At 70.8% G+C, this 49,426-nt stretch carries 48 protein-coding genes and 2 pseudogenes; 23 read left to right on the forward strand and 27 right to left on the reverse strand.

What is annotated here, in order from left to right; translation table 11 throughout:
- Positions 1-136: 136 nt before the first annotated feature.
- The 3 genes and pseudogenes from ABEB28_RS34695 to ABEB28_RS34705 all read right to left on the reverse strand — a co-directional run.
- Positions 137-408: pseudogene (locus tag ABEB28_RS34695) on the reverse strand (transposase); the annotation flags it as partial.
- Positions 409-546: 138 nt separating this feature from the next.
- Positions 547-678 carry a hypothetical protein gene (locus ABEB28_RS34700; RefSeq protein ID WP_345732504.1) on the reverse strand — a complete coding sequence of 44 codons (132 nt, stop codon included), beginning with the start codon at positions 676-678 and terminating at the stop codon, positions 547-549.
- Positions 679-802: 124 nt separating this feature from the next.
- On the reverse strand, positions 803-1,282 hold the full coding sequence (locus ABEB28_RS34705; protein WP_345732505.1) for a YcxB family protein: 480 nt from the start codon (positions 1,280-1,282) through the stop codon (positions 803-805).
- A 113-nt stretch (positions 1,283-1,395) separates the two neighbouring features.
- Here ABEB28_RS34705 and ABEB28_RS34710 point away from each other — a divergent pair, with 113 nt between their 5' ends.
- The 4 genes from ABEB28_RS34710 to ABEB28_RS34725 all read left to right on the forward strand — a co-directional run bounded on the left by ABEB28_RS34710 (position 1,396) and on the right by ABEB28_RS34725 (position 4,189).
- Positions 1,396-2,340, forward strand: a complete 945-nt coding sequence (locus tag ABEB28_RS34710) for an NAD-dependent epimerase/dehydratase family protein (RefSeq protein WP_345732506.1) — start codon at positions 1,396-1,398, stop codon at positions 2,338-2,340.
- A gap of 6 nt (positions 2,341-2,346) precedes the next feature.
- On the forward strand, positions 2,347-3,273 hold the full coding sequence (locus ABEB28_RS34715; RefSeq protein ID WP_345732507.1) for an RNA polymerase sigma-70 factor: 927 nt from the start codon (positions 2,347-2,349) through the stop codon (positions 3,271-3,273).
- Between the two features lie 4 nt (positions 3,274-3,277).
- Positions 3,278-3,670, forward strand: a complete 393-nt coding sequence (locus ABEB28_RS34720) for a DoxX family protein (protein WP_345732508.1) — start codon at positions 3,278-3,280, stop codon at positions 3,668-3,670.
- Positions 3,671-3,778: 108 nt separating this feature from the next.
- Entirely contained in the window at positions 3,779-4,189 is a 411-nt protein-coding gene (locus ABEB28_RS34725; RefSeq protein WP_345732509.1) for a VOC family protein, read from the forward strand.
- A 134-nt stretch (positions 4,190-4,323) separates the two neighbouring features.
- On the opposite strand, the gene ABEB28_RS34730 is transcribed toward ABEB28_RS34725, so the two are convergent.
- The gene (locus ABEB28_RS34730) at positions 4,324-5,136 is read right to left on the reverse strand and encodes an NmrA family NAD(P)-binding protein (protein WP_345732510.1); all 813 of its coding nucleotides are present in this window, start codon (positions 5,134-5,136) and stop codon (positions 4,324-4,326) included.
- Positions 5,137-5,238: 102 nt separating this feature from the next.
- Complete coding sequence (locus ABEB28_RS34735) at positions 5,239-6,084, reverse strand: LLM class flavin-dependent oxidoreductase (protein WP_345732511.1); 846 nt, start codon at positions 6,082-6,084, stop codon at positions 5,239-5,241.
- 147 nt (positions 6,085-6,231) lie between these two features.
- Here ABEB28_RS34735 and ABEB28_RS34740 point away from each other — a divergent pair, with 147 nt between their 5' ends.
- The 6 genes from ABEB28_RS34740 to ABEB28_RS34765 are packed head-to-tail and all read left to right on the forward strand — an operon-like array spanning position 6,232 to position 12,181.
- A complete protein-coding gene (locus ABEB28_RS34740) occupies positions 6,232-6,963 on the forward strand; it encodes an ABC transporter ATP-binding protein (RefSeq protein WP_345732512.1) in 732 nt (243 codons plus the stop codon).
- Positions 6,960-9,470 carry an FtsX-like permease family protein gene (locus ABEB28_RS34745; RefSeq protein ID WP_345732513.1) on the forward strand — a complete coding sequence of 837 codons (2,511 nt, stop codon included), beginning with the start codon at positions 6,960-6,962 and terminating at the stop codon, positions 9,468-9,470. Before ABEB28_RS34740 ends, ABEB28_RS34745 begins: the two co-directional genes overlap by 4 nt.
- Positions 9,463-10,764 (forward strand): sensor histidine kinase, encoded by a 1,302-nt coding sequence (locus ABEB28_RS34750; protein WP_345732514.1) that lies wholly within the window; start codon positions 9,463-9,465, stop codon positions 10,762-10,764. The genes ABEB28_RS34745 and ABEB28_RS34750 overlap by 8 nt, the downstream gene beginning before the upstream one ends.
- Positions 10,752-11,399, forward strand: coding sequence for a response regulator transcription factor (locus ABEB28_RS34755; protein ID WP_345732515.1), 648 nt, complete (start codon positions 10,752-10,754; stop codon positions 11,397-11,399). Before ABEB28_RS34750 ends, ABEB28_RS34755 begins: the two co-directional genes overlap by 13 nt.
- 32 nt (positions 11,400-11,431) lie before the next feature.
- On the forward strand, positions 11,432-11,653 hold the full coding sequence (locus ABEB28_RS34760; protein WP_345732516.1) for a helix-turn-helix domain-containing protein: 222 nt from the start codon (positions 11,432-11,434) through the stop codon (positions 11,651-11,653).
- Between the two features lie 18 nt (positions 11,654-11,671).
- The gene (locus ABEB28_RS34765; RefSeq protein WP_345732517.1) at positions 11,672-12,181 is read left to right on the forward strand and encodes a Clp protease N-terminal domain-containing protein; all 510 of its coding nucleotides are present in this window, start codon (positions 11,672-11,674) and stop codon (positions 12,179-12,181) included.
- A 6-nt stretch (positions 12,182-12,187) separates the two neighbouring features.
- Here ABEB28_RS34765 and ABEB28_RS34770 read toward each other — a convergent pair.
- Positions 12,188-12,433 (reverse strand): annotated as a pseudogene (locus tag ABEB28_RS34770) (alpha/beta hydrolase fold domain-containing protein); the annotation flags it as partial.
- Between the two features lie 5 nt (positions 12,434-12,438).
- Between ABEB28_RS34770 and ABEB28_RS34775 the strand changes: the two are divergent.
- Positions 12,439-12,645, forward strand: a complete 207-nt coding sequence (locus tag ABEB28_RS34775) for a hypothetical protein (RefSeq protein WP_345732518.1) — start codon at positions 12,439-12,441, stop codon at positions 12,643-12,645.
- A 159-nt stretch (positions 12,646-12,804) separates the two neighbouring features.
- On the opposite strand, the gene ABEB28_RS34780 is transcribed toward ABEB28_RS34775, so the two are convergent.
- Positions 12,805-13,032 carry a hypothetical protein gene (locus ABEB28_RS34780; RefSeq protein WP_376980600.1) on the reverse strand — a complete coding sequence of 76 codons (228 nt, stop codon included), beginning with the start codon at positions 13,030-13,032 and terminating at the stop codon, positions 12,805-12,807.
- 383 nt (positions 13,033-13,415) lie between these two features.
- Here ABEB28_RS34780 and ABEB28_RS34785 point away from each other — a divergent pair, with 383 nt between their 5' ends.
- Both ABEB28_RS34785 and ABEB28_RS34790 read left to right on the forward strand, forming a co-directional pair.
- Positions 13,416-14,114 (forward strand): alpha/beta fold hydrolase, encoded by a 699-nt coding sequence (locus ABEB28_RS34785; protein WP_345732520.1) that lies wholly within the window; start codon positions 13,416-13,418, stop codon positions 14,112-14,114.
- A 37-nt stretch (positions 14,115-14,151) separates the two neighbouring features.
- Positions 14,152-14,574: a nitroreductase family deazaflavin-dependent oxidoreductase gene (locus ABEB28_RS34790; RefSeq protein WP_345732521.1), complete on the forward strand. Its 423-nt coding sequence runs from the start codon at positions 14,152-14,154 to the stop codon at positions 14,572-14,574.
- A 131-nt stretch (positions 14,575-14,705) separates the two neighbouring features.
- Here the strand turns inward: ABEB28_RS34790 and ABEB28_RS34795 are convergent, their stop codons facing one another.
- The 3 genes from ABEB28_RS34795 to ABEB28_RS34805 all read right to left on the reverse strand — a co-directional run bounded on the left by ABEB28_RS34795 (position 14,706) and on the right by ABEB28_RS34805 (position 17,780).
- Positions 14,706-16,142 (reverse strand): MFS transporter, encoded by a 1,437-nt coding sequence (locus ABEB28_RS34795; protein ID WP_345732522.1) that lies wholly within the window; start codon positions 16,140-16,142, stop codon positions 14,706-14,708.
- Between the two features lie 182 nt (positions 16,143-16,324).
- Positions 16,325-17,089, reverse strand: a complete 765-nt coding sequence (locus tag ABEB28_RS34800) for an ABC transporter permease (RefSeq protein WP_345732523.1) — start codon at positions 17,087-17,089, stop codon at positions 16,325-16,327.
- On the reverse strand, positions 17,082-17,780 hold the full coding sequence (locus tag ABEB28_RS34805; RefSeq protein WP_345732524.1) for an ABC transporter ATP-binding protein: 699 nt from the start codon (positions 17,778-17,780) through the stop codon (positions 17,082-17,084). Before ABEB28_RS34805 ends, ABEB28_RS34800 begins: the two co-directional genes overlap by 8 nt.
- A gap of 132 nt (positions 17,781-17,912) precedes the next feature.
- On the opposite strand from ABEB28_RS34805, the gene ABEB28_RS34810 reads away from it, so the two are divergent.
- Together ABEB28_RS34810 and ABEB28_RS34815 are read left to right on the forward strand one after the other, a co-directional pair.
- A complete protein-coding gene (locus ABEB28_RS34810; RefSeq protein WP_345732525.1) occupies positions 17,913-19,079 on the forward strand; it encodes a sensor histidine kinase in 1,167 nt (388 codons plus the stop codon).
- Positions 19,076-19,735 carry a response regulator gene (locus ABEB28_RS34815; RefSeq protein ID WP_345732526.1) on the forward strand — a complete coding sequence of 220 codons (660 nt, stop codon included), beginning with the start codon at positions 19,076-19,078 and terminating at the stop codon, positions 19,733-19,735. Before ABEB28_RS34810 ends, ABEB28_RS34815 begins: the two co-directional genes overlap by 4 nt.
- A 185-nt stretch (positions 19,736-19,920) precedes the next feature.
- Here the strand turns inward: ABEB28_RS34815 and ABEB28_RS34820 are convergent, their stop codons facing one another.
- The 3 genes from ABEB28_RS34820 to ABEB28_RS34830 form a co-directional block, all read right to left on the reverse strand.
- Positions 19,921-21,309: an APC family permease gene (locus ABEB28_RS34820; protein ID WP_345732527.1), complete on the reverse strand. Its 1,389-nt coding sequence runs from the start codon at positions 21,307-21,309 to the stop codon at positions 19,921-19,923.
- A 273-nt stretch (positions 21,310-21,582) separates the two neighbouring features.
- Entirely contained in the window at positions 21,583-22,173 is a 591-nt protein-coding gene (locus tag ABEB28_RS34825) for an MEDS domain-containing protein (RefSeq protein WP_345732528.1), read from the reverse strand.
- Positions 22,174-22,178: 5 nt separating this feature from the next.
- On the reverse strand, positions 22,179-23,849 hold the full coding sequence (locus ABEB28_RS34830; RefSeq protein ID WP_345732529.1) for a PucR family transcriptional regulator: 1,671 nt from the start codon (positions 23,847-23,849) through the stop codon (positions 22,179-22,181).
- Positions 23,850-24,761: 912 nt separating this feature from the next.
- On the opposite strand from ABEB28_RS34830, the gene ABEB28_RS34835 reads away from it, so the two are divergent.
- Positions 24,762-26,567, forward strand: a complete 1,806-nt coding sequence (locus tag ABEB28_RS34835; RefSeq protein WP_345732530.1) for a serine/threonine-protein kinase — start codon at positions 24,762-24,764, stop codon at positions 26,565-26,567.
- Here ABEB28_RS34835 and ABEB28_RS34840 read toward each other — a convergent pair.
- Genes ABEB28_RS34840 through ABEB28_RS34850 form a run of 3 tightly spaced genes read right to left on the reverse strand, consistent with a single transcriptional unit; the run spans position 26,557 to position 28,183 of the window.
- A complete protein-coding gene (locus ABEB28_RS34840; RefSeq protein ID WP_345732531.1) occupies positions 26,557-27,531 on the reverse strand; it encodes an NAD(P)-dependent alcohol dehydrogenase in 975 nt (324 codons plus the stop codon). The genes ABEB28_RS34835 and ABEB28_RS34840 overlap by 11 nt on opposite strands.
- The gene (locus tag ABEB28_RS34845) at positions 27,528-27,761 is read right to left on the reverse strand and encodes a helix-turn-helix transcriptional regulator (protein ID WP_345732532.1); all 234 of its coding nucleotides are present in this window, start codon (positions 27,759-27,761) and stop codon (positions 27,528-27,530) included. Before ABEB28_RS34845 ends, ABEB28_RS34840 begins: the two co-directional genes overlap by 4 nt.
- Positions 27,755-28,183, reverse strand: a complete 429-nt coding sequence (locus tag ABEB28_RS34850; protein WP_345732533.1) for a hypothetical protein — start codon at positions 28,181-28,183, stop codon at positions 27,755-27,757. Before ABEB28_RS34850 ends, ABEB28_RS34845 begins: the two co-directional genes overlap by 7 nt.
- 192 nt (positions 28,184-28,375) lie before the next feature.
- On the opposite strand from ABEB28_RS34850, the gene ABEB28_RS34855 reads away from it, so the two are divergent.
- Positions 28,376-30,817, forward strand: a complete 2,442-nt coding sequence (locus tag ABEB28_RS34855; protein WP_345732534.1) for a hypothetical protein — start codon at positions 28,376-28,378, stop codon at positions 30,815-30,817.
- A 79-nt stretch (positions 30,818-30,896) separates the two neighbouring features.
- Positions 30,897-32,666, forward strand: a complete 1,770-nt coding sequence (locus ABEB28_RS34860) for a PAS domain-containing protein (protein ID WP_345732535.1) — start codon at positions 30,897-30,899, stop codon at positions 32,664-32,666.
- A 6-nt stretch (positions 32,667-32,672) separates the two neighbouring features.
- On the opposite strand, the gene ABEB28_RS34865 is transcribed toward ABEB28_RS34860, so the two are convergent.
- Positions 32,673-33,425 (reverse strand): TetR/AcrR family transcriptional regulator, encoded by a 753-nt coding sequence (locus ABEB28_RS34865; RefSeq protein WP_345732536.1) that lies wholly within the window; start codon positions 33,423-33,425, stop codon positions 32,673-32,675.
- A 233-nt stretch (positions 33,426-33,658) separates the two neighbouring features.
- On the opposite strand from ABEB28_RS34865, the gene ABEB28_RS34870 reads away from it, so the two are divergent.
- Positions 33,659-35,581, forward strand: a complete 1,923-nt coding sequence (locus tag ABEB28_RS34870) for an APC family permease (RefSeq protein WP_345732537.1) — start codon at positions 33,659-33,661, stop codon at positions 35,579-35,581.
- A gap of 4 nt (positions 35,582-35,585) precedes the next feature.
- Here ABEB28_RS34870 and ABEB28_RS34875 read toward each other — a convergent pair whose 3' ends face one another.
- The 6 genes from ABEB28_RS34875 to ABEB28_RS34900 form a co-directional block, all read right to left on the reverse strand.
- Positions 35,586-36,443 (reverse strand): hypothetical protein, encoded by an 858-nt coding sequence (locus ABEB28_RS34875; protein WP_345732538.1) that lies wholly within the window; start codon positions 36,441-36,443, stop codon positions 35,586-35,588.
- Positions 36,440-37,069 carry a SigE family RNA polymerase sigma factor gene (locus tag ABEB28_RS34880; protein WP_345732539.1) on the reverse strand — a complete coding sequence of 210 codons (630 nt, stop codon included), beginning with the start codon at positions 37,067-37,069 and terminating at the stop codon, positions 36,440-36,442. The genes ABEB28_RS34875 and ABEB28_RS34880 overlap by 4 nt, the downstream gene beginning before the upstream one ends.
- Before the next feature lie 35 nt (positions 37,070-37,104).
- Positions 37,105-38,589: a pectate lyase gene (locus tag ABEB28_RS34885; RefSeq protein WP_345732540.1), complete on the reverse strand. Its 1,485-nt coding sequence runs from the start codon at positions 38,587-38,589 to the stop codon at positions 37,105-37,107.
- 194 nt (positions 38,590-38,783) lie between these two features.
- Positions 38,784-39,077 (reverse strand): hypothetical protein, encoded by a 294-nt coding sequence (locus ABEB28_RS34890; protein ID WP_345732541.1) that lies wholly within the window; start codon positions 39,075-39,077, stop codon positions 38,784-38,786.
- Between the two features lie 94 nt (positions 39,078-39,171).
- Positions 39,172-39,831, reverse strand: a complete 660-nt coding sequence (locus ABEB28_RS34895) for a DUF5709 domain-containing protein (protein WP_345732542.1) — start codon at positions 39,829-39,831, stop codon at positions 39,172-39,174.
- A 97-nt stretch (positions 39,832-39,928) separates the two neighbouring features.
- The gene (locus tag ABEB28_RS34900; protein WP_345732543.1) at positions 39,929-41,575 is read right to left on the reverse strand and encodes an AfsR/SARP family transcriptional regulator; all 1,647 of its coding nucleotides are present in this window, start codon (positions 41,573-41,575) and stop codon (positions 39,929-39,931) included.
- A 198-nt stretch (positions 41,576-41,773) separates the two neighbouring features.
- Between ABEB28_RS34900 and ABEB28_RS34905 the strand changes: the two genes are divergently transcribed.
- Both ABEB28_RS34905 and ABEB28_RS34910 read left to right on the forward strand, forming a co-directional pair.
- The gene (locus tag ABEB28_RS34905) at positions 41,774-42,601 is read left to right on the forward strand and encodes a hypothetical protein (RefSeq protein WP_345732544.1); all 828 of its coding nucleotides are present in this window, start codon (positions 41,774-41,776) and stop codon (positions 42,599-42,601) included.
- A gap of 248 nt (positions 42,602-42,849) precedes the next feature.
- Entirely contained in the window at positions 42,850-43,806 is a 957-nt protein-coding gene (locus tag ABEB28_RS34910) for a SemiSWEET family transporter (protein WP_345732545.1), read from the forward strand.
- Positions 43,807-43,837: 31 nt separating this feature from the next.
- On the opposite strand, the gene ABEB28_RS34915 is transcribed toward ABEB28_RS34910, so the two are convergent.
- Both ABEB28_RS34915 and ABEB28_RS34920 read right to left on the reverse strand, forming a co-directional pair.
- Entirely contained in the window at positions 43,838-44,923 is a 1,086-nt protein-coding gene (locus ABEB28_RS34915) for a zinc-dependent alcohol dehydrogenase (protein ID WP_345732546.1), read from the reverse strand.
- On the reverse strand, positions 44,916-45,896 hold the full coding sequence (locus ABEB28_RS34920) for a Gfo/Idh/MocA family protein (protein ID WP_345732547.1): 981 nt from the start codon (positions 45,894-45,896) through the stop codon (positions 44,916-44,918). Before ABEB28_RS34920 ends, ABEB28_RS34915 begins: the two co-directional genes overlap by 8 nt.
- A gap of 183 nt (positions 45,897-46,079) precedes the next feature.
- On the opposite strand from ABEB28_RS34920, the gene ABEB28_RS34925 reads away from it, so the two are divergent.
- Positions 46,080-47,264 carry a glycosyltransferase gene (locus ABEB28_RS34925; protein ID WP_345732548.1) on the forward strand — a complete coding sequence of 395 codons (1,185 nt, stop codon included), beginning with the start codon at positions 46,080-46,082 and terminating at the stop codon, positions 47,262-47,264.
- Between the two features lie 84 nt (positions 47,265-47,348).
- Here the strand turns inward: ABEB28_RS34925 and ABEB28_RS34930 are convergent, their stop codons facing one another.
- Together ABEB28_RS34930 and ABEB28_RS34935 are read right to left on the reverse strand one after the other, a co-directional pair.
- Entirely contained in the window at positions 47,349-47,741 is a 393-nt protein-coding gene (locus tag ABEB28_RS34930) for an SCO5389 family protein (protein WP_345732549.1), read from the reverse strand.
- A gap of 129 nt (positions 47,742-47,870) precedes the next feature.
- Positions 47,871-48,464 carry a hypothetical protein gene (locus tag ABEB28_RS34935; protein WP_345732550.1) on the reverse strand — a complete coding sequence of 198 codons (594 nt, stop codon included), beginning with the start codon at positions 48,462-48,464 and terminating at the stop codon, positions 47,871-47,873.
- A 402-nt stretch (positions 48,465-48,866) separates the two neighbouring features.
- Here ABEB28_RS34935 and ABEB28_RS34940 point away from each other — a divergent pair, with 402 nt between their 5' ends.
- Entirely contained in the window at positions 48,867-49,322 is a 456-nt protein-coding gene (locus ABEB28_RS34940) for a lamin tail domain-containing protein (protein ID WP_345732551.1), read from the forward strand.
- Positions 49,323-49,426 lie beyond the last annotated feature (104 nt).

The following is a 49,426-nucleotide window of genomic DNA, read 5'->3' on the forward strand; positions in this document are numbered from 1 at the left end:
GCCGCGGGCCGCCCGGAAGGGGCACGGAACGGCTTGGCGGGACTGGCGCCAACGGCGTTTTTGGCGGGATTGATCAGTAGGCCTCGGCGGCCGGGAACCGGTCACCGAAGGCGATGGCGAAGGCGTTCAACGCGGGTGTCCGCACAGTCTTCGCCCGCGTCCCGTTGCGCACGTTCGCGCCGGGCTGCCCGGGCCGACCACCTTTCTCATGACCGAGGTGCTCGGTTGTCTCGTCGTTCAACGCCGTCTCCAGGACGGTCGGGGTCAGCGCTTGAGCAGCCCGTCCGGACCGGTCAACGACAGCCCCTGCTCCTGGGCCAGCCGCACCAAATCCGCCGCGGCTTGGGCCTCCGCCGTCGGCTCAGGCTTCTTCTTCCTCGAGGTCACATCACCCAGTGTCGCGGTCATCTCTGCACCTCACTGCCGAGCAGACCCGGCCGTCAGGCCAGAAACACCGTTATTTCCACAGTCCCGGCTTGGCCGGACGCCAAGGAGCCCGGAGTGCGGTGTGCACTCCGGGCTCTCGTGGCTCTCTGTTGGGTCAACTCAGTAGCTGTAGTCCCAGCAGTCGTTGTAGCGCTTCTTGTGGTGGCGGCGACGGCGGCGCGGCTTGTAGCAGTCGTTGTAGTCCCAGTCGTTGCAGTGGTTGTTGTAGTCGTAGTCGTAGCAGCCGCTCATGTCGTCCAGCCTCCTGAAGTTTGATCCGGGGCGTGTTCCCCGTGTGTCAGTAGCTTCGCGCTGAGCGGCCGGCGGCTCGATCGGCCCGCAAACTGTCGGAACGTTCGCTTCCCAACACTCGCGGTCAGGCGGGACTCGGCTGGCGGTGTGCGAGGAATGCGCCGAATTCCGCGCGTTGCTCAGGTGCCATCGCGTCCTTCGGAACCGTGAACGCCTGGAGTTTGCCGAACATCAAGTACCAGACCTCAGGGGTCTCCACGATCCGGGTGAGCCCGGCCCACCGGCAGCGGGTTTCGACGAGCGGGAAGGACACGTGCACCCCCTCGTCGTCCAGGGTCAGCAGGGACGTGTCCCGGATCGCCGGGGCTTGCTGCCGAACGGAGATCGCGAGCACGAGTGGTCCGGTGCCGAAACCGAGCGCTACCGCGGTGAGAAGGAAGGCGTAGGCCCACGCGTCGGTCGGGTCGAGGGCGAGTAGGCCCAGGCTGAGGACGGCGATGACGGCGGCGAGTGCGGCGGTCAGACGGAGCTGGGGGCGGAGCAGGAAGCGGAGGGTGCGCCGGAGTTGCCGCGGGTCGTAGGGCACCTGGAGGGAGATCTGCACCGCGGCAGCCTAGAGCCACCGCGGTACGGCGGACGCTGTGACCTGGGTAACTCCTGGTCATGGACGATCGGGCCGTCCCGTCTCTGGTGGTGAACACCACGAGCGGAGGCGTCATGAAGATTTTCCTCGCCGGTGCGGCCGGGGCGATCGGTAGCCAACTCGTGCCCCAGCTGGTGGCGCGTGGCCACGAGGTGGTCGGCACCACCCGGTCGGTGGCCAAGATCGAGGCGCTGCGTGCGCTGGGCGCCGAGCCGGTCGTCGTCGACGCGCTCGATCCGGAGTCGGTGGCCGACGCGGTGGCCAAGGCCGAGCCCGACGTGATCGTCCATCAGCTGACCGCGCTGAACGGACCGCCGGACTTCCGGCACGCGAAGCAGATGGCGGCCGCCACCAACCGGCTGCGCACCGAGGGCACCGATCACCTGCTGGCCGCCGGCCGCGCCGTCGGCGTCCGCAAGATCGTGGCGCAGAGCAACGCGTCCTGGATGGAACGCACCGGCGGACCGGTCGCCGACGAGAACGGCCGGCTGGAGCCGAACCCACCCGCGGACCTCGCCGACGGGGTGGACGCCCTGCGTCACCTGGAGACCGCGGTGACCGGCATCGGCTGGGCCGACGGCATCGCGATCCGCTACGGCGCCTTCTACGGCCCCGGCACCGGCCTGGAGACCGCGCCGGATGCGATCATGGCCGGAGAGATCCGCAAGCGTAAGTTCCCGATCGTCGGCGGCGGCCGTGGGATGTGGTCTCTGGTGCACATCGCTGACGCCGCGTCGGCCACCGTCGCGGCCATCGAGCGCGGCAGGCCCGGGATCTACCACGTCGCCGATGACGAACCGGCGCCCGTGCACGTCTGGCTGCCCGAGCTGGCCCGGGCGCTCGGCGCCGAACCGCCGCGCCGGATACCGGCCTGGATCGTGCGCTTGGTGGCCGGTCCGGGCCCGGTTGACCTGATGACGCGTGCCCGCGGAATCTCCAGCGAGAAGGCCAAACGTGAACTGGGCTGGACGCCGCGGTACCCGAGCTGGCGCACCGGCTTCCGCGAGGGATTGGGCTGACCCACGATGACGTCCGAACTGGATCTCTACAGCGAGCTGCGCCCGCGGGCCTTCGCCATCGCGTACCAGATGCTCGGCAGCGTCAGCGAGGCAGAGGACGTCGTGCAGGAGGCGTTCCTCCGGGTGCACCAGACCCTCCAGCGCGACGAGCAGATCTCCTCGCCCCGTGCCTACATCGCCACGCTGGTCACCCGGCTGGCCATCGACCAGCTCCGCTCGGCGCGGGTGCGGCGGGAGCAGTACGTCGGTGAGTGGCTGCCGGAGCCGGTGGTCACCGAACCGTCACCGGCGGAGCAGGCGGAGACCGCCGACTCCCTGTCGCTGGCGTTCCTGGTGCTGCTGGAGAGCCTGTCACCGCAGCAGCGGGCCGCGTTCCTGCTGCGTGAGGTGTTCGACTACCCGTATCCCGAGGTAGCCGACATCCTCGGCACCACCGTGGACGGCGCGCGTCACCTGGTCGCCCGCGCTCGCGCTCAGCTACACGAACGCCGACCCCGGTACTACGCGTCCCGGCGGCAACGCGACGAGCTGGCACAGCGTTTCTTCGCCGCCGCCGAGCAGGGCGACCTGGGGGCGCTGGAAGCGCTCCTCGCGCAGGACGTGGCGTTCCACGGGGACGGTGGCGGCAAGGCACCGGCGCTGGCTCGGCCGCTCCACGGACGCGAGCGGGTGGCCCGGGCGCTGTTGGTCGGCATGTCGACGCTGCCGCGCCTCGGCGTGCGCCTTCAGCTCACCGAGGTCAACGGCCAACCCGGCGCGGTGGCGCTCGACGCGCAGGACCGGCTGGTCGGCGTGATCGGACTCGACATCCTCGACGGCCAGATCCAGACGATTCACTCCGTCGTGAATCCCGACAAGCTGCAGCATTTCGACCGGGTCGGCAATCTCGCCACCCTGGTGCGCGAGAACCGTCGACGCGACGGCAAGGAGTAGCGACGTGGACCTCAACGTCTGGCTGTGGATCGTGACCAGCCTGCTGGCGACTGTTCTGCTGATCAGCACCTCCAAGATGTTCCTGCCCCGGGAGCGGATCGCCGCGGCGGGCGGCCGCGCCGCGGAGTGGGTTCTCGACTTCAGCCCCGGTGCGTTACGCGCCATCGCGATCCTCGAGTTCCTGGCCGCGGCCGGCCTGATCCTGCCCGCCGTCCTCGACATCGCACCGGTGCTGGTGCCCGTGACCGCCACCTGCGTGGCGTTGCTATTCGTCGGCGCGACGACCATGCGCCTCCGCCGCGGCGAGCGAGCAACGATCGCGGCCGACGTGCTGTATTTCGCGCTCGCCGTCTTCGTCGCCTGGGGCCGCTTCGGTCCCGAGTCCTTCACCGGCTGACCGGGGTGCGGCATCGGGCCGCCCCTCCCGGGGGCGGCCCAACGCCACACCGGCATCGGTCAGGAATCAAGAAGCGGGAGGTCAGCGGCCACGCCTACGGTGATCCGCATGGAGATCACAATTCACACCACCGTCCTTCCGCACGTCGACCCGGACGCCTCCGTGGCCTTCTACCGCGACGTTCTGGGCTTCGAGGTCCGTAGCGACGTCGGCAAGGGCACGATGCGCTGGATCACGGTCGGCCCCGTCGGCCAGCCCGGCACCTCGATCCTGCTGGCACCGCCGGCCGCCGACCCCGGTGTCACCGAGGAGGAGCGCCGCACGATCACCGAGATGATGGCCAAGGGCACCTACGGCTGGATCCTGCTGGCCACCCCCGACCTCGACGGCACCTTCGAGAAGGTCCAGGCGGGCGACGTCGAGGTGGTCCAGGAGCCGACCGAGCAGCCGTACGGCATCCGCGACTGCGCTTTCCGGGACCCCGCGGGCAACCTCGTCCGCATCCAGGAGCTGCGCTGAGCCGTCCAGGAGGACCCGCGGACCTCGAGAAAGGAAGTTCCCGCATGTGTCATCCCGCGTGGGGTCGGGCCCGTACGGCCGCGCACCTGAACGAGCTCGCCCGGTTGCGTCGCGTCCGCGAACAGCCGGGAAGCTCAGCCGACGAAACGGTCGGCGTGCTCGGCCACCCACTGGTCGAAGGTCCGCGCCGGACGACCGGTCAGCCGCTCGACGGTGTCGACCGCGGTGACCGCGTCGGCGGGCGGTTCGGCGTACCAACCGACGACGTACTCAGCGTCGGCTCGGGACACCCCTGAGCTCGTCAGCCTCTCGACCGCTTCCTCGTACGTGATCGGAACCAAGGTGATGTCCCGGCCGATGGCCCTGGACAGGGTCTTGATCCGCTCGGTGGGGGTCAACGACTCGGATCCGGTGAGGTTGTACACCTGTCCCGAGTGACCGTCGTCGAGCAGCGCGAGCGCTGCCACCGCCCCGATGTCGGCCTCGTGGACGAGCGCGCTGGGGAAGTCGTACGGCTCGCGTACGACTCCCTCGGCGCGGATCGTGTCGGCCCAGGTCAACGTGTTCGACATGAACTCCTGGGGCTCCAGCCGGACCCACTCCACGCCGGAGTCGGCCACCGCCTGCTCGACCGGCCCGGCCGCGCCGCCCCACAACACGGTGATGCGCCGGACGCCCGCGTCGACCGCGCGGCGCACCAGTTCGGGTCCGACGTCGGCGAGCCCTGCCGTCACCGTGATGTGCAACCGGTCGACGCCGTCCAGGGCGGCGTCCAACGTCTCCGGTGCCGTGTGCGTGCCGTGGACCAACTCCACCCCGGAGGGCAGCTTCTCCGCGGCCGCGGCGGGGTTCCGGGTCAGTGCCCGAACGTGCTCTCCTCGACCGATCAGCTCGGCCACGACGTGCCTGCCGGTGTTGCCGGTGGCGCCGGTAACCAGTGTCGTCATGATGGGTCCCCTCTCGTCGTCGCCGACGCTAGGACCTCAACTGAACTTCAGGTCAAGAGAACGTGGATGACGCTCCGGCGGTGATGACGCCGCTGACGTTGGTTAGCGGGGCGGGCCGGCGTCGATCCGGCGCAGCGCGGTCTCCCGCTCGCCGGGTACCGGCCGGAACCCCTCCAGCCACCAGGTCGCGCCGGCTTCCGCGATCGGCTCCACCAGGTCTCGGGCCGCCGGCTGCTCGTCCGGGGTCCGGCCGGTCACGACCACGTCGAACCCGTCGAGGGTGCCGCGGTGCTCGCCGATCGTCGTGACGACGTCGGTCACCGCTGCGGGGGTCGGCGCCCACGATCCGTCGGTCGGGTCGATGATCATCGGCGCGACGCCCTCCCACCGGGCGGCTCGCTCCAGCGGTCGCCGGTTCGGCCAGTTGCAGCCGATCCAGACCGGCGGCCGCGGTTGCTGCACCGGCGTGGGCTGGAAGACGACCTCCGCGGCGGTCAGGTGCTCACCGTGGAAGTCGACGGTCTTCCCGGACCACAGGCCGGTCAGCACCGTCAGGCCCTCGTCCAGCCGTTGGGCGACCGTCCGGGGCTCGATCGGTTCGCCCCAGGTGCCGAACTCGGCCTCCAGCGTGAAGCCCAGCCCGGCGCCGAACACCAGCCGCCCGCCGGAGAGCCGGTCCAGGGTCGTCGTCTGCCGGGCCAGCGTGCCGGGGCGCCGCCGCGCGACCGCGGTGACCAGCGGCCCGAGCTTGATGCGCTCGGTCGTCGTCGCCGCCACGGTCAGGAGCACCCACGGATCGGCGACGTCCTGGGGGCCGAACGCGAACACGACGTGGTCCCAGACGAAGAACCCGTCCCAGCCGGCTTGCTCCGTGCGGCGTGCGAGTTCGCCGACCTGACGCGGCTCGGCGAACTCGCCGAGGTTGGGCAGGCAGATGCCGTATCGCATGTCCACAGAGTACGGATCACGGAAGCGATCCTGGGATAGTTACCCAAGATTCGAAGTGTGGCTGGGACCGGAAGGTAGGGGTTTCCCCACCCTGGTTCCACAGCTGGCCGTGTGTTCGGTCGCGGGCCGTTCGACCAGGTTGAAGGCATGAGAAACAACGCGGGGCCGGTCCTCGAACTGCACGACGTCGCCAAGACCTACCCGGGCGGCACGCGGGCGCTGGCGGGCGTCTCGCTGGCCGTCGGGGCCGGTACGTTCAACGCGGTCATGGGGCCGTCCGGTTCGGGCAAATCCACGTTCCTGCACTGCGCCGCCGGCCTGGATCAACCCGACTCCGGACGAGTTGTGCTGGCCGGTGAGGACATCAGCCGACTGCGGGAGCCGCGACTGACCCGAGCGCGGCGCGAGCGCGTCGGGTTCGTGTTCCAGTCGTACAACCTGATGGAGTCGCTCTCGGTCTGGCACAACGTGCTCCTGCCGCAGCGGCTGGCCGGAGTTCGGCCGGACCGGAAGTGGGCGCGGGAGGTTCTGCGCCGGGTCGGGCTCGCCGGACGGGAGAACGCCAGGCCGGCCCAGCTCTCCGGTGGTCAACGACAGCGGACGGCGTTGGCCAGGGCGCTCGCCGGTCGGCCGGAGGTGATCTTCGCCGACGAGCCGACCGGGGCGCTGGACCTCTCCACCGGCCGGGAGGTGCTCCAGCTGCTCCGCGAGGCCGTCGACGAGGTCGGCACCACGATCGTCATGGTCACGCACGACCCGACCGCGGCGAGCTGGGCGGATCGGGTGGTCTTCCTCGCCGACGGCCGGATCGTCAGCGAGCTGGCCGATCCCACCACCGAGAAGGTCGCGGCGGCGATGACCGCGGTGAGCCACCGATGATCCGCCTCGCGATCGGAACGCTGCGCCGCCACCGCGGCTCCTACCTCGGCACGTTCGTCGCGGCCGTCCTCGCCATCGCACTGCTGGCCGGTGGGGGAGTGCTGCTCGCTTCGGTGCTCACCGCGAAGCCGCCCGCGGATCGTTTCGCCGCCGCGCCGATCGTCGTCTCCGCCCCCCGCGAGGTGAGCGTCACGACGAAGACGCTCAAGAAAGACAAGGTCAAGACGAAGGTCAAGACCGAGCGGCTCACCGGAGCCGGCACCCTCCCGGCGAACCTGCCGGAGCGGCTGCGGGGTGTCCCGGGAGTCTCCGACGTGATCGCCGACCATGCGTTCCCGGTGCGGGCGACGACGGCCGACGGCAGTCCCTTACGCGGCCGCGACGACGCGCCGGTGGTCGGCCACGGATGGGCGTCGGCGCCGGTGACGCCGTACACGCTGACCAGCGGTCGGCCGCCGGGGCCCGGCGAGGCGGTCGTCGACGGCGACCTGGCCCGCCGCGCCGGCGACACGCTCACCGTCACGACGAAGACCGGTGTCCGCACCCTGCGGATCGTCGGTATTGCGGAGCCGGCCGGGAGCGACGCACTGCCGGCGCAGGGCGCACTGTTCCTGGCCGACGCGGACGTCGCCGCGGTCTCCGGCCTGTCCGGTCCGACCGCGGTCGCCGTGCTCACGGCGACCGACGCGGACGTCGCCGCGGTGGAGCGCGCGCTGCGGGCGGTCGTCGGGAACGCCGACGTCCGCACCGGAGACGATCGGGTTCGCGCCGATCTGCCCGGCGCCCTTCCCGACTACATCGGTCCGATCTCGATCTTCGGCTTTGTCATTGGCATCACGGCGTTCGCCGCGGTGTTCGTGCTCACCGGAACGGTGACGCTCAGCGTCCGGCAGCGGCTCCGCGAGCTCGCGCTGCTCCGCACCATCGGAGCGACGCCTCGCCAGCTGCGGCGGCTCCTCGGCCTGGAGAGCATTGCGCTGGCGATGCTGGCAGCCCTCCCCGGCGCGCCCCTGGGGCTCGTCGTCGCCGAGCTGGTCGCGGAGCGGTTCCGTGATCTCGGGACGGTTCCCGCCCAGTTCGAGGTGGGCGCGTACCCGGCGGTGCTGATCGCCGCCGCATTCGTCGGCGTCGTCGTGACGTACGTCGGTGCTCGGATCGCGGGCCGGCGGGCGGTCCGGATCGCACCGACCCAGGCCCTCACCGAGACCGCGACCGCGCCCACCGGCGGTCTCGCCGTCCGTATCCCGGTCGCCGTGGTGACCACGGCCGGGGCGATCGCCCTCCTGACGTTCGTGCCGCTGGGCGGTCCGTTCGGCATGGGGATGAGCTTCCTCTCGACGGCTCTCGTCCTCTGCGCGATCGCCGCGCTCGGGCCGCTGCTGGTCCGGCCGCTGACCGGGCTCGTCTCCCGCGTTCTGGGTGTCGGTGGGGCCAGTGGTTGGCTCGCCGGGCAGCTGGCTCGCGCCGAGGCTCGCCGGGTCTCCGCGGTCGCGGTGCCGCTCGTGCTGATGTTCGCGATCAACGCGGTGATGCTGCTCAACAGCACTCTCCTGACCGACCTGGCCGCCGACGAACAGACCGCCCGCACCGCACCGGCGACCGCCCAGGTCTCGGCGCCGACCGGGCTGCCGCTCGCCACCGTTGATCGGATCGCCGCGCTGCCGGGCGTCACCGGGGCCGCCGCGACGCTGCCCACCCGGGTCGTCGTCGAGCAGGGTGGCAAGCCGGAGGACTACGCCGCGCAGGGTCTTCGGATCGCCGGCGCGGAGCCCGCGCTAGACCTCGCGGTCGAAGAGGGCGCCCTCGGCGGGTCCGATTCGCTCGCGGCCAGTTCGTACGTCGCCGACCAGTACGGCTGGCACGTCGGCGACCGCATTCCGGTGTGGATGGCCGACGGCCACCGGGTCACGCTGCGGCTCACCGCGATCTACCAGCGCGCCCGCGGGTTCGGTGAGCTGGTGGTACCCGCCGACCTGGTGGCCGCGCACGATCCGGTCGGCCTGGCGAGCGTCGTGGGCCTGCGGTACGAGGGTGACGTCGCCGATCGGCTGCGCGCCGACTTCCCCGGAGTGCGGGTCACCCCGACGGCCACGGCGGCGCCGGCGGGTGACGCGGCGAACCAGCAAGGCGGCTGGGAACTCTTGGTGGTCATCTCGCTGGGCTTCACGGCGGTCGCGGTCGTCAACACGTTCGCGATCGCGATCTCCGGCCGGCGGCGGGAACTGGCCGACCTGCGTCTGGCGGGTGCGACCACCGGCCAGGTCCAGCGGTTGCTCGATCGGGAAGCGCTGATCACCGTGTCGGTGGGGCTGGTGCTCGGTGCGGTCGTCACCGGGTTGGTCGTGGGGCGGTTCAGCCTCGCGCAGGACGGAACCTTCCGGGTGTTCGTCGACGCCGTCACCTACCTGGGCATGCTCGGCGGTGTGGGAGCGCTGGGCCTGATCGCCGGTGCGCTGCCCGGGCGGATCCTCCTCGGTCGGCCCGGCCCGGCCGTCGCGGATGTCTGAGCCGATCGGCGCCGCCGCTAGCATCGGCGCGGTGGTGCGGAGGACGACGCGGGCGTTGGCTTACCTGGCGAGCAGCCTCGTCGTCGGGGCGGCCGGGTTCGCCTGGACGCTCGTCGCCGCGCTGGCCGTCGGGCTGGTCTCGATCACCCACCTCGGCGGACCGGCCTTTCTCGGCGCGACCTGGGTGACCCGCCGGTTCGCCGACGCAGAGCGTCGGCGAGCCGGGTGGGTGCTCGGAGCGCCGATCGGCTCGCCCTACCTGCCGGCCGACCGCGGGACGATTCGCGAACGCGTCACTGCTGTGGCGACGCAGCCGGCCACCTGGCGGGACTTCGTTTGGCTGCTCGGCCTCTTCCCGGTCGGCCTCGCTGCCGGGATCGCCGCGATCGTGGTGACCGTCGTCGACCTCGGCGCGATCACCGCTCCGCTCTGGGCCTGGGCGGTTCCGAACCCGCACGCGCCCTTCCCGGTGAAGCCGCTGATGACCACGGTCCCCGGCCGCTTCGGCCTCACCGTGATCGGGACGGCGCTCCTGCCGGTGGCGGCCTGGTTGCTCCGCCGGGGCGGTCATCTGCTGGCGAGCGGAGCTCACGGCCTCCTGGCGCCGGGTCGGCACCGGGATCTCGTCGAGGAGACCGCACGTCTGGCCGAGACGCGGAGGCGGGTGGTGGACGCGCAAGCCGCCGAGCTGCGTCGGATCGAGCGGGATCTGCACGACGGCGCGCAGGCCCGGATCGTCGCGGCGGGCATGACGCTCGCGCTGGCGTCCCGCAAGCTACGGCCGGGCACAGCCGACCGTCCGGGTACCGACAACCGCCCGGGCACCGCCAACGCCGCCGCGGACGTCGAGCTGGCGCGCCGACAGCTGGACGAGGCGCTGGCCGAGCTGCGGCGGCTGGTGCGCGGCATTCATCCGCCGATCCTCACCGATCGGGGCCTGCACGCGGCGGTCGCCGCACTCGCCGGTGACAGCCCGCTCACCGTCACGGTCCTCGGCGACGAAGCCGACCGCTACCCGGCGGCCGTCGAGTCCGCGGCCTACTTCGTCGTCGCCGAAGGCATCGCGAACGCCGGCAAGCATGCCGACGCCACCTCCTGCACGGTCTCGCTGAGCCGCTCCGGCGACACCGTCAACGTGACGGTCACCGACGACGGGCGCGGCGGCGCCGATGCCACCGGCTCCGGCCTCGACGGGCTCCGCCGCCGGATCGAGGCTCTGGACGGCACTCTCACGCTCACCAGCCCACCCGGTGGGCCGACCATCCTGCACGCGGAGTTCCCATGCGCATCGTGATAGCCGAAGACCTCCTGCTGCTCCGCGAGGGCTTGGTGCGGTTGCTCACCGACACCGGACACACGGTGGTGGCCGCTGTCGACACCGCACCGGCTTTGCTGGACGCGGTCGCCGAGCACCGTCCCGACCTGTCTCTCGTCGACGTCCGGCTGCCGCCGGGCTACCGGGACGAGGGGCTGCGTGCGGCACTCGAACTGCGGGCCGCCGATCCGCTGACTCGGGTCCTGATCGTCTCGCAGTACGTCGAGCGGGCCTACGCGGCGGATCTGCTCGCCGACGGCCGGGGCGGTGTGGGTTACCTCCTCAAGGACCGCGTCACGGCGCTGGACGAGTTCCTCGACGCCGTCGAACGGGTGGCCGCAGGTGGCACGGCGATGGACCCGGAGGTCGTCCGACAGCTCCTCACCCGGAACGATCGTCACGACGGGGTGTCGGCGCTCACCGCTCGCGAGCGGGAGGTCCTGGACCTGATGGCGCAGGGACTGTCGAACTCCGCGATCTGCGCGGCGCTGTTCCTCGCCCCGGTATCGGTCGAGAAGCACATCACCAACATCTTCCTGAAGCTCGGTCTGCCCCCCGCGGACGACAGCAACCGCCGCGTGCGCGCGGTGCTCGCCTATCTCAACCAAAGTTGATGAATCGCGTATCATCAACTAAGGTTGATGGCGTGGGAGACGTTCAGCAGGTTCCGCCGGCGGATCGGCCGGCCGAGGCGTTCGCGGCGGTCCTGGCCTTGCGCAGGCTCGCCGCCTCGCTGGAGCGAGCGGCGGTCGACCATGCACTGGCGCAGGGCTGGACGTGGGGCGACATCGGTGCCGCGCTGGGGATGACGCCCCAGGCCGCGCACAAGCGGCTCGCCCCGCAGCGTCGCAAGCCCCTCGACGAGTAGAAGGAACAGGTGGACGCGATGAGTCTGCGCACCAAGTTGGCGGACATGTCGGTGATGAAGAAGCTCTTCACGGCAGCCGAGCAGGAGGCGTCCCGAGCCGGCGACGGACCTCCCGCTGCCGAGCACCTCCTGTTGGCCGCGCTCGCGCTGCCGGACGACTCCGGTCGTCGCGCGCTGAGCGAGTTCGACCGCACGGCCGACGACGTCCGGACCGCGATCGGTGAGGTGCACGCCGAGGCGCTCCGGTACGTCGGCGTCGAGGCCGGGCCGGACGGGCGGCTCGACACCGGCACGCCCGCGGCGCCGCCGAGCGGTCCCTACCGAAGCACGGGCAGCCTCCAGGTGGCGTTCCAGCGCGCGGTCGAACTGTCCAAGCGTGACGGATCGAGCGGCATCCGCGCCGCGCACGTCGTGGCTGCGGTCGCCGAGCCGGAGCACGGCACGACCGCTCGTGCGCTCGACCGGCTCGGGATCGACCGCGCCGCACTCGTCGAGGCGGCCTCGACCGCCCTCGACGAACCCCGGTGACGCCGTGCCGCCTGCGCTGTCTCCCGCCACTGCCAGGCGTGACGGGTCGACGCCGAGTTCCGCCGCGTGGTCGGCGACCCACCCGGTCGCTGCGTACCCCGCATCGACCGGAACCGGGAACTTGGGCTCCGGCGCCAGGGGGTAGTCGACCGACACGACGACGCTCTGCGAACCGTTGGCGAGCGCGCGGGCGAGGGCGTCGTGGGAGTCCAGATCGTTGAGCACGTAACCGCCGCCGTGGAACACCACGACTGGGAGTGCAGATCGCGCGCTTCCTCGTCGCGACGCCCGGCGACGCGGAGCTGCGCGAGCGGATGGCGGAGAAGGCACGCGAGCTGGAGCGGGACATCGACCGGCTCACTCGGATGCGGGACAGCCTCTGGCGCGCGTCCACCTGCACCCGTACGCCGCTCGTCGAGTGCCCCGAATTCAAGACCCGTATCGAGAGCGGACCCATCACGTGATGGGTCCGAATATCACCCGCGACTCGGCCTTGGTCATCGTCGAAGGACGGCGGGAAATGGTTTCGCTTATTCGGTCGTCCTGAGTGAAAACGATGATTCACGGACGGACACCGAGATTCGCCCGACCCGACCCAATCGGCCGGGTCGGGCGAAGGTGCATTACTTCTCGTCGTAGGGGTCCCGGCTACCGGCCTTTGCGAGGCCTCGGCTGATCAGATATCCGACGGTGAGGATGACGATGTAGAGCCAGGCGCGATCGGCGCGGAAGTAGTCGTCGTGTCCATCGGTGCTGGCCACGACCTGCGAGGCGATCAGCACGCCGGCGACGGCCGCGAGGTAGGCGAAGAACTCGGTGGTCTTGTAGGAGGCCTTCGTTTCGGTGCTCAAACGGCGCGCGCGGACAGCGCGATCTCCGACCGTGGTTCCTGCGGCATAGTCGCCAGTGGGATTGGCGGTTGTCATGATCTCTCCAGGAATCAGCTGTGGGGTTCATCGGGCTCGGCCGGATTTACCCTTCCGTTCGAGGATCAATCCTGCGAGTCGCGAAAAGTTACCGACCTGCGCTGGCGGATGTTCGCGTGAATCGCGCTTCTTACTTCTCCATACGAGGCGCGTCCGAAAAGAATCACGCGATGACGTGCGGAAACCCTTACCGGAGCGTGACGTAGCGTCATCGGAAGGACGCGGAAAGCCAGTGCGTCGGCTGACAGATGTCGCCCCTCCGGAGCAGGCGCACGGTGGTGATCACCACCGAGAAACCGGAGAACACCATGGCTCAGCCCACCGTCGTCCTCGTTCACGGCGCCTTCGCCGACGCGTCCAGCTTCGCCGCGCTCATCCCAGAGCTGCTCGCCGATGGCATCAAGGTCGTGGCACCGGCCGTGCCCAACCGGACGCTCACCGGCGACGCGGCGTACATCGCGTCGGTGGTGCGGTCGATCGACGGGCCCGTGCTGCTCGTCGGGCACTCCTACGGCGGTGCCGTGATCACGGTCGCCGGCACCGAGGAGAACGTGAAGGGCCTCGTCTACCTGTCCGGCTACGCACTGGAAGAGGGCGAGAGCCTGGGTGAGCTGCAGGGCCGCTTCCCGGACTCGGACCTCACGTCGGCGTTGGTGTACACGCCGTTCCCGGACGGCACCGACGTCACCGTCGACGTCGAGAAGTTCCCGGCGATCTTCGCCCACGACGTCGACCCGGGTCTCGCGCAGGTGCTCGCGGTCTCGCAGCGCCCGCTCGCCGGCGCGGCGTTCGCCGAGGCCGCTCCCGCAGCCGCCTGGAAGACCAAGCCCGCCTGGGGCGTGGTGTCCAGCTCGGACCACACGATCAACCCCGACGTCGAGCGGTTCGGCTACCAGCGGGCCGGCGTCAAGGCGGTGGAGATCGACTCCTCCCACCTGGTCATGCTCTCGCACCCGAAGGAGACCGCCGACGTCATCCGCGAGGCGCTGCAGGCCGTGTCGGCCTGACCGTTTTGGGACGCGGACGCGGAGGCAGACTCCAAGCATGACTTCTGCGCTAGATCTGCACGGAACGCCCCACGTCGAGCGGTATCTGGAGACGAACGGCGAGGACGGCTACTACTGGCGTAACGGCACGACGATCCTGCTGCTGTTCACCAAGGGCCGTAAGTCGGGCCAGCAGCGCACGCACGCGCTGATCTACAAACCGCACGGCGACAACGCGTACTTGGTCGTCGCGTCCAAGGGCGGCACCGACGAGCAGCCTGCCTGGTTCCTCAACCTGGAGGCGGACCCGAACGTCGAGGTCCAGATCAAGGGGGAGCGGTTCCCGGCGCGAGCCCGGGTCGCGACGCCCGAGGAGAAGCCGGCGATGTGGGCCTCGATGGTCGAGGCCTGGCCGGACTACGACGAGTACCAGAAGAAGACCGCCCGGGAGATCCCGGTGGTCGTCCTCGAACGAGCCTGACCATTCCGGGCCCGGGCGCGAGCCCGGGCCCGGAATGGCTGACGGGACGTCGGCCCCGGCTCCGCTTCTCACGCCGTCCGAACGTCGCGATCGCTTCGCGCCTCATCCCGCACGGGTGATAAGTGCGAACCTCAGCCGGTCGGCGCGCGGCGCTCGGACGGCGGGACGGGCAGGGTGGCAGGTCCGCCACGCGGGAGGAGGGCCGCCGCCGCGAGACCGATCAACCCGGCAGCCGCGACGGCCACCATCGCCAGGGTGTACGAGCGGCCGGGCGCCGCGGTGATACCGGCGGTCAAGATCGTGCCGGCCAGGGCGGCGCCGAGGGACGACCCGAGGTTGGAGACGCTGCGCGACAGGCCGGAGATCTCTCCCTGCAGATCGTCCTCGAAGCTGGACTGCACGATGTTGACCGACGGGGTCAGCATCCCGCCCAACCCGAACCCGATCACGAACAGCCCGGGAACGAACGCCCAGATGTTCTCGGTCGCGCTCACCAGGCCGATCAGCAGCAGAATGCCGGTGATCGTGATGCCGAACCCGGCCAGGATCAGGGTCCGTTGGGCCCGACGACGTGCGAACCTCGCCGCCCCCAGCGAGGAGACCAGCAGGCCGAGCGTGGTCGCCGTGAAGACCGCGCCGGTGCCGACCGCGCTGTAACCGCGGACCACCTGGAGGTAGGCGGAGACCACGAACGACGTGCCCATGAGCATCAGCCACTGGGCGTTCTGGGTGACCAGGCCGAGGTTCGACGTGCGGTTGCGGAACAGCACGGTGGGGAGCAGCACGTCCTTTCCGGCGCGCTCCTTGGCCCGGATCGAGACGAAGAACCACGTCAGGATCAGCGCCCCCGCGAGGACCAGACCCAGGGTCAGCCAGAGGTTGTTGTCAGCGGCCAGAATGCCCAGGACGACGAGCAGCAGGCCGAGCCCCGACAACACCGCTCCACCGAAGTCGAAGCGCTGCGAGGTGTTCGGCGGCAGCGGATCCCGCACCCAGCGCCGCCCCAGCTCGAGGATCACCAGCGCAAGCACGGCCTGCACGAGGTAAGCACCGCGCCAGCTGACGGCGGAGGTGATGAAACCGCCGATCAGCGGGCCCGTGGCCGCCCCGATGCCGCCCATCGCGCTGATGACGCCGAACGCCTTGGCACGCGAGGTGATGTCCCCGAAGAGGATCGTCGCGAGGATGTAGACCGGTGGGATCAGCAGAGCCGTGCCCACGCCTTGCATGATCGAGTAGCCGACGACCAGGACGCCGAGTCCGGGGGCGAGTGAGCTGAGCAGCGCGCCGGCGCCGTAAAGGGTCAGCCCGGCGACGAAGCAGCGCTTTCGTCCGAACCGGTCGGTGAGTTTTCCGCCGGGGATCATCAGCACCGCCATCACGAGCAGGAAGCCGGTGATGGCGAGCTGGACACCCTGCACCGTGGTGTCCAGGTCGCGGCTGATGTCGCTGATCATGACGTTCACCGTGGAACCGGCGAAGCTGCAGAGGAACTGGGCGAGCGCGAAGGTGATTAGCGCGCGGCGCAAGGCCTGCGGAAATCGTCCCGTAGCAACTTGATCAACCATTACGCACCCTCTCCGTGCGCCGGCAGGCGCGGTGACGCGCGATGCCGGCGGAGGAACCACCCTGGACCGCGCGGGCGCCCGGCGGCGGTGCGGACGCCGTCCCAGCTTCGGACTCGGCGTCGGCCCGAGCGCCATTCGCAGCGGGTGAAATAGCCGGCGCGACGGTCGGTGCCGAGCGCCGGTCAGGCGTCGCGCCGGAGCAGCGCGACCGCGCCGATCGTCAGCGCCACCGCCGGGTAGGCCACCAGCGCGACGCCGGCTCCGATCGGGCCGAGCACGTACTCGGTCTCGCCGGTGAGCTGGTCGGCCAGCGACGACGGGAGCACGCCGAACACCCGCTCGTTCCACGGGTCCGGCAGGTAGGCGGCGACCACCGGCGCGACGAACAGCAGCCCGCTGATCGCCGCGACGGCCCCGGCCGACGACCGGAACGCCGCGCCCAGTCCGACGCCGACCAGGGCCGCCGAGACGATCGTCGCGACGCCGGCGAGACCGGCCCACGCCGCGTCGCCGAGCGAGGTCCACGGCTCGATCGGAGCCGGTCGGTCTCCGGCGGCCTGCAGGCTCAGCAGCGTCGACGCGACGACGACGAACGTTCCAGCCACCACCGTCAGCCCGGTGGCCACTAGGGATTTGGCCGTCAGCAGCCGGAGCCGGTTCGGCACGGCGGTCAGCGTGCCGACGATCGCGCCGGTGCGGTACTCGGCCGTGACCGCGAGCGTCGCCAGGATCGCGAGCACGAGCTGGGACAGCGGGCCGACGACGACCCACATGTCGATGGACTCGAAGTTTGCTTGCTCGGCAGGCGCCGCCGCGTCCCAGGCCGCGACCATCGCGTGGCTGACGCCCCAGGAGCCGAGCAGCAGCAGGACCAGTGCAGCGAGGAGCCAGTAGGTGGATCGGACCGACCGCAGCTTGAGCCATTCGCTCGCGACGACGTCAGACATTGGTGGCTCCTTCGGTCAGGCGGATGTAAGCGTCTTCCAGCGACGGGCCGAGCGCGTCCAGCGACTCCTCGGCGAGGAGGCGACCGGAGCCGATCATCACGATGCGGTCGGCGGTCTGTGCCATCTCGGACATCAGATGGCTGGAGACCAGCACCGCCCGGCCGTCCCGCGCCAGCCGCCCGGCGAGCGCGCGGAACCAGCGGATCCCCTCCGGGTCGAGGCCGTTGAGCGGCTCGTCGAAGATCAGCGTTCCCGGGTCACCGAGCAGCGCACCGCCGATCGCCAGGCGCTGCCGCATGCCGAGCGAGAGACCACTGATCCGGCGGTCGGCGACGGCGTTCAGCCCGACCTCGTCGAGGACGGTGTCGACCCGTCCGGCGGGGATGCCGTTGCTGCGGGCCAGCGCCCGCAGATGGGTACGGGCGCGCCGACCGCCGTGCACGGAGGCCGCGTCCAGGACGGCGCCGACGACCCGCAGCGGGTGGCGGTGGGAGACGTACGGGCGGCCGTCCACGAGCGTGTGGCCCGCGGTGGGGCGGTCCAGCCCGAGGATCGCGCGGAGAGTCGTCGACTTGCCTGCCCCGTTGGCACCGAGGAAGCCGGTGACCTGCCCGTCGGGAACCGTGAAGCTGAGCCGGTCGACGGCGAGCGTGCGGCCGTACCGCTTGGTCAGCTGGTCGATTTCGATCATGGCTCCAGCCTGGACGGCGCGGAGCTGCCCCGGATCGGACCGAGGTCGTGATCGGAGTCCACCGGGTCCGACCAGGGGATGACCCGCTCCGGGCTGATGCCGACCAGGGTCGGCCCCGGTTACCGTCGGCCGGTGACTTCGGCCCTGCGCAGGATGGTGCGCTCCCCCCGAACGGACGACGCGGTGCTACGCGCCGTGGACGTCGTCGTTGCGGCCTTCTACGTCGGTATCTACGTCTTCTTCACCAGCCTCGGCCAAGAAAATTCAGCGAACGACCAGCTGTACTACAGCGGTCCGCCCTGGCTCGGGTGGATGATCGCGGTCGCGGTCGGAGCTCCGATCGTCGTGCGTCGCCGATGGCCGGAGGCGGCCTGGGCGGTGAGCTGCGCGGCGCTCACCGCGGCCACCGCGCTGCATCTGACTCTCGAACCATGGGGGGCGGCCGCGATCACGCTCTACACGGTCGCTCTCCGGTCGTCGTGGCGACGCGCGCTGGGTGCGCTCGGCATCACGTTGCTCGCCGTCACCGCGGCCCTGAGCCTCACCCCGGACGCCACCGTAGAGGGCACCTTCACCGTGATCGTCTACGTCTGGATGGTCAACGGTGGTGCGTGGGTAGCCGGCGTGATCGTCCGGGAACGTCGGGCGGCCGCCGCGGAGCGCAGTCAACGGGTGGCCGAGCAGACGCTGGCGGAGGAGCGGCTGCAGATCGCCCGCGAGCTGCACGACGTCGTCGCCCACAGCATGACGCTGATCGCGGTGCAGGCCGGCGTCGCCAACCACGTGATCGCGGAGCGGCCCGAGGCCGCCCAGGACGCGCTGCGGGTCATCGAGTCGACGAGCCGGAGCGCAATGACCGACATCCGTCGCCTGCTCGGTGTCCTACGGACGCCGGATGCAGAGTTCGCTCCGGCACCCGGGCTGGCGGAAGTGCCGGCGCTGGTCGAGCAGGCGACCGCCGGTGGCGTCCGCGTCGACCTGCGGCTCCGCGTCGATGCCCGCCATTATTCGGACGCCGCCCAGTTGGTCGCCTACCGGGTGGTGCAGGAGGGTCTGACGAACGTGGTCAAACATGCCGGGCCCACCACGTGCCGGGTGGAACTGTCGGAGGTCGATGACGTGCTGCGAATTCTGGTCGAGGACGACGGGGCGGCCGGTCGCGGATCAGCGGCCGAGGGGGGCGGCCACGGGCTGGCCGGGCTGCGGGAACGCGTCGGCCTCTACGGCGGCACGTTGGAGGCCGGGCCGCGCGACGAGGGCGGCTTCCGGGTGGTCGCGAGCCTGCCGGTGCGGTCGTGACCGTCCGGGTACTGGTCGTCGACGACCAGGCACTGGTCCGCGGCAGCTTCCGGCTCCTCGTCGACACCGCGCCCGGGTTGACCGTGGTCGGCGAGGCGGGCGACGGGCGGGAGGCGGTCGCGCTCGCGGCCCGCCTACATCCGGACGTCGTCCTGATGGACGTGCGGATGCCCGAGCTCGACGGGGTGGCGGCCACCCGCCGGATCTGTGCCGAGGTGCCGGGCGTCCACGTCCTGATCCTCACGACTTTCGACCTGGACGAGTACGTCTACGGGGCGCTCCGCGCGGGGGCGAGTGGGTTCCTCCTCAAGGACGCGCCACCGGCGGACCTGCTCGCGGCGATCCGGGTCGTGGCAGCCGGGGACGCGTTGCTGGCCCCTGGCATCACCCGGCGCCTGATCGCTCGGTTCGCCGAGTCCGAGCTGCCCCGGCCGGCTCCCGCGCTCGCCGGAGTGACGCCCCGGGAGCGGGAAGTGCTGCTCCTGGTGGCCCGGGGGCTGTCGAACCAGGAGATCGCCGAGCAGCTGCACCTGAGCGAGGCGACCGTGAAGACCCACATCGGACGGTTACTGGACAAGCTCACCGCGCGGGACCGCGCCCAGCTCGTCATCGCGGCGTACGAGAGCGGCCTGGTCACCGCCCGCCGCCCGGAGTGAGCGCCCGGCGCTGCTGGGGCGGTGGGGCGGATTTCGGGAAGAGCACCGCTGGGGCGGCGGCACTGGGCGGATTTCGGGAAGACCACCGCTCAGGCGGCCGTACGAGGCGGATTTTCGGGAAGCCCGCGCGGGAACGCGCGGCGAAGTGCGGCGGGACCCCCGCCGGGAACCCCGCGGGAACTGCGTTACTGCGTCCGGCCGATGCCGCGTGGGACGTGCGGCTTCCACGCGCGGAGCGCCAGCACGACGCCCACCCCGCACAGGAACGCGCACACCGGTGCCGCCCAGAGCGTCCAGCCCCAGGTGTCTCCGCTCGGCACCACCTGGGGCAGCCGGTACAGCCCGTAGCAGAACACGAACCCGGTCGTCACCATCGCGAACCCCGCCGCGACGACCTGACCCTCCCAGCCGAAGAAGCCGCTCTCGGTGTCGTCGGATCGCAGGAACCAGGTGATCGTCGCGAGCGAGCTGAGCGTCAGCACACCCGCGATGCCGAGGCCGGCGATCGTGATCAGGTAGAGCACGCCGATCGACGTGTCGGTGACGGCGATGACCAGCGCCATCAGCCCTGCGATGACCGGCGCGACCAGCCCGGCCTGCAGCGGCGACCGCCCGTCGGGCAGCGGCTTCAGTGTCGCGGGGAGGACGCCGTCGCCGGCCAGCGCGGACAGCTGCCGGGACGACGCGCTGGCGCGCATCGTGCCGCTGGCCAGACAGCCGAGGGCCAGCGCCGCGGTCGCCAGCTCGGTCACCGTCAGCGCGTGCGCGGGGCCGACCAGTAGCTCGATCACGGTCTGGACGAACGGGTGCCCGCCCCCGCCGGTCTGGGATTGGAGCTGGCCCTGCGCGGCCGCCACCATGTTCTCCGGCCCTACCGTGACGCTGATCGCCCACACGCTGATCACCAGGACCACCGTGGTGGCCGCGTAGGAGATCAGCGTCGCGCGGGGAATCGTGCGCTCGGGACGGCGCACTTCGTCGACGTAGCTGGCGCCGCTCTCCGAGCCGATGAACGCGGTCATCGTCAGCCCGAGCGCCAGGCCGATCGACCCGGTCAGCAGCCACGCCGGGTCCAGCGCGTGGAACGACACGTCCCCACCGGCCGGTTCGGCCACCGAGGCGACGTCGACCCCGATGATGACCGCGGCCTGCGCGAGCCCGACCGCGACGAGAACGCGAACCAGCGCCCGGAGCCGGAGGCGCTCCAGCGCCGCGATCACCGCGGTGGCGACGACGATGCACAACGGCATCGGCAGCCGGACGTCGAACAGGTTGGCGACCAGCCCGATCGTGCTGCCGCACGCCAGCATGATCAGCGAGGCGAGCAGCGCGGTGTACGCGAGCACGGCGACGAAGGACGAGCCGACTCCCACGGCCGGACCCAGCCCGTGAGTGATGAACGAGTAAATACCGCCTCGGTGCCGGATCCGGCGGGCCATGCTGCCGTAGCCGATCGCGAATGCCATCAACGTCAGGCCGGCGATGCCGACGACGAGCGGAAGCGCGACCACCCCGCTGAATTGATAAGCCGTGGGGATCGCACCCCAGATCAGATTCAGCGGAGGGTGCGCCATGAAAAGCAGGACGATCAGCTCGGTGCTGCCGATTCGGCGTGGCTGTTGCAGTACGGAATTGGACGGTGGCGCAGGGTAGGGGAGGGTGCCCACACTGTCCCAACTGGCGGATCTTTCGTACCCTTCGGGCGCATCATTGCGCATCAGTTCTCCCCGGCGATAATTACCGGATATGTCGAATGACGCCGGGGGAATCACAGCCCGCACCGGTCACGTAATTCTGCGAATCCAGCAGTGCGGTGTCCACCACACGAGTACCGCCGAAAATGCAATCTAAGTTTTCAAATAATACGGGTTTTCGATCAGCGTCCCGGCCATCCAGACCTTCGGGTGGGCCCTGACCATCGGGATGATCAGGTCGCCGCCGAATAGTTCGAGGTCGTAGAGGCAGAGGGCGACCTGGGGGTACCGGCAGAGCCACTGGGTCACCTCGACCTCCTCGCCGACGAGTTGGTCGACCAGCACCGGGCTCATCAAGGCCTGCGCCCAACTCATGTCCGCCGCGATCCGCCCGAAGGACGACGGAGCCGACGGCGGCGAACCGTTGGCCTGCAGGTTGCGGTCGGCCCACTCGTCGAGCATGAGCAGCAGCTCAGCAGGTGCGTACCGGCCGTCGCGGAGATGCCCGTTCTCCGGCTCGACGATCTCCAGGTGTGACCAGTCGCCCAGCGTCGTGCGCAGCGTCGTCCGCTCGCCCACCCGGCCGAGGACGAGCACCGCGTGCCCGCTCCGCAGCCCTTCCATCAGGAACGGCAGCAGCACCCGGTCGCGCTCCTCCCGGCCCCGGTAGAAGACGCAGAGATGGTCACCCGAGTGCAGCGGCGCACCGGCCAGCGTCACCGATTGATCTCCGGAAGGAAGCATGGCGCTCACCCCGGTCCGTGGAGGACCTGCCAGGCACGCGTCGCCACGTGCAGATTCAGTCGGTCGTCGACGTCGTTGAGATCGCAGCCGGAGATCTCCCGGATCCGGCCGAGCCGGTACCGCAGCGTGCTGCGGTGGATCAGGAGCGCCGACGCCGTCTCGTCGTAGTTGCCGCCGCGTTCCAGGTACTGGGAGAGCGTCCGTACCAGGTCGGTTCCTTTCCGGCGGTCGTAATCGAGCAGCCGTCCGAGCCACTCCTGGACGAACGAGCTGACGTCCTCCCGGCCCTGACCGGTGTCGAGGATGCGGTACAGGCCGAGTTGGTCGAACGCGGTGGCGCCGCTCGGAGTCCGCGACCCGGCCCGGATCTCGGCGGCCCGCACCGCCTCGGAGTAGGAGCGCGGGAACTCCGTCGGCGTCTCGCACGGGCCGCCGAGGCCGAGTGCGCCGCCCGGTTCTCCCAGCTTCGCCACCAGCGCCCCGTGCAGGGCGGTGGCGTCCGGCCGACTGCTGACCAGCATCACGACGATCCCGGAGCGCCGCGAGGTCAGGGTCCGCAGATCCAGCGCCGCGGCCGCCGCCGCGGCTGCCTCCGCGACGGCGTCCTCGGTCTGCGTGCCGCCCCAGCGAATGACCACGACGTGGTGCCGAACCCGCAAGTCGTGGCCGATCGCGTCGGCACGGGCGTAGGCGCTCTCCTCGTCGACGCCGGTGATCAAGTCGTCGACCAGGTTGCGCCGAAGGCGTAGCTCGACCTCCGCGAGCCGCCGCTGGTGCGAGAGCTCCAGGGCGAGCACGGTGGTCGCGTACTCCAGCGCGAACAGGTCGTCCCGGCCGATCGTGTGTCGGGGGTCGACCAGCGCCAGGACGCCGAGGATCTCTTGACGCGGCCGGGCCACCGAGACCATCCGGTCTCCCCACCGGGACGGGTGCGGCTGCGCCGAGGCATGCCGGAGCATCGCGTCCCGCCGGGCAGTGCTGACCTTGGGGTAGGGCTGCGGTTCCGACGGGCCGGCCCAGGCCCGGAGGTTGCCGAACCGGTCCTCGACCGCGACCGACAAGCCCGTGAGCTGGTGCAGCGCGAGCGCGATGCCGACCTCGCCGGTCCCGGACGCGGAGATCGCGCCGAGCATCTCGTGCACCCGGGTCCGCCGCTCCAGCCGGCGCACGGTCTCCGAGAGTTCCTGGTTGAGGCTGCGGAGTTGCGCGGTCTGCTCGCGCTGCCGCTGGTGCAGAGCCGCGTTGGCGAGAGCGCCGCCTGTCTGCTGTCCGAGGGCCTTGAGCAGGAAGAACTCATCGGTCGACGGCTCCTTGGTCGACCGTACGACGAGGTAGCCGACGAGGGCGTCGGTGCGGCCGAGCGCCAGCGCCCAGCGCCACGCTCCGTCGGTCAGTGTCACCGGGCCGCTGTGGTTGTCGAGCGCGCGCAGCGCGGCCTCCAGCGCCGGGCCCTGGCCGGGGTAGTCGCCCCACGGTGTCAGCGCGATTCCGTCCCGCACGCAGACCGCGTCGACCTCGCACCCGCAGAGCGACGGGACGGACGTCGTCGCCAGGTGGAGGATGTCGTCCAGCTCCCGGCCGTCGAGCATGATCATCGACGTCACGAACAGCCCGTAGAGCTTGGACAGCTGCTCCCGCCACCAGCTGTCCGGCTTGTCCAGCGGCTCGTCACTCATCCGGCTGCTCCGGACGTCTCCGTCAGGCACGTCGCAAACCGTCGCCACTCAGTTTTGCACCCCCAGGTCGATGACTGGGTGAAAATCTCACCCTTTCAGGTGCAGGCGCTTCTATCGACCCCTCTGCGACTGTTTGTTTTCGCGGCGGACGATCATCTGGTCGTCTCGCCGTTCCGGCCCGGACCGCGTCGTCAGCCGAGTGGCGCGGTCCGGGCCGTCCTGCGATTGACGTGCGGCCGAGTATGCTTTCCGGTCGGCCGAGCGGCCCGGCTGAGCACGGTGACCGAGTGCATCATCGCAGGTCACAGCGGATGCGATGAGTGTCGTCGGGGTAGGCGAGCGTCGACATCCCGACGCGCTTGGTTGCTCCCCGACGAACAATTATCAGAGGCTGCTGATTGCAATTTTCACTCTGTTCCGAAAGGCGAGCGGAGAGCATTCAACTAAGTTACGTTCCCGCCGTGACTCCATTTCGCGACGGGTGTCGTCTCCTGATTCCGGCGAGGTTCGATCCGTCAGAAGTGCGCCGCGCGGGGCGATTTCGAGCGGCTGTGGCCGGCCGCGCCGCGCAGCCCAGGGCGGGCAGTCGCGAGGCTGCGCACGCCGACCCGTCCCGGCTGGTATCACTGGATTAGTCTTGCTCGTCCCGAAGTGGGCCGTACTCGTTCGTTCGCGCCCGACGACTCGTTGAGCCCTTTCGGCCTCCGGCCTTCCGCGCGGTCAAGCGTTCTCCGCACTCGCCGGTCGAAAGAGTTCACTCTCGGTGATAGTACTGATGCGTAGCCGATTAATGACGCGGTGAAGTGTCGAAGCACACTGTCCGGAACTGGAATCTGCCGGTAACCGCTCGCTGGATGGTGTTTCATCGACACATCCAGGTACCAGGCCATTCGACGTGATGGGATCCATCGGATGCTTTTCGACCGGGCCCAGCTCACGGCCGCGCTGCCCCAGTACGAGGTGGGAGCTGAGCTGGGTCGCGGCGGCTTCGGGTTGGTCATCGAGGGCCGTCATCGACGCCTCGGCCGACCGGTCGCGATCAAGATTCTGACGATTTCCGGCCCGGATGTCGAGCGCCGATTTCTTGCCGAAGCGCAAGTAATGGCGGTATTCGACCACCCGCATGTCGTCCGCGTACATGACTATGCGGAAAGCGACGGCCTCTGTCTGATCGTCATGGAACACCTTCCGGGTGGCACCCTTACGTCACGCATCGCCGAGGGGATCCGCCCGGAGACCGCGTGCGCGATCGGGCTGGCGATCGCCGACGCGCTGCACGCGGCGCACCAGCGCGGCATCGTGCACCGCGACATCAAGCCCGACAACGTTCTGTTCGCGGGCGACGGGGCCGTCAAGGTCACCGACTTCGGCATCGCGAAGCTCTTCGAGGGCTCCTCGATCACGACCGGCACGCTGGTGGGGACGCCGGCCTACGCCGCGCCCGAGCAGATCCTCGGCCAGCGCGTCGGTCCGCCCACGGACGTGTACGCGGTCGGCGGATTGGTCTACCACATGCTGACCGGGCGGACGCCGTTCTCGCTCGAGCTGCCGTTCTCGGCGATGCTCCACCACCACCTGACGAAGCGCCCGGAGTTGCCGGCCGGTATGCCGCCCCAGATCGCGGCGGTGATCGGCCAGACGCTGGAGAAGGAGCCGGCCGCGCGTCCGGCGTCCGCGAAGGCTTTTGCACTGGCGCTCGCGGCCGCCGCCGTGGCGGACTTCGGATCCAGCTGGTCCGCGAACGCGGACACACCACTCCGGGTGGACGACGACGTGCGCGCCGTGATGGCGCTGACCACCGGTTCGGCGCAGGCGCGGCTCGGCGGGAGGCCCCGGCCGGCCCCGCGACGGCAGTCGACCGACGCGTCCGTGCCGCTCCAGTTGCGGACCCCGCCCCCCGGTCACCTCGCGATCCCCGAGTCCGGGCCGTTCACCCCGCCACCGGGCTACGACCTCTCCGGAACGAACTACGACCGCACCGGCGGAGTCGGCTCCTCGTACGGGCACGGTGTCCAGCCCGGCGGGCCGGTCACCCCCGGATATCGTCCACCGACGAACGTCGGCCCGTCGTTCGGTCACGGCGCCGGTCCCGACGTGCGGTCGTCGTTCGGTCACGGGGCGGACGACGCACTCGGCGCGCCGCCGGTGACGCGGTCCGGACGGCACGCCGCCGAGCCGGACGTCGCGCCGATCTCCGGGCCCGGGTTCGCGCCACCAACCTCGTCGACCGGTGTGGCGCCGCCGCTGTCGCCGGCCGGCTCGGTAGGAAGCCCGCCGGTCGGCAGCCCGCCGGTGGGCAGCCCTCCGCCGCTGGGAAGCCCTCCGTTCGGAGGCCCACCGCTCGACAGCTCAGCGCGGCTAGGCAGTGTGCCGCCGCCGGCGAGCCCGGCGCCGTTCGGTAGCCCACCACCGACCGGGCACCCGGTGTCCGTCGGGCACTCGGCGTCGGGAACCTCCGACGCGACGCCGTGGCGAGCGGGGCCGGGCATCGGACGGCGGGCGGCGCGACGGCGTCAGCAACGGTCGGAGCCGCACCCGGACGACCTGGACGCCGAGGAAGGCCTCCCGCGCCGGATGGTGATCCTGCTGGTGATCATCGTCGTCGTGGTGGCGGCGATCAGCATCGCGATCGGCGCCGGCCTCGGCTCGCTGCAGCGCAGCACCGAGAGCGACAGCCTGCCCGCACCGCACTCGGTGGTGGAGAGCGTCAGACAGTGATGACGATCTTGCCCGCTGGGTGTCCCTCGGCGAGGTAGCGCATCGCGTCCGGCGCCTCGTCGAGCGAGTAGGTGTGGACGATCGGCGGCGTCACCGAGCCGGCCGTCATCAGGCGACCGAGCTCCTCGAAATCGGCGACGTTCTCCGTACCGAGGAGGTTCCGCATCCGGCGGCGGCGGACGATCCCGATCAGTGGCGCGAACAGTTGCCGGTGGAAGCCCTGCAGCAGCCGTCCGCGTGACTCCTCGCCGCCGACGAGGACGAGCGTCCCGGTCGGTGTCAGCGCGCGCTGCAGGAGCGACAGCGGTCGGTTTCCGGCGGTGTCGACGACGACGTCGTACCGCGCGCCGTGGGCGTCCACTTCCTCGCGGGTGTAGTCGATGACGTCGTCGGCGCCGATCGAGCGCACCAGGTCGATCTTCGAGGTGCTGCAGACGCCGGTGACCGTCGCGCCGAGCGACTTGCCGATCTGGACGGCGAACGACCCGACGCCGCCGGCCGCGCCGATCACCAGAACGCGCTGGCCGGCCCGCACGCGTCCGAGGTCGCGAATCGCTTGCAGCGCGGACGTTCCGGAGCAGCCGACGGTGGAGGCCTGCTCGAACGAGACGTTCGGCGGTAACGAGGCGAGCCGCTTCTCGGGCGCCACGGCGTACTCGGCCCAGCAGCCGGTGCTGTTGGTGCCGAACACCTCGTCGCCGGGCCGGAAGCGGGTCACCTGCGCGCCGACCTCGGTGACGACGCCGGCGAAGGCCCGGCCGAGCACCGCGACCTTCGGCGCACGGAGTCCGATGACCGGGCGCATCAGATAGGGGCGGCCGGTCATCATGTGCCAGACGCCGCGGTCGTTGCTGGCCGCTCGGACTCTGACGAGCACCTCGCGGTCGCCCGGGGTCGGCGCGGGCACCTCCCGCACCTCGAGAACGTCGGCCTCGCCGTAGACGGTGCGCACGCACGCTTTCATGTCGCTCCTCCTGGGTCTTCCGGGTAGTGGAATACGTCGTCGAGTGGAACGTGGAACACACGGGCGATACGGAACGCCATCTCCAGCGAGGGCGAGTACCGCCCCTGCTCGATGGCGATGACGGTTTGCCGGGTCACGCCGATGCGCTCGGCCAGTTCGGCCTGGGTCATCTCGCCGTTGGCGAAGCGCAGGGCGCGGATCGAATTCGTGACCCGGGTCGGCTTCACCATTCGGGGAACGTCCGGCGGTAGACGATCACCTTGGTGACCGAGCCGAGGATCCCGGCCAGTACGAAGCACAGGTAGATGACGTTCGCGATCCAGAACTGGTCCCACTCGACGATGCACATCAGCATCGCCGCGACACCGCCGATCGTGACGAACGACTGACCGACGTACTCACCGAGCCGGTTGATCTCCTTGTCGCGCACGTCGCGGGCTCGAGACGCGTGCGGCGTGAAGATGCTCATCAGGATCTCGATCACGATCGCGGCGACGATCGCGCCGCCGATCGTGGTCAGCAACGGTCCCGCGTACGGGACGTCGGACAACGCTCGCCCGTCCGTGCGGCCGACGATCGTGACGACGTACGCCACGTACGCCACCACGCTGACGACCAGCATGATCCACGCCCGCTTCTCGGTGAGCGTCACCCAGGGCCTCCGATGTAAAGCATTCTTAACACCTCCGATGTCTGTCAGAGTAGACACCGTGTCAAGAGTTCTTTACACGAAGGCCGCGCGGCGACGGTTGTGGACCGCCGCGCGGAACAGTTCCCGTACAACCTGCGAACACGGCAGCTCAGGGCAGAGATTTGGGCGGGATCCGCCTACCGTTCCGAACCGATGAAGAGGATCACTCGATCGCTCCGCACCGCCCTCCCGGCCCGGGGCTGGCTGTTGCTCGCCGCGCTGTGCGCGCTCGCCGTCCTGCTGGCGTCGGCGACGAACGCCCATTACGGTCCGGACTCCCGGATCTACCTGGCGTGGACCTACTGGTACCTCGGCCATCCGCAGGCGGAGGCGGCCCAGCTCTCCTACGACTACCTCGCGACCAATCCGGGGCTGGCCAACTGCTGGACCTGCTGGCCGGAGGATTACCGCACCAGCTTCTTCACCGGGCAGTACGCGGCCGTGGTCGGACCGCGCATCCTGCTGCCGCTGCTCTCCGCGCCGTTCGTCGTGCTGATCGGTCCGGCCGGACTGCTCGTCGTCCCGATCATCGGCTACGCACTGGCGATCGTCGCGACGGTGGTGCTCGCGTCCCGGCTCTGGGGGCCCCGGTGGGCCCTGGTGGCCGGCGCGATGCTGCTGCTGCCGGTCTCGGTCTCGCGCTGGAGCGTGGTCGCGCACACCGAGGGGCCGGCGTTCGCGCTGCTGACCCTGCCGCTGTTGCTGTTGCCGCTGGCCCAGCGGGTCACCCGCAAACACGTCGCCTGGTACGTCGTCCTGGTCGTGCTCGGGATGCTCAACCGGCAGTTCGCGATCGCGCTGCCGGTCGCCGTCGGCGCGGCCTGGCTGCTCGTGGCCGTCCGCGACCGCGCGATCCGCAACCCGTGGCTGCCGTTCGCGGTCTGGGGCAGCCTCGTGGGGGTCGGCGTCCTCGCCGTCCAGATGCTCGTCTCACCGCTGATCTTCGGCGGCGAGGAGCTGTCGCTCAGCCGTCGATTCGACGACCTCGCCGGGAAGTACTTCGGGACCTATGGCGTCGCCGCCCTCCCGGACGTGGTCTGGAACATCGTCCGCTCGGACCTGCTGCGGGTGCGGTACGACCTGGCGTTGGTCGCCTTGCTGGCCGCCGCCACGGTCGCCGTGGTCTGGCGGTTCCGCAGCGAGCTGTCCGCGCTGGCGGCCGGCGCGTTCCTCGTCGTGAGCGCGATCAACGTGGTCGAGTTCTGGCCGGCGGCGTTCCGCTATCACGCGCCGATCGTCCCGTTGCTGGTGCTGGCCGTCGTCGCGCTGCTGGTCGACCTGTGGGGGCCGATCCGCCGGGTGCCGTCCCGCTCCACCGAGGCCGGGGCCCGCGAGCCGGTGCCACTGCCTCGGCGGGCCCGGCGATGGCGGCCGATCCGGTTCGGGACGCAGTGGGTCGGCGCGCTGCCCGCACACGCCTGGGCCACGATCGCCGGGCTGGTCGTCGTCAGCCTCGCCGTGCTCGCGGACCGGACCTGGCACTACGGTCCGACCAGCCTCTACCACCTCGCGTGGTCGTACCGGTTCCTCGGCCACTCGCCGGCCGAGGCGACCGCGCTGACCTACCAGGGCCTCTCCGACAAGGCGTTCTTCCAAGAGAACTGTTCCGGCTGGTCCTGCTGGCAGAACGGGGACAGCTGGCTGTTCGAGCACGCCGGGTCCGCCGATCCCAACCTGATCTACCCACTGCTCTCCGCGCCGTTCGTCGCGGTGCTCGGCGCACCGGGTCTGCTCGTCGTCCCGTTCGTCTCGTTCCTGGCCGCGATCGGGATGCTGACGCACTTCGCTGCCGCCCGCTGGGGCGCGCTGGCCGGTGCGGTGACCGCGGTCGTATTCGTGATCAGCGACCGGATCGTCGTCACGTCGATGGCCGGGTCCGCCGACATGCTCGCGATCGCCCTCTGCTGCGCGTGCCTGTTCACGCTGCCGCTCGCCCGGCGCCGTGGGCGGCGGGCGCTGGCCGCGTTCGCACTGCTGGTCGCGCTGATGCTGCTGGCTCGGTCGCCGGCGTTGGCGTTCGTCGGAGCGGTGGCGGTCGGGTGGCTCGTCGTCGCGGTGCGCGATCGGTCGGTGCGCAACCCATGGCTCCCGTACGCGGCGATCTCGGCTGGGCTGGCGGTGCTCGTGGTCGTCCTCGGGCAACTCGTCGCGGTCGCCGACGCCCGCTACCTCGGGCGTGCGAGCGAACTGCTGGACGGTAGCGACGTCGGTGGTGCGCTGACCGAGCGGCTCGCGGAGACGGTCGACGTGGACGGTCGGTACCTCGCGGTGGACTCCGTGCTCTGTGTCGTGCTCGTGGTGGCGGTCGTCGTGGCGCTGGCTCGGGTGCCACGGGATCCGCTCGCGGCGATGGCGCTCGGCGGGTTCGTCGTCGCCGCGCTGCTGGAGGTGCTCACAGGGGTCCCGTCCGGAGCGCGCTGGTTCAGCCCGGTGTTCCCGCTGTTGTTGCTCACTGCGATGGCCGTACTGGCGCAGCTGTTCGAGCAACTCGGCCCCTGGGAGGTGCCCGGCGCGACGGCGCGTGCGGCGCTCCCGGCGTCCGCCCCGACGTCACCGCCGGTGCTCACCGCGAGCGGTGCAAACCACCATAAATAGCGTTAAGACTGGTACCGTTCACGCGCGTCGGACCCCAGTCCTTCCGTCGCTGCGGCGGCGCCCGTTCGAACGGCACGTGATGAGTGAAGACGGCGAGCTCTACGACGAACGCCGACTTGCGGCGGTGGACCGCGCTACCGCGATCCTGGCCGGAGTTCCGCTCTCGATGGATGCGATCGCCGGTGCGGCAGCCAGCGTGGCTGGCGCTCCGATCGGCGTCGTCTCCCTGGTGGACGGCGAGTGGGACCGCCTGGTCGGCCTGCACGGCGTCGACGGCGTGTTCGCACTCACGCGGCGGATCGCGGTGGCCGACTCGCTCTGCCGCACCGTGGTGGCCTCCGGCAAGCCGGTCTGGATCTCCGACACGATGACCGATCCCCGGGCCGCCGGGGCCGCGGTCGTCTCGTACCTCGGTATCGGTGCGTTCGCCGGAGTACCCCTGCGTGGATCCAACGGCGCGGTGGTCGGCAGCGTCTGCGCGCTCGACGTCGTCCCGCGCGACTGGACCACCGGGCACCAAGCAGCCCTGGACGGTGTCGCGGCGACCACCGGGCTGCTGCCCGGCGTGGCCGGTGTCGCCGCCGAGCTGACCGTGAACCTGCTCGACCTGGTGCCGCTGCTCGACGCGCTGGCCGAATCGTTCGTGGTCGTCGACGGCGACGGCGCGATCCTGGCCTGGAACGCGGCCGCCGCCACGATGTTCGGCTGGACGCGGGAGCAGGCACTCGGTCGTCTGCTGCACGAGCTGCTGTTCCCGGACCGGGACGCGGTGACGATCCGGGCGATCCTGGCGACGCTCGCCGCCCTGCCCTCGTCGCCGGCCGGGATGCGTCGGCGCCAGACCATGTGGGCGACGACCCGGGAGGGCCGGCGGATGCCGGTGGACGCGGCGATCCGGGCGGTGCCCGGCGCGGGCGGCACCCGGATCTGCGTGTCGATGCTGGACGCGTCCGGACGGTTCGACGCCGAGGCCGACGCGAATCGGCGGGAGAGCCTGCTGCGGGCGGTGCTGAACAGCCTGGACACCGCGGTGTTCGCCTGCGACCGGGACGGGCGGCCGCTGTTCGCCAACCCGGCGCTGCTGCGGATGCTGGACGCCAAGCACACGTCGCTCGACGACGCGGTCACCCGGCTGCGCGAGCACGTCCGCCGGGTGGGTGGAGAACGGCTCGAGTCGGCGGATTACCCGAGCACCCGAGCGCTCGCCGGGGAGAGCGTGCGCGACGTCAAACTCGCGTTCGCCCGGCCGGGGCGGCCGACGCGGTACTTCCTCGCGAACGCGGAGCGGATCGTGGTGGGTGCGGAGGCGAGCGGAGCGGTCGTTGCGCTGCGTGACGTCACGGCTTCTCGTCGGGAGCAGCACCTGCGCGACTGCGAGCTCGACGTCGCCCGGCTGCTGGTTCGGGCCGGGTACTCGCCCGAGATGGCGCACCGCATCGTCGGCAAGGTCGCGGCCACCCACCCGCGGACGCGCGTCCGACTCTGGCTCGTCGATCCGGCGACGGAGGAGGCGGACGCCGCCGACGAAGAGCTGGAACTGGTCGCGGACTCCGCCGCGGGACGGGACGAGTACGCCCGGCTGCGACGCGGCGACGGGCATGTCGGCGCAGCCTGGGCCACCGCCGAATCCGCGTTCCGGCTCCCCCCGGACGGCGGTTCGGCTGCGGACGGTTCGTCCGCGGGGGAGGAGTCGGTGAGCGTCGCAGTGCCGGTCCGCGGAGCCCACGGGGTGCTCGGCGTCCTCGACGCGGAGCTGCCCGCCGACACCGACCCGGACGAGATCGCGTCCCACCTCATCCGGATCGCCGCCGACCTCGGTTATCACCTCGCCCGGTGGCGCTCGGCCTGACGGGGCTCACTCCCGCGGGTACCGGGCCTCGATGCCGTCCAACATGATGTCGATCGTCAGCGCGAACAGCGCGGACGACGTCTGCGGCTCGGTCCGGTCGGCCAGCGCGGTCACCGTCGGGTACCGGGCAGCGGGCTGGTCCCGGTAGACCTCCGGGCGCAACGGCTCGGGCCGGTCCATCTCGCCGGTGGCCCGTTGGGCGGCGAACACGGCCTGGCCCAGGACGGTGGTCACGATGACCGTGTAGATCGGCTGCACGTCGACCGGGCGGAACCCGTAGTCGAGCATCCGGCGCAGGCTGACCTCACGCCCGCGGACGGCGTTCGGGCCGAGCAACGGGGTACGCAGCACGACCGGCAGCACGTGGGGATGGGCGAGCAGCGTCCCCCGCAGTAAATGTGCCTGGTTCCGGAAGTCCTCCCGCCAGGTGGGCTTCGGCGTTCCGAACTCCACCTCGCCGAGCACACGATCGACGACCTCGACGAGGAGCTCCTCGCGGTTGGCGACGTGCCGGTAGAGCGACGCCGCGCCGGTGCCCAGCTGGTCGGCGAGCCGACGCATGGTGAGTGCGGGAAGTCCTTCGGCGTCGACGATCGCCAGCGCGGTCCGGGTGATGTGCTCGGTCGTCAGACCGCCCGGACGGTGGCGACGCCGATCGCGGGCGGCCCGGCGGGCCCGCCACCATGCAGCACTCCCCGGCGGCAGGTCACTCCGAGTGACTTCGGTCTCGGTCACCGCAGGGCCGGTCGAGGAGTTCATCGGCTCATCTTGACGCATTGCAGAAGAGTTTTATTATTGCGCGAACGTTGTTCGCATTAGGCGCGGTGAAGTCAGGGGTGGGCTCCGCGACGCCACGAGCACTCAAAGTTCTGTGCCGTGCCGTGTGCTCACCCGCGAAATCTGGAGACTCCGAGATGGCCCGGCACCTATCCGAACCTGCGGTTTCCCACGAGGGCACCTTGTCCGGCTGGCAGCTGGCGATCGTTGCGACGATGAGCCACGCGCCGCTGATCGTCGCGTGGGTGGCGATCCCTGGCGCCTTCCAATTCGGGCACCTGGTGGCGATGCCGCTGGTGTACGTGTTGGGCGGCATCGCGCTGCTCTGCGCCGCGCTGGCGTTCACCAGCATGGCGCGACGGGTCCGTCACCCCGGTGGCCTCTACGCGCTGGTCTCCCACGGCCTCGGCCCGGCGGCCGGGCTCGGCGTAGCCTGCGTCGTCCTGATCTCGTACCTCGGTTCGCTGGTGTCGCTGTACGCGGTCTTCGGAATGGTGTTCTCCGGCCTGGTCTTCGACATCTTCGACGTCGACATGCCCGGCGAGATCGCGGCCGTGCTCGGTGTCGCGCTCGTGTCGCTGCTGAGCACGATCCGGTTACGTCGGGTGATCTGGCTGCTGGGCGGGCTGCTGGTCGCACAGTTCGTCGTGCTGATCTGGTTCGACGTCCGGGCGCTGCAGCTGCCGATGGCGTCCGAGGACTTCACCGCACCGCTCCACCCGGGCTGGCTGTTCAGCGGCTCGTTCGGAATCGCGCTCTGCTTCGCCGTCACCGCGTTCATCGGCCTGGACACCAGCTTGAACTTCGTCCGCGACGTCCGGCAGCCGGCCCGCTCGGTGCCCCGCGCCGCCTACGTCGCCGGCATCCTCATGACTTCGGCATCCGCGTTCAGTGCGTGGGCGGTCGGTGCGGCGACGAGCGGCCAGGCCCGCGCGGCGGTGGCGCCGGACGACGTCGCGACCACGGCCGGCACGACCGGCCAGTCGCTGTTCACGTTGGTCGCGCGGATCGTCGGACCGGAGTCGGCGGCCGGGGTCGCCCGGCTGATCATGTTCACGCTGCTGCTGGCGACGGTCGGTACCGCGGTCGTGCTGCACAAGGCGGTGAACCGGCAGCTCTCCGGGCTGTCGCTCGACGGTGTGCTGCCGCTGTCGTTCCGGCTCGGCGCCCCCGGCGCTTGGCACGTGCGGTCCGTGGTGCCGGCGCTGGCGGCGATCGGGGCGGTGGCGGTCATCGCGAGCGAAGACCGGATCTACGCGCTCTGGCTCGGGCTCGCGAGCGGCCTGGGCATCACCGGTGCGCTCGCGCTCACGTCGGTGAGCGCGCTGGTCTGGTTCCTCCGTAGCGGCGTCGAGGACGAGGCCGAGCTCGGCAGCTGGGAGGGCCGCGCGGTCGCCGGAGCGGTGGCCGCGGTCGTGACCGGCTTCGTTTTTGTCTTCGGCTTGCTGCGGCTGTCGTCGGTGTTCCCGCCTGCGGGCGGTCGGCCGTCGTGGTTGCTCGGTGCGCTGATTGGCGCGGCGTTCTCCGCCGGGGTGATCGCGGCGCTGATGCTCAAGGCCGGTCGGCCGGACGTGTACGCGTCCATCGGCCGCTTCCGTCTCGACGACGACGCGGACGCCGCGCCGCAGGCGCAGTACGACGCCGCGCCGCAGGCGCAGTACGACGCCGCGCCGCAGGCGCAGGCCGCGCCGCAGCAGCAGTTCGCCCCCACGCCGCAGGCGCANGCCGCGCCGCAGCAGCAGTTCGCCCCCACGCCGCAGGCGCAGTACGACGCGGCGCCGCAGCCGCAGTACGACGCGGCGTGGGAGCCCCGGACCGGCCCGGACGCTGCGGTTCCGTCGGCGCCGTCGGTGCCACGGTCGAACGTCGGCGAGCCGACCTACCCGAACTACCCCTCGCCGAACTACGCCGCACCTGGCGCGCCTGCCGGGGGCGTCGCCGATGGCCCGGGCTACGGCAACGGTGTGTCGGTTCAAGACGCGAGCGGCCCTGGGTACGGCGCGAACGCACCGGCCTACCCGGTCGGTGCGCAGTACCAACCGCCCACCTACCCGCAGCCGGCGGATGCCTCGCCGTCGGACGAGATCTCGGGGCAGCGACCCGGCCCCGACAACCACTCCTGGTGGAACCGGGACTGAGGGACTAGTCGAACGTGCCGTACACCTCGACGGTCTCCGAGGCGCTGCTCGCGGACGCGAGGTACGCGTCGGCCTCGGCGTCCCGGCCGCCCGTCGCGTGGTTGTACTGCCCGGCGAAGACGTAACTGCCCGGGGCCAGCGTCGCCCCGGCGCGCAGCCGGAAGCGGTAGTAGAGCCACCCCGACTGCTCCCGCACCGAGCTCACCAGCTTGTCGTTCGGGATGCTGCTCCAGCTGCCGGTCGTCCGCACACCGGCGGTCATCGCGACCCGGATCGTCACGTCCAGCGCGGTGATCGGATCGTCGTTCTTCAGCGTCACGTTGCTCTGCGACCAGCTGGAGATCGAGTGCGGGTCGATCGAGCCGTCCGACCACAGGAACTCCCGCTCGGTCGCGCTGCCGTCGGGGATCTCCTCGATCGGCAGCGATACCGCCGGTGCGTCGCTCGTCCGGGCCGGACGGGTCGGCTCGGGGGATGAGGACGACGGCGTCCCGGACGGTGCCGGCGAGTCCGCCGGCGTCGACCTGGCCGTCGGCGGTGTGCTCGGGGCCTCCCGCTCGACCGGCGCGCTCGCCGCGTCCTGCTCTGCCGGACGTCCGATCCGGTCGACGGCGAACCAGGTACCACCGACGCCCAGCGTCATCACCGCGACGATCGCCGCCGCGGCCGCGGCCGGCCGGAACCGTCCGGCGCCGGACGGCCCCACCGCGGGCCGAAAGCTCGCGCTGAAACGGTGGGCTCCACCGGACGCGGCGCGGCGGCGTTCGACCCGCTCGAGCATCGCAGCCCGGTCGGGCCGGTGTTCGTCGGCGGCTGCGCGCAGGCGGACGGAGAGCTCCTCGTCGCGCCGATCCGAGGTCATCGCATCCCTCCGGTGGCGCCCCGGCGCTGTTCCGTACTCGCCAGGCTGCTCCGCGCGAGCGCGATCCGCGGATCCACCGGCCCACGTCCGGGCCTCGCCGCCGAATCGCTTGCTCCGGGCGGAGTCGCGTCGACGCCCGCGAGCAATCCGGCCAGTTGCGCCGAGCCGCGCGACGTCTGGCTCTTCACGGTGCCCACGGTGATGCCCAGGATCTCCGCGACCTCGCGCTCGGACAGATCGAACGCGTATCGGAGCACCACGCAGGCCCGCCGCCGGTATGGCAACCGACGTAACGCGGCGCGGACGTCGAGCGCCGACGGCACGTCCGCCTCGGTCGTCGCGTGGTCGCGCCGGAACAACGCGGCCAGGCGCGCCCCACGCTGCTCCAGCCCGTGCCGCCGGTTCCAGCTCCGGGCCACGTTGACGAGGATGCCGCGCGCGTACGCGAGCGGATCCGGCGCCGCGTTCACCCGGTCCCAGTACCGCCAGATCTCGGCGAGCGCATCGGCCGCCAGGTCGTCGGCGACCTCACGGTCGCCGGTGATCAGCGAGGCCATCCGGGCCAACTCCACGTGGTGGGCTTCGAAAAACAGGTGGAAGGCGTGCTCTCGGGGCCGATCTGGCACGCCTTCCACCTCCCTTGACGCTGCCGGGTGCGTAGTCAGCGCCAGGTGATGTCCGACTCCCGGTACAGGCACGTGGTGCCGTCGGGGCCGGAGCCTAGTTGCGTCGGTTCGTTGCCGGGCGTCGTGCCCTGGAACCGAGTGCAGATCTTCGTCGCCTTCTTGGCGTCACCGACGACCGTGATGTTCGTCAGCGTGGCGGTGTCGCCGAAGTTCGCGTTGACGCCCGCGACGGTCTTCGTGTTCGTCACCGTGACCCGGTCGAGGACGACGTGCCGCTCGTAGGAGGTCGCGCAGTTGCCGCAGGACCGGTAGAGCTTGCCGGCGTTCTCGACCTGGAAGTTCCGGATCGTGAGGGTGCCGCCGCCGTTGTGCTGGAACACCTTGTCGCTCGCCGAGCGGGCGCCGCCGCCGTCGACCGTGTACGCCGCGTTCGTGCCGCCCTTGAACGTGGCGGCGTCCTCGCCCACGTCCTCCCACCAGACGTTGATCAGCGTGCAGCTGCCGGTGCAGTGCACGCCGTCGCCGGCTGGTGCCCCGATGATGACGTTGCGCAGCGTCGCGCCGTCGGCCAGTTCGAACATGGCGTCCTGGCTCTCGCTCTGGCCGCCATCACCGATGCCGGAGTAGCGCTTCAGGCCCCCGTCCAGCGTCCCCGAAACCTCGATCGTCTCGGGAACCTGCACCGAGCCCGTCGCGGTCGGCCACGCCGCGGTCGTGGTGCCGCTGGGGGCCGGGGTCGTGGTCTTCGTCGGGCTCGGAGCGGTCGTCGCGGTCGCTGTTCCGATCGCGGTGGGGGAAGCGGACGCGGACGTGCTCGGCGTCGCCGTGGTGGGCGCGGGGGTCGACGGGGCCGGCTGCTGCACGGTGCCGCCGGCGGTGACCGTGACGTCGTCGAATGCGGCCGTGGCGCGCGACGTGGAGACGCCGATCCGGCCTCGGGCGGGGAGGCCGCCGCTGACCGTACCGACCGTCGTGCCGTCCACCGTCGCGGTCGTCCGGTCGCCGCTCACCTGCAGCGTGACCGAGTACCACGCGCCGGTTCCGGTCGGGACCGAGGTGGTGGCCAGCACCCGGACCGTGCCGCTGTTGACCGCCTGCAGTTGCGCGCGGTTCCCCGGTAACAACGCCAGGCGGACGAAGGTCGTCGCGCTCGTGGCCCTGGCGACGACGCTGACGGCGCCGTCAGTGCCGTAGGAAGTCGGTTTCGTGCGGGCCCGGAGCGTGTAGTCCGTCCAGCCGGAGTCGCCGGCGAAGTGACGAGCGTGCTCGCTGCCCGCGTTGGTCTGCCGCAGCACCTGTGAGTCGTCGCTCACCACCGACCAGGTGCCGCCCGACTTCGACCAGCCGTCGGCTTTGCCGTCCTCGAAGTCGTCCCGGAAGCTGGCGTCCGCCGACGCGGACACCCCGACCGCGACCGAGCCGGCGAGGAGCGCTCCCACCGCGGCCGTTCCGACGATCCACCGTCGGGCTGATCTCTTGCCGTGCTGCGCCAAACCGTCGACACTCCTGTTGTCGTTCACCCCGGAAACAGTTTTGGATATTAGTCGGGGAAAGAGTGTCGTCAACTTATCGAGCCGAATTCCAGAATTGAATGGTGGGAATTCGAAAATAGGTTGCCGGTTGCTTGTTTAAATGCGGCATAAGTTTGTAGGGGTGCGGATAAGAGAACGGCGGGCCGCCCATCAGGGCGACCCGCCGTCGGCGTCGGAGTGGGTTAGCTGTTCTGAGCGACCAGCGCCAGCACGAACAGTGCGGTCGAGATCACGAAGGCGATCGCACCGATGACCAGGCCGGCCGTCCCGAGGCTGTTCCCGGCCTTGTTCTGGCGACGGCTGAGGACGCCGAGAACGACGGCCGTGGCGCCCAGGAGCCAGCCGGCAATCGGGACCCAGCTCGCCACCAGTGCGACGATACCGACCACCAGGGAGCCGATAGCGAGGCCGTTTCGGGTCGAACGGGCCGGGGCGCCGCTGTAGTGCATCTCGGGGTGTCCAGAGACGTTCGCCATGGGTCTTCCTTCCCACTTAGCTGTGCGTCGACTGTGTTGCAGCTGTGGTTCCCGAGACGCCTGTGGTTTAACCATCCTCCATTGGCGAATTTGTTCAGGGCAGGTCACGGACGACGTGAATGGCTTGTTCCTCGGCGGTGGCGCCACCGATTCCACGCTCGTCGGCGATCGCGTCCGGCTCGTCGTCGACGTGCGCGCCCTCGTCCGGCTCGACCAGGCGACCGGCCACGTCGTCCACACCGCGGTCGTAGACCGAGACGGGGGAATCGGTATGCGGGTCGATGCCTTCCATCGTCGCCGCGGTCTCGGCGTCCTCGGCCGGCGGTGCCTCGCCGTCGATCTCGGCGGCGACGTCGTCGGCGTCGAGATCGCGGGTGGTGTGGACGGTCCGGTAGTCGTCACGCGGCGTACCGCCGGTGTCCAGCGCGGTCTCGTCGGTGGTCGTCGACTTCCACTCCGCCTCGGCTTCGGCGACCGGGTCGGCCACCGTCGGGGCGCTCAGTTGCTCCGTGACGTCCGGCTCCTCCCGGCGGAGCCGGTCCTCCAGCGGTTCACCCTCGCGCTGCTCGTTCGCGGTGGTGCCGAACTCGGTCGCGCCGAGCGGCCGGTCGGCGGGCAGAGCAGCAGGCGACGGGCCGTCCGCCGCCCGGGCCGAATCCCGATCCGGGTTCGCGGACGAGTCGTCGTCGGCGTACCCCGGAAGTCCCTCGGCCTCCGGGTCGGTGACCGGTTCGGCGTAATGCTCGGTGCTCATGGGTCCTCCGGCTCGAGTCGGATAGGTCGTGGTTGTGCCTACCCACCCGAGCCACGGTCATACCTGGCACTGTCACGACGCGTGCTCTGAGCTGCTGCTACGGCGGCCCAGGCGCCCAGGTCGAATTGAAGGGCGTCGGATGCATGACGACGAGGCGATGCAGGGCCTCGACGTGCAGTCGCAGATCGGGGTGGCGGGCCACCAGGTCGTACAGGGACTGGTACGGCCCGTTCCTCTCCCGATCCCGAAGGATCCGGCCGGACAGATCGAACGTGACCCCGGGGACCCGGACGAGTACGTACTCCGGAGCGGCGTTGACGTCGACCAGACCGCCGTCACTGAACCAGCGGGGGAGATCCGGGCGCCCGATCCGAAGTTCCCGTGCCATCTCCGGGTGATGGGTGAGGATCTGGAGCGCCCGCTCCCGGTCCATGCGGGCGGTTATCTCCGCGGCGTCGTCGTGCGACGTCGTGACCGTCTGTTGCGCCTCCGTGATCACCAGCGCGAACACGTGAGCGGCGCCGACGAACGGCGGAAAGATCCAGCCGGGGAGCGCCATGGTGTCCCAGATCGTCCACGGTGGGTTGGGCCCGTCGACCGGCGAATTCGCCACTCCGACGATCCACAGCACCGTGACGACGAGGTACAACGCCGCGCAGATCGCGTTCGGGAGGCTACACCGTCGAACCGCCAGGTAGCCGATGAGGGCCCAGGTCATGGTGCCGAACGTGCAGACCGGGACGGCGGTGAGGAGCAACGCCTTCATCCACGTGACCCAGGTGAGTACGGGCGACGGCGGCAGTGGTCCGAGTGGGCCGAGGTAGGGCGGGCGTTCGAACACGGCGCCGGGCACGCCGAACGACGTCGTCGACGGGGGACCCGGCAGAGGCAATGCCTGCCGTACCGGCGGCGGCGGGGTCGGCTCGGGCCTGGACGGGACGTCCTGGGCGGGCGGCGGCCACCCGCTCTGGGACGGCGGCAGCAGCATCGGGTCGGACGCCAGGATCCCCTGGTGCAGCTCCTGGAGCCGCGCACCCGGATCCACCCCGAACTCCTCGCCGAGGTACTGCTGCGCGCTGCGGTACGCCGCCAGCGCCTCCACCTGACGACCCGAGCGGTAGAGCGCCAGCATCAGCGCGGCCCGCAGCCCTTCGCGCCCCGGGAACTCGTCGGCCAGGCGCTCCAACTCGGTGGCCAACCGGGCGTGCCGACCGCGCTCCAGCTCGATCTCGGCGAGCGACTCCCACGCGGCCGCGTATCCGTCGGCCAGCCGTCGCCGGGCCGCGTCGAACCACCGTCCGGGCAACCCGGCCAGCGGTTGCCCGTGCCAGAGCTCCACCGCCTGCCGTAGCGCCGCCGCCGCGCCCTCGGCGTCCCCGTCGCGTCGGCGGGTCTCGGCGCCTCGCACGAGCGTCTCGAACGTCTGCGCGTCCAAGTCGGCGACGCTCAGCCGGTACCCGCCGTCGTCGAGCTTCAGGACCTGGGACGGCGCCCGGGGGGACCGGTCCGGCTCCAGCACTCGGCGTAAGGCCGCCACGTACTTCTGGACTACGTTCGCGCCGTTCGCCGGTGGCTCGTCATCCCAGACCGCGTCGACGATGCGGTGGGCCGGTACCGCGCGGTTGGCGTTGAGCAGCAGCACGGCGAGCACCCCGCGTTGCTTGCTGGGCCCGAGATCGAGCTCCTCGTCGCCCCGCCAGATCCGAAGAGGGCCGAGGACGGCGAACCGCAGCGCGTCCTCCACGCCGTACCTCCTCCGACGGCGCCCCCGCGCCGTCGAGAGATTAGCAACCGCTCAAAACGCCCTCGGCAGTCGTTCGGCAGTCACGCGGCAGTGCTTCGGCAGCCGCACTCGTCAGTCTGCTGGAGCCCGACGGACGTCCCTGCCGTCACGTCGGCACCATCCACCTCGACGAATCATCCGATTGGAAGTAGAGAAGTCATGCGTTCTGCTGTGAAGCCCGGCCACCGAGTCCGCGCGCTGGGTGCCGGAGCGGTACTCGCCCTCAGTGCGGTGCTGGCCACCGGTTGCGGCGTGGTCGGCGATTCGACCGTCGCCGAGGCGGTGAAGCAAGCCGTCGAGACTCCCCAGCAGAAACTGCTCGCGGCCACGGCGACGTCGTCCACCGCGCCGTACTCGTACACGGTCGTCCAGAAGGGCGACCCGACCGACGCGATCGAGTTCAGCGGCTCGGTCAACCCGGCCGGCAAGGCGTACGACATGAAGATCGTCAACACCTTCGACGACTCCGACGGCTCGCTGACGTTGGTGTACCGGATCGTCGATCAGAAGCTGTGGATGAAGGCGAAGTTCACGGGCGCCAGCGACCTCGTCGAGTTCCCGGACAAGTGGATGCTCGTCGACCCGACGAGGCTGACGACGGACACCATTCCGACCAGTTTCCGGGAGTACGACGTAGACCCTGCCCAGCTCAACTGGCTGGTGACGACGACCAATGACGTGACCGAAGGCGCCGGTGGGAAGTTCAGCGGAACGTTCGACCTGACCCAGCAACCGGAGATGGACGTCGTCGGACCGGCGACTCGCAAGGCGCTCGGTGAGAAGGCCAAGGCTCTGCCGTTCACGGCCACGGTCACCAGCGGCAAGGTGACCCAGTTCGTGCTCTCGGTGCCGGCCACCAGCGCGAGCAAGGCGCAGACCTACACGATCAACTACACCGGGTTCGGCACGGTCACCCCGGTCGTCGCACCCACGGCGGCCGAGACGGCGCCGACTCCCGACGTGCTGTACGAGGTCCTCGCCGGGTGACCTTCCCGTCCTGATCAGCACTGAATTTTCGACGCCGGGCGACTGCCACCACGGGGGGCAGGCGCCCGGCGTCGTTGTCTCGCCTGAGCGCTGGCGCCCGCGTAGCCGGGAGCCGCGGCGGAGTGGACCGGTTGCTCGCCGGGTGCCCGGGTGCCGGTTCCTTCATTTGGCAACCGCTCACGCCGAATCGACCCGTGTCTGGCGGGCCGGGGAGCCCGCATTGCTTACGGATGCGGGGGCTTTCGAGGATGCGGCTGGAAGCGGCGTGGGTACTGGGCTGGGTCGCCACGATCCTGGCGATCGGCTTCAACCTTCCGCAGGCGCACCGCAGCTGCGTCCGCGGAATGGTCGGCGGCATCCCGCCGGCCCGGCTCTGGCTCAGCCTGCAGAACTCGGTGCTCTGGTTGTTCTACGGCCTCTCCGGCGCCGGTGCCGTGCAGATCGTCTGCAACGCGGTGAACAGCGTGATCGGTATCGCGATCCTGGTGACGGTCTACCGGCTGATGCCGAAGGCCCGCCGGACCGCGCCGCGCTGGGCGCTCGGCCTGACCGGTGTGCTGCTGATTGCGATCGCGTTGAACGCGGTCGGCGGACCGGCCGCGGTCGGTACGGCGGCGGCGCTCGCGACCGTGCTGCCCGGGATCCCGCAGCTGGTGGCGCTGGTCCGGAACCCGGACGTCTCCGGGCTCTCGCCCGTCTCCTGCATCCTCGGTGTGGCCTGCACCACTGCGTGGCTGGCCCACGGCATCCTGCTGGGTGACGCGGCGATCTGGGCGCCGAACGTGTGGCAGCTCTTCATGGGGACGCTGGTCCTCGTGCTGCTCGCCCGTGCCTACCGCCGCACCCGTGCCGCGGCCGTGCCCGCTGTCGTGGCTGTGCCGGTTGCCGCTGCTGCTCCGGTTACCGCTGCTGCTCCGGTTGCCGTGACCGGGCCGGTCACCGCGACCGTGGAGTTGCCCGCACTCGCGCTCGCCGACCTCGCCTCCGCCTCGGCGACGCTGACGATGACCGCGGTCGTGGACGCGACCACCGAGCTCCCCGTCCTGGCCGGGTCCTCGCTGGGCACGGCAGCGCCGACGCGGCCGACGTGCGTCACCGGTGCGCGTCTGCTGCGGGCGTCGGGTTCCGCGTCCACGCGCCGGGCGATGGCGCACCGCCACCCGGCCCGCGGCCGGGCGACGGTACGCGAACTCACGCCTGCCTGATCGGCGCCCACACCTCGGTGCGACCCGGGCCTCAGAACGTGAAGACGGTCTGAACGCTGGAGTGGCGGCGATCCGCCAGCGCGCAGAGGTAGTCCGGCGCGTCGTCGAACCGCACGACGTCGGTGATCAGGTGGTTGCGCACGGCCGCACCGTCCGCCTGGAGCAGGTCGATCGTCTCTCCGGACAGCCGGTCCCGGTCCCACGCGTGCGCGGTGCCGCGCGGCACCCGACCGATCTGCGCGCACCGGACGCTCAGCCCGTTGTGGTGGAACTCTTCGCCGAGCCGCACCACGTCCGCGCCGCCCTGGTAGAACGCCAGGTCGATCACGGTGCCCTGCGGCCGCAGCAGCCGCAGCGCCAGCGCCAGCGCCTCCGCCCGTCCGCGGCACTGGAACACCACGTCGGCTCCGTGATCGGCTGCGGCGTGCCGCCAGCGGGTCTTCAGGACGAGCGCGGCGTCCTCGGCGTCCGGATCGAGCGTTTCCAACCCGAGCGCCTCCGCGACGTGACGCCGCTCCGGGGTCGGGTCCACCACGACCACCGACGCGGCACCGTGGTGCCGCGCGAAGAGGGCGGTGAGCAGCCCGACCATGCCGGCGCCGATGATCACGACTCGCCGACCGCGGACGCCGTCGCCGAGCGTCCGCACCTCGCCGTGGAGGTCGGCAGCGGCGTGCAGCAGACCGTTCGCGCAGATCGGTCCGGCGTGCGCCACGTAGACCCCGAGCATCGGATCGAGGTCGTCCGGCAGCGGCACGATCCGATCGACCAGCGGATCCGCCCGGTAGCCGGTGCGGTGTCCGTAGGCCATCGCGACCAGCGTGCCGACCGCGAACCCGGCCGAGCGGCTCTCCACGATCCGGCCGACCTCCATGTAGCCGAGTCGCTCGATCGGGTACCCGCCGGACTCCCCGGGGCGGAACAATCCCAGCTCCGCGTCCCACGTCGAGGTCGCGAACGGGGTGGTGCCCTTCACCGCGGCCAGTTCGGTGCCGGCCGAGAGCCCGCTGTAGACGGTCTCGACGGCGATCCGGCCCTCCGGCAGCGGATCTCCGACCTTCTCCTCCCGGATCGCCGGGCGGCCGGGCTCTTCGACGACGAGGACGCGCTCAGACATCGGCCGTCTCCAGCTCGACCGGACGACGTTCGGCCGCCGACGTGGCGAGGGCGCAGGCGAGTTGGTGGCTGCGCAACGCGTCCGGGTAGTCGACCAGCACTCCGGATCGATCACCGCCGACCGCGTCGAGGAACGCACGGTCGACCGCGCGCTTCGCGTCCATCGGATCGACCGGATGCCACTGGTGCCCGTCTGCGGTCCGCACCTCGCAGCCGTCCTCGGAGATCGCCACCGCGACGCCGTCCGCGTACACCTCCAGCGCGGCGCGGTGCTTCCAACCCAGCCGGCAGGTCGTCGAGAGCGTGCCGACGGCGCCCGACGCGAAGCGCAGCGTGGCGGCGGCCGAGCTGTCGACGTCCGCGCCCGGGGCGTCCGGCGGGGACGCGTCCGCGACCGCGTAGACCTCCGCGACCTCGCCGGCCAGCACCCTGGCCAGGTCGACGACGTGCACGGCTTGCTCGACGAGTTGGCCGCCGGATCCGTCCCGGCGCGGCCACCACCCGACCGGCGGCACCTTGTCGAGCCAGGCTCCGGCGACGAGGCTGACGGGCCGCCCGGCGAGTGCTGCCCGGGCCCGCTCGACCGCGGCCGAGTACCGCCAGTGGAAGCCGACGCCGGTGACTACGTCGGCGGCGACGACCTGGGCGGCGAGCTTGGCGGGTAACTCCGTGTCGAGGCCCAGCGGCTTCTCCACGAACAGCGGAACGCCGGCCGCCAGGACGGCGGTCTCGGCCTGACCGTGGGCGAACGGTGGAACGCAGACGTAGACGGCGTCGACCTCCAGTGCCAGCAGATCGTCGACGCTCTGCTCGACGGTGGCGCCGGCCTGGTCGGCGAGGGCGCGGGCGGCCTCCGGATTCGGATCGACGACGCCCGCGATCGCTACGTCCGGGAACTCGGCGAGAACGGTGGCGTGTCTGGTCGCCACCCCACCGGCTCCGACGAAGCCGACGCGGTACCGGGTTGTGCTCATGCGGTCCTCCCGTTGTGCTCGGCCGATCGGTTCCCACTGACCACTGTCCGAAACGTGCTCCGTTTTGCCCGTTTAGGCAACGGAACGTGCAGAAAGCATGTCTTACGGTTCCAGAAACCTAGGCGGGGCCGTGTTTCAGCAGATGAAAACGGGGCGATGGCCAGATGGGCCTGGGAGGTGCCGATGTCGACGCTTACCGTCCTGATGAACGCGGGGCCCTGGTTACCCGTACCGCCGAACGGATACGGCGGAATCGAGAACGTGATCGCCACGCTGATCCCGGAGCTCCGCCGCCGCGGCGTGCGGGTCGTTCTGGCGACCGTGGGAACCAGCGTGCTGCCGGTGGACGACACGATCGTGACGTTCCACGACGGGCAATTCGCCCAACTGCAGCAGCCGTACAACCGCGCCGCGGGGATCGCCGCGGCCCATATGCACCAGGTCGCGGTGGAGCTGGCGCGGCGTCCGGAGATCGATGTGGTGCACGACCACGTAGAGGCCTGGGGGCCGGTGGTGCTGGCCGCCGGTTCGCACGTGCCGGTGCTGCACACGCTGCACTGGGATCTGGCGAAGCACCCGGAGCTGTACGGACGCTTCGACGGGGGCGGCCGGGTGTTCGTCAACGGGGTCTCCTCGTCGCAGATGGACCGAGCGCCGGACGCACTGCGGGCCCACAGCGTCGGCCACGTGTACCTGGCCACCCCGCTCGCGGACGGCGCCGACCGGCGTCCGACCGCGACGAAGGGCGACCACAGCGTCGTGCTCGGCCGGATCACGCACTTCAAGGGTCAGCACCTCGCCGCTCGCCTGGCACACCGGCTCGGGGAGCGGTTGGTGCTGGCCGGTCCGGTTGGTCCGTACCGGAACCCGGCGGATCTGTACGCCGCTCTGAACGAGCCGGAGGGCATCGCTCTGTCCTACCCGGACGTTCGGTACTGGCTGGAGCAGGTCGAGCCGCATGTGGACGGCGAGCGGGTGCAGTGGATAGGCACCGTCGCCGGAGCGGAGCGCGATGAGCTCGTGGCCACCGCACGCGCGGTGCTGTTCCCCCTGCTGTGGGAGGAGCCTGGCGGAACCGCCGTCGTCGAGTCGCTGGCCCTGGGAACTCCGGTGATCGGGCTGCGCCGCGGCTGCCTGCCGGAGCTGGTCGAGCAGGGCGTCACCGGCCTGCTCGCCGAGGACGAGGAAGGCCTGGCCGAAGCCTGGCGGCAGGCGGACCTGCTGGACCCCCGTGCGTGCACACGGTCCGCGGCGCGACGGTTCACCCCTGCCCGGGCCGCCGACGCCTACCTGGCGTTGTACGAGCGGATCCAATCGATCCGGCCGCCGCACGGCGACGGCCTCCTCGTCGAGGCGCCGGTGAGCTGACGCCGATCCGCCGGCCGCCTCGTCGGGCGGCCGGCGGAACGGGATCGGGCTCACCGGACGCGTTCGCGCCGGATCGAGTCGGGTTCAGCAGTCCCGGAGCTCGGGAGACTGGTTGAGGAGCTGGCCACGCACCGAGGTGAACTCGCGGTGCTCCGGACCGCCGACCGCGGACGGCCGGAACGCCGCGACCCGGTGGCAGTTCTGGAACGCCAGCGCGACACCGAAGTGACGCTCGAGCCCGCCGCGGATCGCGTCGCTCGCCAGCGCGCGCAGCAGCTGGCCCCGCTCCGCCTCGGTGGGAGGCGGCGTCGCGTCGTCCGCGAACGGGTCGGTGCCGGACTCCAGGTCGGCGATCACGCGGGTGATCGTCGACCAGGCGTAGGGGAGCGACTCCCGGACACAGTCGACGAACTCGGCGTCGCTGACCGCGCCCTGCTCGGCACGCTCGAGCAACGCGGTGGGAACGTTCAGGGACATGGTGGTGCCTCCTCGTGTCGGTACTGCACGGCGTGACTCCCGATAGGCCGGCGGTGGCCCGGACATGAAAATGAATATCATGACTAGCTGTATCCGGGGGGCTGCTCTCCGCGTGTCGCGGTGCCGCGTTCAGTCCGCCGGAACGCCCGGAGTAGTGGACGCCACCCCGGCGAGCAGCAGCACGAGCGCGGGTAGCAGTGGCTCGTCGTCGTGCGGGGGTTGCACCGTCGACCAGTGCGGCGCGCCCGGATGCCCGAGTAGGTCCGCGACGCCGAGTGCCCGATCGCCGTGCTCCGGCCCCAGCTGCTCGGCGACCCAGCGCACGGCGGCGCACGCGTCGGGCTGCGCCGGGCCGTAACGAAGATCCAGCAGGATTCCGAGGGCGACCGCTTCGCCGATCAGCCCGGCGTCGCCGGGGCAGAGGCCGTACTCGATCTCGCGCTCCCGTTCGCGGAGACGCAGCGCGACGTCGGACGCGGGGGCGGCGGCGCGCGTGGAAACGATCTCGGCGACGGCGTCCACGAGCATGCGGTGAGCTTCCGGCTCGAAGTCCGCCGGTGGCTCCGGGAACTCGTCGTCGTCCGCGAACGCGTCGTCGAAGTCTTCGGCGCCTTTTTTGCGGTCGAGCAGCAATTCACCGTTCCGTACCGCGGTGAGCAGCATTGCGTGGAACTCGGTCAGGATTTGTTCTCGTTGATCATCGACCGGAGCCGACGAGGTCATCTCGGGACGGCTCGGTTGGCGCCGCCGAGCGCGGTGCGCACGCGCCCGCCGCTTCGCTTGCTGGCGTTTACGGTGTGAGGGCTTCTTGGCCATTGTTCGACGCGCTCCAATCCGTGGGAACGGGCGTCCTACTTCGATCCCGACCCTAGGAACGGCACGGTCCGGCAGGTCGCTTATCCACAGTCGTCAGCAATTCGGAGTTCCGCTGTGGATATGGACGCATTCGCGGGCCGCACTAACACGGAGTCGCTGCGGGCGGCGTGCGCCTGGCCGGGCCGAAACGGCGATCATTACTCACGCCGGACGTCGAACCGCGTCCGCTCGGCCGAGGACGCGCGCGCCTGTGCTCGGATACCGTCCATCCGCCCTTGTGCTGCGAATCGACGAAGATGGAGCACCACGTTGCGCTTGTTCTCGGCTTTGACTTCGGTGGCCACCGCCGCGGCAGCGGTCGCCATCGCTCTGCTCCCCACCGCACCGGCCAACGCCGCGCCGGTCGTCCAGTTCACCCGGGCCTACTACAACTCACCGGGGACGGACACGCGGACCAATAGCAGTCTGAACGCCGAGTACCTAACGCTGAAGAACACGACGACGTCGACGATCAGCCTTTCCCGGTGGACGGTCCGGGACAAGGCGAATCACGTCTACACGTTCGCGACCAACGTCACGCTGAGGCCGGGCGCCACGCTCTGGCTGCACACCGGCAGGGGGACCAACACCGCGAGCCACCGGTACTGGAACTCGGGCAACTACATCTGGAACAACACCGGCGACACCGCGTACCTGCGGAACGCGAGCGGTACGCAGATCGACACCTGCACGTGGGGCCGGGGCAGCGGTTCGATCGCCTGCTGACCACACTGGAAGCACGGACACCGCCCCGGGAACTCCCCGCCCGGGGCGGTTCGTCATACCCGGGGCGTCGGCGCAGTCGGTGGTGAGCTGGTTGTCGCCGTTTC

The organism is Cryptosporangium minutisporangium (genome assembly GCF_039536245.1).
GTDB lineage: Bacteria > Actinomycetota > Actinomycetes > Mycobacteriales > Cryptosporangiaceae > Cryptosporangium > Cryptosporangium minutisporangium.

Excerpts from the sequence above, each read along its gene's own strand:
- ABEB28_RS34700 (WP_345732504.1), bottom strand. The coding sequence starts at position 678 with ATGAGCGGCTGCTACGACTACGACTACAACAACCACTGCAACGACTGG.
- ABEB28_RS34710 (WP_345732506.1), top strand. The coding sequence starts at position 1,396 with ATGAAGATTTTCCTCGCCGGTGCGGCCGGGGCGATCGGTAGCCAACTC.
- ABEB28_RS34715 (WP_345732507.1), top strand. The coding sequence starts at position 2,347 with ATGACGTCCGAACTGGATCTCTACAGCGAGCTGCGCCCGCGGGCCTTC.
- ABEB28_RS34725 (WP_345732509.1), top strand. The coding sequence starts at position 3,779 with ATGGAGATCACAATTCACACCACCGTCCTTCCGCACGTCGACCCGGAC.
- ABEB28_RS34730 (WP_345732510.1), bottom strand. The coding sequence starts at position 5,136 with ATGACGACACTGGTTACCGGCGCCACCGGCAACACCGGCAGGCACGTC.
- ABEB28_RS34735 (WP_345732511.1), bottom strand. The coding sequence starts at position 6,084 with ATGCGATACGGCATCTGCCTGCCCAACCTCGGCGAGTTCGCCGAGCCG.
- ABEB28_RS34740 (WP_345732512.1), top strand. The coding sequence starts at position 6,232 with ATGAGAAACAACGCGGGGCCGGTCCTCGAACTGCACGACGTCGCCAAG.
- ABEB28_RS34745 (WP_345732513.1), top strand. The coding sequence starts at position 6,960 with ATGATCCGCCTCGCGATCGGAACGCTGCGCCGCCACCGCGGCTCCTAC.
- ABEB28_RS34750 (WP_345732514.1), top strand. The coding sequence starts at position 9,463 with ATGTCTGAGCCGATCGGCGCCGCCGCTAGCATCGGCGCGGTGGTGCGG.
- ABEB28_RS34755 (WP_345732515.1), top strand. The coding sequence starts at position 10,752 with ATGCGCATCGTGATAGCCGAAGACCTCCTGCTGCTCCGCGAGGGCTTG.
- ABEB28_RS34765 (WP_345732517.1), top strand. The coding sequence starts at position 11,672 with ATGAGTCTGCGCACCAAGTTGGCGGACATGTCGGTGATGAAGAAGCTC.
- ABEB28_RS34785 (WP_345732520.1), top strand. The coding sequence starts at position 13,416 with ATGGCTCAGCCCACCGTCGTCCTCGTTCACGGCGCCTTCGCCGACGCG.
- ABEB28_RS34790 (WP_345732521.1), top strand. The coding sequence starts at position 14,152 with ATGACTTCTGCGCTAGATCTGCACGGAACGCCCCACGTCGAGCGGTAT.
- ABEB28_RS34795 (WP_345732522.1), bottom strand. The coding sequence starts at position 16,142 with ATGGTTGATCAAGTTGCTACGGGACGATTTCCGCAGGCCTTGCGCCGC.
- ABEB28_RS34800 (WP_345732523.1), bottom strand. The coding sequence starts at position 17,089 with ATGTCTGACGTCGTCGCGAGCGAATGGCTCAAGCTGCGGTCGGTCCGA.
- ABEB28_RS34805 (WP_345732524.1), bottom strand. The coding sequence starts at position 17,780 with ATGATCGAAATCGACCAGCTGACCAAGCGGTACGGCCGCACGCTCGCC.
- ABEB28_RS34820 (WP_345732527.1), bottom strand. The coding sequence starts at position 21,309 with ATGGCGCACCCTCCGCTGAATCTGATCTGGGGTGCGATCCCCACGGCT.
- ABEB28_RS34825 (WP_345732528.1), bottom strand. The coding sequence starts at position 22,173 with ATGCTTCCTTCCGGAGATCAATCGGTGACGCTGGCCGGTGCGCCGCTG.
- ABEB28_RS34830 (WP_345732529.1), bottom strand. The coding sequence starts at position 23,849 with ATGAGTGACGAGCCGCTGGACAAGCCGGACAGCTGGTGGCGGGAGCAG.
- ABEB28_RS34835 (WP_345732530.1), top strand. The coding sequence starts at position 24,762 with ATGCTTTTCGACCGGGCCCAGCTCACGGCCGCGCTGCCCCAGTACGAG.
- ABEB28_RS34840 (WP_345732531.1), bottom strand. The coding sequence starts at position 27,531 with ATGAAAGCGTGCGTGCGCACCGTCTACGGCGAGGCCGACGTTCTCGAG.
- ABEB28_RS34845 (WP_345732532.1), bottom strand. The coding sequence starts at position 27,761 with ATGGTGAAGCCGACCCGGGTCACGAATTCGATCCGCGCCCTGCGCTTC.
- ABEB28_RS34855 (WP_345732534.1), top strand. The coding sequence starts at position 28,376 with ATGAAGAGGATCACTCGATCGCTCCGCACCGCCCTCCCGGCCCGGGGC.
- ABEB28_RS34860 (WP_345732535.1), top strand. The coding sequence starts at position 30,897 with ATGAGTGAAGACGGCGAGCTCTACGACGAACGCCGACTTGCGGCGGTG.
- ABEB28_RS34865 (WP_345732536.1), bottom strand. The coding sequence starts at position 33,425 with ATGAACTCCTCGACCGGCCCTGCGGTGACCGAGACCGAAGTCACTCGG.
- ABEB28_RS34875 (WP_345732538.1), bottom strand. The coding sequence starts at position 36,443 with ATGACCTCGGATCGGCGCGACGAGGAGCTCTCCGTCCGCCTGCGCGCA.
- ABEB28_RS34890 (WP_345732541.1), bottom strand. The coding sequence starts at position 39,077 with ATGGCGAACGTCTCTGGACACCCCGAGATGCACTACAGCGGCGCCCCG.
- ABEB28_RS34895 (WP_345732542.1), bottom strand. The coding sequence starts at position 39,831 with ATGAGCACCGAGCATTACGCCGAACCGGTCACCGACCCGGAGGCCGAG.
- ABEB28_RS34905 (WP_345732544.1), top strand. The coding sequence starts at position 41,774 with ATGCGTTCTGCTGTGAAGCCCGGCCACCGAGTCCGCGCGCTGGGTGCC.
- ABEB28_RS34910 (WP_345732545.1), top strand. The coding sequence starts at position 42,850 with ATGCGGCTGGAAGCGGCGTGGGTACTGGGCTGGGTCGCCACGATCCTG.
- ABEB28_RS34915 (WP_345732546.1), bottom strand. The coding sequence starts at position 44,923 with ATGTCTGAGCGCGTCCTCGTCGTCGAAGAGCCCGGCCGCCCGGCGATC.
- ABEB28_RS34920 (WP_345732547.1), bottom strand. The coding sequence starts at position 45,896 with ATGAGCACAACCCGGTACCGCGTCGGCTTCGTCGGAGCCGGTGGGGTG.
- ABEB28_RS34925 (WP_345732548.1), top strand. The coding sequence starts at position 46,080 with ATGTCGACGCTTACCGTCCTGATGAACGCGGGGCCCTGGTTACCCGTA.
- ABEB28_RS34930 (WP_345732549.1), bottom strand. The coding sequence starts at position 47,741 with ATGTCCCTGAACGTTCCCACCGCGTTGCTCGAGCGTGCCGAGCAGGGC.
- ABEB28_RS34935 (WP_345732550.1), bottom strand. The coding sequence starts at position 48,464 with ATGACCTCGTCGGCTCCGGTCGATGATCAACGAGAACAAATCCTGACC.